Annotated in this window: 44 protein-coding genes and 6 pseudogenes; 27 read left to right on the plus strand and 23 right to left on the minus strand. The window is 68.6% G+C overall.

From position 1 onward, the window contains the following. The 5 genes from R2S09_RS32775 to R2S09_RS32795 form a co-directional block, all read right to left on the minus strand. A partial coding sequence (locus tag R2S09_RS32775; protein ID WP_316744942.1) for a DDE-type integrase/transposase/recombinase occupies window positions 1–426 on the minus strand: 426 nt, incomplete at its 3' end. Then, window positions 423–602, minus strand: a complete 180-nt coding sequence (locus R2S09_RS32780) for an IS3 family transposase (protein ID WP_316744943.1) — start codon at window positions 600–602, stop codon at window positions 423–425. The genes R2S09_RS32780 and R2S09_RS32775, both read right to left, overlap by 4 nt. 137 nt (window positions 603–739) lie before the next feature. Further along, entirely contained in the window at window positions 740–1,066 is a 327-nt protein-coding gene (locus R2S09_RS32785) for a transposase (RefSeq protein ID WP_316744944.1), read from the minus strand. A 12-nt stretch (window positions 1,067–1,078) separates the two neighbouring features. Further along, complete coding sequence (locus tag R2S09_RS32790; protein WP_316744946.1) at window positions 1,079–1,294, minus strand: transposase; 216 nt, start codon at window positions 1,292–1,294, stop codon at window positions 1,079–1,081. 108 nt (window positions 1,295–1,402) lie between these two features. After that, a complete protein-coding gene (locus R2S09_RS32795; RefSeq protein WP_316744947.1) occupies window positions 1,403–1,987 on the minus strand; it encodes a transposase in 585 nt (194 codons plus the stop codon). Window positions 1,988–3,063: 1,076 nt separating this feature from the next. On the opposite strand from R2S09_RS32795, the gene R2S09_RS32800 reads away from it, so the two are divergent. The 4 genes from R2S09_RS32800 (at window position 3,064) to R2S09_RS32815 (ending at window position 7,931) form a co-directional block, all read left to right on the plus strand. Then, window positions 3,064–4,323 carry an MFS transporter gene (locus tag R2S09_RS32800; protein WP_316744948.1) on the plus strand — a complete coding sequence of 420 codons (1,260 nt, stop codon included), beginning with the start codon at window positions 3,064–3,066 and terminating at the stop codon, window positions 4,321–4,323. A 586-nt stretch (window positions 4,324–4,909) separates the two neighbouring features. Next, complete coding sequence (locus R2S09_RS32805) at window positions 4,910–5,905, plus strand: hypothetical protein (protein WP_316744950.1); 996 nt, start codon at window positions 4,910–4,912, stop codon at window positions 5,903–5,905. 1,379 nt (window positions 5,906–7,284) lie between these two features. Continuing rightward, a complete protein-coding gene (locus tag R2S09_RS32810) occupies window positions 7,285–7,413 on the plus strand; it encodes a hypothetical protein (protein WP_316744952.1) in 129 nt (42 codons plus the stop codon). 164 nt (window positions 7,414–7,577) lie between these two features. Continuing rightward, window positions 7,578–7,931, plus strand: coding sequence for a hypothetical protein (locus R2S09_RS32815; protein ID WP_316744954.1), 354 nt, complete (start codon window positions 7,578–7,580; stop codon window positions 7,929–7,931). Window positions 7,932–8,243: 312 nt separating this feature from the next. Here R2S09_RS32815 and R2S09_RS32820 read toward each other — a convergent pair whose 3' ends face one another. Continuing rightward, window positions 8,244–9,512 carry a GH25 family lysozyme gene (locus R2S09_RS32820; RefSeq protein ID WP_306191664.1) on the minus strand — a complete coding sequence of 423 codons (1,269 nt, stop codon included), beginning with the start codon at window positions 9,510–9,512 and terminating at the stop codon, window positions 8,244–8,246. Window positions 9,513–9,636: 124 nt separating this feature from the next. Continuing rightward, entirely contained in the window at window positions 9,637–10,545 is a 909-nt protein-coding gene (locus R2S09_RS32825; protein WP_306191663.1) for a peptidoglycan-binding protein, read from the minus strand. 155 nt (window positions 10,546–10,700) lie between these two features. On the opposite strand from R2S09_RS32825, the gene R2S09_RS32830 reads away from it, so the two are divergent. Then, window positions 10,701–14,537, plus strand: coding sequence for a hypothetical protein (locus tag R2S09_RS32830; RefSeq protein ID WP_306191662.1), 3,837 nt, complete (start codon window positions 10,701–10,703; stop codon window positions 14,535–14,537). Window positions 14,538–14,717: 180 nt separating this feature from the next. Further along, a complete protein-coding gene (locus tag R2S09_RS32835) occupies window positions 14,718–15,104 on the plus strand; it encodes a peptidoglycan-binding protein (protein WP_306191661.1) in 387 nt (128 codons plus the stop codon). Window positions 15,105–15,461: 357 nt separating this feature from the next. On the opposite strand, the pseudogene R2S09_RS32840 reads toward R2S09_RS32835, so the two are convergent. Then, window positions 15,462–15,755, minus strand: a pseudogene (locus tag R2S09_RS32840) (integrase core domain-containing protein); the annotation flags it as partial. Window positions 15,756–15,788: 33 nt separating this feature from the next. Then, window positions 15,789–16,952, minus strand: coding sequence for an IS30 family transposase (locus tag R2S09_RS32845; protein ID WP_316744989.1), 1,164 nt, complete (start codon window positions 16,950–16,952; stop codon window positions 15,789–15,791). Window positions 16,953–17,201: 249 nt separating this feature from the next. Between R2S09_RS32845 and R2S09_RS32850 the strand changes: the two are divergent. The 7 genes and pseudogenes from R2S09_RS32850 to R2S09_RS32880 all read left to right on the plus strand — a co-directional run. Then, a pseudogene (locus R2S09_RS32850) lies at window positions 17,202–17,360 on the plus strand (RNA-guided endonuclease TnpB family protein); the annotation flags it as partial. 163 nt (window positions 17,361–17,523) lie between these two features. Further along, on the plus strand, window positions 17,524–19,803 hold the full coding sequence (locus R2S09_RS32855; RefSeq protein ID WP_306191660.1) for a plasmid pRiA4b ORF-3 family protein: 2,280 nt from the start codon (window positions 17,524–17,526) through the stop codon (window positions 19,801–19,803). Then, on the plus strand, window positions 19,800–22,736 hold the full coding sequence (locus R2S09_RS32860) for a DEAD/DEAH box helicase (RefSeq protein WP_306191659.1): 2,937 nt from the start codon (window positions 19,800–19,802) through the stop codon (window positions 22,734–22,736). The genes R2S09_RS32855 and R2S09_RS32860 overlap by 4 nt, the downstream gene beginning before the upstream one ends. Further along, window positions 22,733–24,025, plus strand: coding sequence for an SWIM zinc finger family protein (locus R2S09_RS32865; RefSeq protein ID WP_316744957.1), 1,293 nt, complete (start codon window positions 22,733–22,735; stop codon window positions 24,023–24,025). Before R2S09_RS32860 ends, R2S09_RS32865 begins: the two co-directional genes overlap by 4 nt. A gap of 36 nt (window positions 24,026–24,061) precedes the next feature. Beyond that, window positions 24,062–24,643: a Uma2 family endonuclease gene (locus R2S09_RS32870; protein ID WP_316744958.1), complete on the plus strand. Its 582-nt coding sequence runs from the start codon at window positions 24,062–24,064 to the stop codon at window positions 24,641–24,643. A gap of 55 nt (window positions 24,644–24,698) precedes the next feature. Continuing rightward, window positions 24,699–25,001: a DUF6083 domain-containing protein gene (locus tag R2S09_RS32875; protein WP_316744960.1), complete on the plus strand. Its 303-nt coding sequence runs from the start codon at window positions 24,699–24,701 to the stop codon at window positions 24,999–25,001. A 137-nt stretch (window positions 25,002–25,138) separates the two neighbouring features. Then, a pseudogene (locus R2S09_RS32880) lies at window positions 25,139–25,351 on the plus strand (transposase family protein); the annotation flags it as partial. Window positions 25,352–26,023: 672 nt separating this feature from the next. On the opposite strand, the gene R2S09_RS32885 reads toward R2S09_RS32880, so the two are convergent. Continuing rightward, window positions 26,024–27,814, minus strand: coding sequence for a BTAD domain-containing putative transcriptional regulator (locus tag R2S09_RS32885; RefSeq protein ID WP_316744962.1), 1,791 nt, complete (start codon window positions 27,812–27,814; stop codon window positions 26,024–26,026). A 35-nt stretch (window positions 27,815–27,849) separates the two neighbouring features. Between R2S09_RS32885 and R2S09_RS32890 the strand changes: the two are divergent. Beyond that, a pseudogene (locus R2S09_RS32890) lies at window positions 27,850–28,116 on the plus strand (helix-turn-helix domain-containing protein); the annotation flags it as partial. 103 nt (window positions 28,117–28,219) lie between these two features. Here the strand turns inward: R2S09_RS32890 and R2S09_RS32895 are convergent. The 5 genes and pseudogenes from R2S09_RS32895 to R2S09_RS32910 all read right to left on the minus strand — a co-directional run. Next, window positions 28,220–28,633: an SsgA family sporulation/cell division regulator gene (locus R2S09_RS32895; protein ID WP_306191656.1), complete on the minus strand. Its 414-nt coding sequence runs from the start codon at window positions 28,631–28,633 to the stop codon at window positions 28,220–28,222. 578 nt (window positions 28,634–29,211) lie between these two features. Then, entirely contained in the window at window positions 29,212–29,400 is a 189-nt protein-coding gene (locus R2S09_RS32900) for a hypothetical protein (protein ID WP_316744964.1), read from the minus strand. Continuing rightward, a complete protein-coding gene (locus R2S09_RS40730; protein ID WP_399145204.1) occupies window positions 29,361–29,939 on the minus strand; it encodes a LuxR C-terminal-related transcriptional regulator in 579 nt (192 codons plus the stop codon). The genes R2S09_RS32900 and R2S09_RS40730 overlap by 40 nt, the downstream gene beginning before the upstream one ends. Window positions 29,940–30,232: 293 nt before the next feature. Continuing rightward, window positions 30,233–32,944 (minus strand): LuxR C-terminal-related transcriptional regulator, encoded by a 2,712-nt coding sequence (locus R2S09_RS32905; protein ID WP_316744965.1) that lies wholly within the window; start codon window positions 32,942–32,944, stop codon window positions 30,233–30,235. A 29-nt stretch (window positions 32,945–32,973) separates the two neighbouring features. Beyond that, window positions 32,974–33,084: pseudogene (locus tag R2S09_RS32910) on the minus strand (IS481 family transposase); the annotation flags it as partial. Window positions 33,085–33,944: 860 nt separating this feature from the next. Here R2S09_RS32910 and pstB point away from each other — a divergent pair. Further along, on the plus strand, window positions 33,945–34,724 hold the full coding sequence (pstB, locus tag R2S09_RS32915) for a phosphate ABC transporter ATP-binding protein PstB (RefSeq protein ID WP_306191653.1): 780 nt from the start codon (window positions 33,945–33,947) through the stop codon (window positions 34,722–34,724). A gap of 477 nt (window positions 34,725–35,201) precedes the next feature. On the opposite strand, the gene R2S09_RS32920 is transcribed toward pstB, so the two are convergent. Further along, window positions 35,202–36,131, minus strand: a complete 930-nt coding sequence (locus R2S09_RS32920; protein WP_316744967.1) for a conjugal transfer protein — start codon at window positions 36,129–36,131, stop codon at window positions 35,202–35,204. Between the two features lie 1,157 nt (window positions 36,132–37,288). On the opposite strand from R2S09_RS32920, the gene R2S09_RS32925 reads away from it, so the two are divergent. Continuing rightward, the gene (locus R2S09_RS32925) at window positions 37,289–37,879 is read left to right on the plus strand and encodes a hypothetical protein (RefSeq protein WP_306191651.1); all 591 of its coding nucleotides are present in this window, start codon (window positions 37,289–37,291) and stop codon (window positions 37,877–37,879) included. Window positions 37,880–37,985: 106 nt separating this feature from the next. Here R2S09_RS32925 and R2S09_RS32930 read toward each other — a convergent pair whose 3' ends face one another. From R2S09_RS32930 to R2S09_RS32940, 3 genes are all read right to left on the minus strand, one after another. Beyond that, window positions 37,986–38,756, minus strand: coding sequence for an SDR family oxidoreductase (locus tag R2S09_RS32930; RefSeq protein WP_316744969.1), 771 nt, complete (start codon window positions 38,754–38,756; stop codon window positions 37,986–37,988). A 27-nt stretch (window positions 38,757–38,783) separates the two neighbouring features. Further along, a complete protein-coding gene (locus R2S09_RS32935) occupies window positions 38,784–40,409 on the minus strand; it encodes an NAD(P)/FAD-dependent oxidoreductase (protein WP_316744970.1) in 1,626 nt (541 codons plus the stop codon). A 117-nt stretch (window positions 40,410–40,526) separates the two neighbouring features. After that, entirely contained in the window at window positions 40,527–41,426 is a 900-nt protein-coding gene (locus R2S09_RS32940) for an alpha/beta hydrolase (RefSeq protein WP_306191648.1), read from the minus strand. Window positions 41,427–41,780: 354 nt separating this feature from the next. On the opposite strand from R2S09_RS32940, the gene R2S09_RS32945 reads away from it, so the two are divergent. From R2S09_RS32945 to R2S09_RS32960, 4 genes are all read left to right on the plus strand, one after another. Beyond that, window positions 41,781–42,947: a substrate-binding domain-containing protein gene (locus tag R2S09_RS32945; RefSeq protein WP_306191647.1), complete on the plus strand. Its 1,167-nt coding sequence runs from the start codon at window positions 41,781–41,783 to the stop codon at window positions 42,945–42,947. A gap of 210 nt (window positions 42,948–43,157) precedes the next feature. Next, window positions 43,158–43,880, plus strand: a complete 723-nt coding sequence (locus R2S09_RS32950) for a glucose 1-dehydrogenase (RefSeq protein WP_316744971.1) — start codon at window positions 43,158–43,160, stop codon at window positions 43,878–43,880. 202 nt (window positions 43,881–44,082) lie between these two features. Continuing rightward, window positions 44,083–46,539, plus strand: coding sequence for an ATP-binding cassette domain-containing protein (locus tag R2S09_RS32955; protein WP_316744972.1), 2,457 nt, complete (start codon window positions 44,083–44,085; stop codon window positions 46,537–46,539). Next, on the plus strand, window positions 46,536–47,597 hold the full coding sequence (locus tag R2S09_RS32960; protein ID WP_316744974.1) for an ABC transporter permease: 1,062 nt from the start codon (window positions 46,536–46,538) through the stop codon (window positions 47,595–47,597). The genes R2S09_RS32955 and R2S09_RS32960 overlap by 4 nt, the downstream gene beginning before the upstream one ends. 114 nt (window positions 47,598–47,711) lie before the next feature. On the opposite strand, the gene R2S09_RS32965 is transcribed toward R2S09_RS32960, so the two are convergent. Beyond that, the gene (locus tag R2S09_RS32965; RefSeq protein WP_316744976.1) at window positions 47,712–49,427 is read right to left on the minus strand and encodes a helix-turn-helix domain-containing protein; all 1,716 of its coding nucleotides are present in this window, start codon (window positions 49,425–49,427) and stop codon (window positions 47,712–47,714) included. 131 nt (window positions 49,428–49,558) lie between these two features. Then, window positions 49,559–50,233, minus strand: coding sequence for a GntR family transcriptional regulator (locus R2S09_RS32970; RefSeq protein WP_306191641.1), 675 nt, complete (start codon window positions 50,231–50,233; stop codon window positions 49,559–49,561). A gap of 235 nt (window positions 50,234–50,468) precedes the next feature. Here R2S09_RS32970 and R2S09_RS32975 point away from each other — a divergent pair, with 235 nt between their 5' ends. Genes R2S09_RS32975 through R2S09_RS32985 form a run of 3 tightly spaced genes read left to right on the plus strand, consistent with a single transcriptional unit; the run spans window position 50,469 to window position 54,165 of the window. Further along, window positions 50,469–51,959, plus strand: a complete 1,491-nt coding sequence (locus R2S09_RS32975; protein WP_316744977.1) for an NAD-dependent succinate-semialdehyde dehydrogenase — start codon at window positions 50,469–50,471, stop codon at window positions 51,957–51,959. Then, window positions 51,956–53,194: an iron-containing alcohol dehydrogenase gene (locus R2S09_RS32980; RefSeq protein WP_316744979.1), complete on the plus strand. Its 1,239-nt coding sequence runs from the start codon at window positions 51,956–51,958 to the stop codon at window positions 53,192–53,194. The genes R2S09_RS32975 and R2S09_RS32980 overlap by 4 nt, the downstream gene beginning before the upstream one ends. After that, window positions 53,182–54,165, plus strand: coding sequence for a 3-hydroxyacyl-CoA dehydrogenase (locus R2S09_RS32985; protein ID WP_316744981.1), 984 nt, complete (start codon window positions 53,182–53,184; stop codon window positions 54,163–54,165). The genes R2S09_RS32980 and R2S09_RS32985 overlap by 13 nt, the downstream gene beginning before the upstream one ends. Window positions 54,166–54,358: 193 nt before the next feature. Here the strand turns inward: R2S09_RS32985 and R2S09_RS32990 are convergent, their stop codons facing one another. Next, window positions 54,359–54,709 (minus strand): DUF1275 family protein, encoded by a 351-nt coding sequence (locus R2S09_RS32990; RefSeq protein WP_316744983.1) that lies wholly within the window; start codon window positions 54,707–54,709, stop codon window positions 54,359–54,361. 60 nt (window positions 54,710–54,769) lie between these two features. Continuing rightward, window positions 54,770–55,204 (minus strand): heme-binding protein, encoded by a 435-nt coding sequence (locus tag R2S09_RS32995; protein ID WP_316744984.1) that lies wholly within the window; start codon window positions 55,202–55,204, stop codon window positions 54,770–54,772. Here R2S09_RS32995 and R2S09_RS40735 point away from each other — a divergent pair. The 4 genes and pseudogenes from R2S09_RS40735 to R2S09_RS33015 all read left to right on the plus strand — a co-directional run. After that, a pseudogene (locus tag R2S09_RS40735) lies at window positions 55,145–55,318 on the plus strand (DUF4158 domain-containing protein); the annotation flags it as partial. The gene R2S09_RS32995 and the pseudogene R2S09_RS40735 sit on opposite strands and share 60 nt — an antisense overlap. A 166-nt stretch (window positions 55,319–55,484) precedes the next feature. After that, the gene (locus tag R2S09_RS33005) at window positions 55,485–56,078 is read left to right on the plus strand and encodes a molybdopterin-dependent oxidoreductase (RefSeq protein WP_306191634.1); all 594 of its coding nucleotides are present in this window, start codon (window positions 55,485–55,487) and stop codon (window positions 56,076–56,078) included. Window positions 56,079–56,100: 22 nt separating this feature from the next. Next, entirely contained in the window at window positions 56,101–56,808 is a 708-nt protein-coding gene (locus R2S09_RS33010) for an FAD-binding oxidoreductase (protein ID WP_306191633.1), read from the plus strand. Window positions 56,809–56,818: 10 nt separating this feature from the next. Then, window positions 56,819–57,109 (plus strand): DUF6510 family protein, encoded by a 291-nt coding sequence (locus tag R2S09_RS33015; protein ID WP_306191632.1) that lies wholly within the window; start codon window positions 56,819–56,821, stop codon window positions 57,107–57,109. Window positions 57,110–57,671 lie beyond the last annotated feature (562 nt).

Below are 57,671 nucleotides of genomic sequence, written 5' to 3' on the forward strand. Positions count from 1 at the left end.
TTTGTACAGGCCGATCGCCGATTCCATCAGGGCGCTGTCGTAGGCGTCGCCGACCGAGCCGATGGACGCGGCTATGCCGGCGGCGTCCAGGTGCTCGGCGAGCTTGAACGATGTGTACTGCGACCCGGCATCCGAGTGATGGATCAACTCACCTGGCCTGATGGGTTGTTGGTCGCGGTCGCGTTGCCAGATCGCCATCTCCAGGGCGTCCAGGACGAAGAAGGTCTCCTTGACGGTGGCCGCCGACCAGCCGACGATCCGGCGGGAGAAGGTGTCCACGACGAATGCGACGTAGACGACTCCCGACCAGGTCTTGACATGGGTGAAGTCCGCCACCCAGCACCGGTTGGGGGCGGCGGCGACGAAGTCGCGGTCGAGGCGGTCGGGAGCCCGCTCGACCTGCCCACCGGGAAGCGTGGTGATCACACGCTTGCCGCGGACCGCCCCTGGATGCCCATCTCGCGCATCAGGCGTTCGATGGTGCAGCGGGCCACGACGTGTCCCTGCCGGTTCAGCTCGCGCCAGATTTTCCTCGCGCCGTAGACACGATAGTTGGCGGTGTGGACCTGGTTGATCAGCTCTTTGAGCTGAGTGTCCCGCACCGATCGTGCGGAGGGGGCGGCCAGTCGCTTCTTGTGGGCGTAGTAGGTGGAAGGGGCGATCTTGCAGTCGTGCTCGGTGAGCGTCCTGCAGATCGGCTCGACGCCGCCGAAGCGGCCCCGGTGCTCGTCGATGAACGCTACGAGCGCGTGTGTGGCCGGTCGAGCTCGGCCGCGAAGAAACTCGCCGCTGCCTTGAGGATCTCGTTGGCCCGCTTCAGCTCGGCGTTCTCCTTCTTCAACGCCTTGATCTGGGCGGACTCCTCCGTCGTCGTCCCCGGGCGCGTCCCCGCGTCGATCTCGTGCTGCTTCACCCAGTTCCGCAGCGTCTCCCGCGAGCCGATGCCGAGCTTGTCGGCCACTGCCTGCAGGGCGGCGGTCTCGTTCGGGTAGTCGTCGCGGGCCTCGGCGACCATGCGCACCGCACGACGGCGCAGCTCAAGGGGGTAACGGGAGGGTCGTGCCATGACTCGATTCTTTCATGAAATCGAGCCTCTATTCGAACCGGGGCGGTTCACCGCTCGGTCCGCGCCGCGGTTGAGCCGGTGGCGGTTGGTGCGGCCGGAGGAGGCTGGGACCGGTGCGGCTCCGCACAGGTGGGCGAAGGCGGCTTCCGAGCGGAGCCGGTCGGGGTTGTCGCCTGCGCTGGCCAGCAGCTGGCCGGCGGTCTCGGGACCGACGCCGGGCAGAGCCACCAGTCGCGGGGCAGCCCGGGTGGCCAGCGGGCCGATCTCCCGGTCCGCTTCCCTTGATCTCCTCGCAGAGGGCTTGATGACGGCGGGCGAGGCGCCGCAGCGCGATCCTCACCGCACAGGCCGGATCAGCGAGTTCTCCTGTGGGACGGGAGCGGGCCAGGGTGTCGACCAGTTCCTTCGCGGGCAGGCCGCGCAGCCGGTCCCGGACCCCGGCAGCGCAGTGACGAGGAGGTTGCGGATCTGGTTGATGGTCTGGGTGCGGGCCTTGACCGCGCTCTTGCGGACCACCCGCAGAATCCGGATCGCCTCCACGATCCCGTTCCGTGTCTTCGGGTGCCGCCGGCGCGGCCGGACAGGACCGCGGTCGCTGGCGTAGGCGTCGAGGGGGTCGGACTTGCCGTTGTCCCTCCTCGCCTTGCGGTCCGGCCGGTCCACCTCCACCTCCACCTCCGTGACGCCGTTGGCGGTCAGGAACCGCGAGATCTCGGCTCCGTAGGCGCCGGTCCCCTCGACGCCGACAGCCAGGACCTCTCCGTGGGAACACAGCCAGTCCAGCAGCCGGTGGTAGCCGTCCGGGGTCGTCTCGAACTGCTCGGTCGCCAGGTGCCGGCCGATGCCATCGATGACCGCGGCCTGGTGGAAGTCGGCGTGGGTGTCGATCCCGCCGACCACCGCTATGTCCTGTGCTGCCATGCTGTTGTGTGCTGCCCTTCCAACGCGCGCCGATGGGAGGGCGCGAGCCGGTCGGGCAGACGGACAAGACAGTGATGGGACCTTTGGCCGGGCTCATATGAAGTCACAGATGCCCGACCGGCCACGCGCCAAGTGGCACCGCTCGGCGGGCCGACGATTCCCGTCAAGGACAACCGAAGCGTCAGTCAGTCGGAGAGTCAGACCCCGAGCGGTGCCATGGCCAATCCTCACTGTCAGTCGTCCTTTTCCGACTTGGTGCCTCGCCGGCTCATCATCCTTGGGTCACACCGCCCTTCGGCGTTGTACCGCGCTGACCGCAAAGGGCCTGCGGCGGACGGCCTCGAGGAACGAGCGAGATCGCGACGTTGACGGTAAGACGGCGTCGCGAACCGACACTAACCAGTCGGGCCATGACCTGGTTCGTTGTGCCCATTTGCACCGAATGCCGCACTGCACAGAGAAGGAGCGACGAAAAGGTGAACGACACCGAGCAGCCGATCGAAGATCTGGCGATCCTCGAGGGATCTCGCTGTGCACGACGTCAACGTCCGCATCCTCGGTGACATTGCTCTGACCCACGGACGGCCGCAGCACATGGATCATGCTCACAGATGGAGTAGATCAGGCAGCTCTGTACGCGGACACGTACCAGAAGCGTGAGGGGACCTGGGTCTGTGACGCAGCCTGTGCAATCGCTCCGGGCGCCTAACGGCGCCTGCGAAGCTGCTGGCCGCGACGTGACAACAAGCCGAGACCGTCCGGTGAACTGACTTCGATGCTCATCACGGACGAGAAGGGCTACGAACAAGATCAGCTGAGTCGATGCGGTGTAGCGCCTCTTCGTGATCCTCTCCGGCACGCAGGGCTCCGGACGATGGAACAGCCCCGAGGACTTAGCTGAGGAAGCGCGCAGGCGTGATGTGACGCCAGGACGCGCTAAAGCACACCTGAGGGTTCATGTCCGACATCGTCTCAGCGCAGCCTGGCTCACCGCACGGTGTGCGGCTACGTCGACGTTCGTACCCCGAAACCTCCAGGAGTGTCGGCATGGTCGAGAACAAGAGAAAGATGGCTCGATGCAACACGTGACCCCAGCGACCGTCCTGGGACGCCGGGACGGAACGCTCCGGCTGGCATTCGTTTCCGCGGTGGTTTCCCTGGTGACCGTGTTTGCCGCAGTGGGTTCGACGATCCCTCTTTTCAACATTTACCGAGCCGAGGACGGGTTCACCAACGCCGGTATCTCACTGACTGTAGTCGCCTACTCTGCCGCTACTCTCAGCACCCTGCTGGTGCTGGGCCGACTGTCCAATCATGTGGGCCGACGGCCCGCCGCGATCGCCAGTCTCGGACTGCTCGTGCTGGGTTGTCTGCTGCTTTTGAACGTGCACCACATCGGCATCCTGATCGCAGGTCGGCTGCTGATGGGTCTTGGCGCCGGGCTTGCCAGCAGCAGCCTCACCGCCTACATCGTTGACGCCGCTCCGGCCAGGCCGACCTGGCTGGCCTCCGTCGCTTCCAGCCAGACAGTCATGCTTGGTCTTGCCGTCGGTGCCATCGCCTCCGGTGCCTTGGTCCAGTTCGGTCCCTGGCCGCGTGACCTCATCTACCTGGTTGTCGTCGGTCTGCTCCTGCTATCTGCCGCACTCGTCGCCATCAGCTCGGAGACCGTGGCTCCGGCGCCGGGCGGTTGGCGATCACTGCGCCCCAGCGTTCGCGTACCGGTCCGAGTCAGGCATCTGCTCCCCGTCGCGGCCTCGGTGTTCCTGGCCACCTGGGCGACCGGGGCCTTCTACCAGGCCTTCGTGCCCGCGCTAGTCGAAGATCAACTTCACACCAACAGCTCACTCGTCCTTGGACTGGTGTTCGCCGCTTACATGGGCCCCAGCGCTCTGGGTGCTCCCCTTGGGGGCCGGTTCTCGCCGGCGGCAGCTCAACGCATCGGAATGATCGCCTTCATGGTTGGATGGGTCGGCTTGGTTGCAGCGATCACCACCGGCACACTGCCGTTGTTCATCGCTGCAACTGTCGTCGCCGGGGCCGCTCAAGGCATCGCCATCAGCGCCGCCACCCGTGGCCTGCTCTACGGCAGTGGGCTGACCGACCGGGCACCGATCTTCGCCGTGGTCTACCTCCTCAGCTACAGCGGCGCGACCATTCCCAGCCTCATCTCCGCTCAACTCTCCAACGTCTTCTCAGTGCCGCACATCGCACTCGGGTACGGCGCACTTGCCGTCCTCTCCACCCTGTTCACTGTCATCACTGCACGCGACCCGCACACCGACACGACCAGTCAGCCCCAGGAGCAATCAGGCATTGAAGCTCCGTCGTCTTGAAGTGGCTGATCAGGGGACTGGTGTGAGGCTGTGGTGGACTCCTCGTGCTGATCGTGGGCGAGCGGGTGTGGCAGCCGGTGAGCGAACAGCTCGCCTACGAGCGGGCCCAGGCTGGATCGCCGCCGGCGACAGACCCTGACTCTGCAGCCGGATGGCCGCACGGGGGCGCGAGTAGGACGCTGGAAGCGCGGACGAGGGTGGCCGCGAAGCTCAGGCTCCGGCGGGCCACCCTCGAATCTGCACCCGCGCCCTACCAGCGCATGCCGAGCGCATCGAGGTCGGCCCGCCGCTGCGCGCTCAGTGTCCCGGCTCTTCTCCGGGCGTTGGCTATCCAGGTTGCGGATGGGCCTCATATCTTGCTCGGGTGCTGGGGGAGTGGACGAGACGGTGGCGACGGTGGCTGACATCGTCGCCGGCACGACGGGCGCTTACGAGAGCGATCCGGGAAGATCTTGAGGTCTTCGGTCTCCTGCCGAGCGATGCGGTCGGGGCGGATGGCGCACGCCGTAGGGCTGTGCTGTCCGCCTCCCTGCGGCTACGTGGGGCCGAAACCATAGCTACGCGCCGGATCCGGCTGAGGGCCGCTGTGTTCGTCGCTTTATTCGCGATCAGTCCTTTCATCCACATCGTCCGCGAAGCGGTGGCGGACTACGTGCCGCCGTCGACACTGCCGGGGGCGTCACCGTCAGCCACCTTTGACTCGGTGACGGCGCTGTTCTGTGGGATGGTGACCGCAATATTCGCGAACGTGCTGGCCGGCAGGGCTCGCCGCATTCCAGCCATCAGCTTCTCCCGCGGCCGCCGCCTGGCTGCGGCATGCGCGGTGCCTGGCTTCTCCGTGGCTGCTTCCTCGATCCCTTTCTCCCTGGCCGCACCACACACCAGCTCGTGGCACTACTGGGTGGGCTACTACTACGTGTGCGGGCTCCTGTTGACCATCCTGGTCGCCGTTGCTCTGTTCGAGCTGCCATTGCCCCGCCGTATCGCCGCCCGCTGCCGGCCCACCGACCGGCTCCTGGTCCACACGATGGTGACCGCGGCCGACATCCATGCTCGAACCCGTCGTCGCCTGACTGCGAAACAATGCCGCCTGTTGTGCCGCGACCTCGAAGACCTGGCCTACGCCGCAGAACGCGACCTGTCCCTGCCTTACCGCGCCCCCTACCACGTTCGTCGAAGCCTACGGCAAGACGCAGCGCGGGCCGCGGCCGTCTACCGGGCCCACGAGATACCGCTGGCACTGGTACGCAATGCAGGTGATGCGGATCCGCTGGTGGCTTCACTGCTGGCTGCCGCCGACGCCTTGGCTGCCGGCGACCGCGCCGCACTACTGGCCAACGCCCCCGACCACGTCGCCCAACGACGCCTGGCTCGCCGCGTGCTGTCGCGCGCTTGGCCCGCCGCGGCACTCATCGCCAGCGGCGCCCTGCTGCCACTGATCCCCTCCGTGGCGCAACAGCCCACGCTCGCCAGCAGCCTGCGCTGGACGCTGGTGGTCGCCGGAGCGCTCACCTTCGTGGCCGGTAGTGATGTCGCCAGCCGTGTCGCCGGCCCGCTCGACAAGGCCCTCCCCTGGCGATGAAGCTGCGCAAAATCCCGGCAGCAGTCTTTCCACCGGCCGCCGTGCAGCAGACTGTTTCCCGCGGCTCCCGCGGTAGCGGACCAGTGAGAGAGGCCAAGAAGCAGGCTTCGGCGGCCATCCTCGACACCCGCTCTCTACCAGCGCATGCCGAGTTCATCGAGGTCGGCGCGTCGTTGCGGGCTCAGTGTCGCGGCCCTCCGCCGGGCGCTGTTCACGAACTGGTCAGTTCCCTTCGGCGACGCGCGCAGCGTTCGCCATGGTCTCGTCCGTCTGCGGGATGCCGCCGCCGCGGCCGTATCAGGCGAGCATCACTACGACCTGACGGGCACGCCTATCCCCGGGTCGGACCGTACCTGTGCGTGACACGCCGCGTGAGGGTGTGATGGTTGCCACACGTTAGATCTGAGGCCCCAACTGACGCTATCTGCTGTACATCTGACGGGCCGACGACGCTCCCTGTCATCAGGATGCGCGACATTTCGGAGAGGAATCCCGTGCGATCATTCAAAAGGCTGCGCTTGGCGGGTGTGGCTCTTGCCGCTGCCTCCACTATGGTCCTACTGAACCAGGGCACGGCCTTCGCGGCACAGCCCGGTGAGGAAAACACCTGGCACGCCGAGTACCTGCCCGACGGGTCTCACCTCGAGGCACAGAACACGCTTCAGGAAGCCAGGCAGACCAACGGCGACCTGGCGCAGGCATGGAGGGCCAACGACGCCTCGGGCAATCTCTGGTTCACCGTGCGACGAACGAGCACGCTTGGGCCCATCCATCCCAACAACCAACCCGTAGCGGCCATCGGCTCTCCCTCAATCACACCTTGGGGGACGTCCAGTTTTCGAATCGCCTTCACGGGTACAAACCATCACATATATATAAGTTCAGCTTTCCAGGCCACCAACCTCTCATCTGTCCTTCAAGACATCACTTTCCAGGATACAGGTTATACGTCGTCCGCCGGCCCGCACATTGCTCAACTGGGTGATGGGCAATACACCGCCGGTATATCTTTTGTGGCGGATGACTCCACACGGCGGATTTTGTACTTCACTTACACTACAGCCGGCGGTCCCCAGGTTACTGGGTTTGCCGACCTGGGCGGGCAAACGACCTCTACTCCCGTCGTAGTTTATCTTCCGGTGACTGGGCGAATCTACGTTGCGCATGTCGGCCTAGACGGCCAAACGTACGTCAACAGTCGGTCGCGGACTCAAAACGCCTCTTGGGGGGCATGGGTCACCCTTCACGGGAGCGCGGTGGGGGCTCCCGCGCTTGCTGCCACCCCCTCCGGAGACCTCGTTTTGGCGGTCCGGGCCCCGGACACCACCACTTGGTACGAGCGAGTCAACCCTTCTCTGCAGGTTGTGAACGGCTGGTCCGTGGACATCGCTAATTACCGTAGCCAGTGGGACCCGGGTCTGAGCGTCAACGACAACGGCGACGTGTACGGGTTGCTGACGGGTGAGGACAACAACAATACCTACTACAAGAAGGTGGAGAACGGTTAAAGCGTGTAAAAGCATCGCGTAAGGCCCCGCTGAGGGAGGAGCCTTCCCCAGCGGGGCCCGCGCGATGCGGCAGAGGTCGACGAGGCCCGGGCGGACCGGTCCGGCAGGGGTGGCCTGTGCCACCCGCTCGTATATCAGGTGTGCGGAATGGGAGTTGTTGAGTCATGCGGATGAAGCTCGGACGGGCAGCGGTGGTGACAGCCATGACGGCCGTTGCAGGACTGGGAATGACGCAGGTCGCTCAGGCGACGGTCATGTATACCTCCTATGAGGGGATCCAGGGTCAAGTGGATGACGACCCGGGTAATGGGGCCGCATCGTGGGTGTGGGCGCACGCTAACTCGGATGCCGTAGGCGGCGTCCAGTACGAGTTCTACGACGGAAACATAGCTTCGATTAACGTGTCCTACGGGTCGAGTGCCGTCAAAAACACCGCCGCGGATGTGTGGCGATTCAGGGTATATTCCACCAACTCCAGTGGCAACACGAGTTACTCTGCCTGGAAGAACCTGTCGTGATCGTGCATGATCGCCGCGGTTTCCCGTCATAGTCCCAGGCCGACTATGACAGGCCGTTGATCCGTGGGCGGGGAATCTGGTCCTGCGACGTAAAGGGCCTCTCGAAGATGCCGCGACCGCGCTCGCCGTTACGGACCTTGGACATCGCGCGGTCGGAAGCGCGCGGGTTCGCAGATTCTCGGGCGGGTTACCGGCGGAACCCGCGCGCCGAACGGCCTCTGCGGGCGTTCGGCGCGCGGGTTCGGTGGTGGTGGCAGTGGTGCTGGTCGGGGCCCACGACTTCTTGCGCTCTGGGGCATGCCGATGTCGACGTCAGGAGACGAGTGCTGCCCAGGTGTTGGGGCCGACGATGCCGTCGGCGGTGAGGCTCTTGCTTGTCTGGAAGGTGACGACCGCGCTCCGCGTCGCCGGACCGAAGTCGCCATCCACGTTGACGGGGTGGCTGTGTGCGGTCAGTTCGTCTTGCACGGCCTTTACGGCCGGTCCACTGTCGCCCTCCTGCACTGTGATGATGAGCGCTTGCCAGGTGTTGGGGCCGACGATGCCGTCGGCGGTGAGGCCCTGGCTGGTCTGGAAGGCGATTACCGCACTTCGCGTCGCCGGACCGAAGTCGCCGTCGACTGTGAGGGTGGAGCCGTGGGCGTCGAGCAGGTACTGAATGGTTGTAGTGCTGTGGCCGGTGGCGCCCTGTGAGACGACGGGCCAGCCGCTGCCAGGAGGCGGCGGGGGCGGGGTATAGATGCCGTGGGCGAAGGTCTTGAGGTCCGCGGTGGTGCCGTTGAAGACGTCCTGGTCGCCGGGGAAGGTGCCGCTGTCGGCGTTCTGCCAGATGGTGTAGGTGCTCCAGCCGCCGGGGAGCGGGGTGGGCGATCCGCTGTAGTTGGCGATCCACAGGGGGTCGTGCTGGCCGGGTGTGGCGGAATTGCCGGTGCAGGTCGACCACCAGTCCCGGGTGGAGTAGACGATTGGGTAGCGGCCGGTCTTGGTGTGGTACTCGGTGCTGAAGGCGGTGATCCAAGAGACCATTGCGCTTTGGCTGAGGCCGTAGCAGGTGGCTCCGTAGGGGTTGTACTCGATGTCGAGCGCGCCGGGGAGTGTCTTGCCGTCGTCGGACCAGCCTCCGCCGTGGGCGATGAAGTAGTCGGCCTGGGCGCTGCCGCCGGCGGTGTTGGGCAGGGCGAAGTGGTAGGCGCCGCGGATCAGGCCCGCCGCTGTGGATCCGTTGTACTGCTGGGAGAACTGGCTGCTGGTGTAGTCGACGCCCTCGGTCGCCTTGACGTAGGCGAAGGACGCGCCTTTCGATGCCACCGACGGCCAGTTGATGTTCTCCTGGAACGCGCTGACGTCCAGGCCCTTCAGCGTTCCAGTGACGTTGGGGGCTGCAGGCGCGGTAACCGACTCGTGAACGGTCCTGGCCGGCATGCGGGCGGTGAGCCCGGAGCCCATGTGGTCGGCGTCCTCGTGCCAGGGGTGGGCCGGTGCCGGGATCGCTGCCGCACGGGCTACGTCGTGCGGTAGACCGGCCGATGCGGCCAGCACGGTGAGGCCGAGTGTGACGGCGGCGGCCAGGGTTCTGTTCATCGGTGGTTCTCCGTTTCGTAGGTCGGCGCAGGGCTGACCGGCGCCGCGAGGCACGTCGTGTGCCTCTGCGACGCCGGTCGGCAGGCGAGTGGAGATGTCGGTGAGGCCAGTGATGCTGGTCGTGCTAGGGCCGGACCAGCCCGTAGAAGACTGAGCTGGACAGGGGGTAGCTCTTGTCGTAGACGCCGATCTGGCTGGAGTTGCTCGGGTTGGAGGTGTTGCCCGAGATCACGTAGACGGTTGATCCGCTGACGTGGTCGACGATCCCGATGTGGTAGCGGTTGGTGGCGGTGCCGAAGATGATCATGTCGCCGGGGAGCGCCGAGTGCAGTTGGCTGGTGCCGTACCAGCGGTTGTGGCTGACCGCCCAGTCGTAGACGTTCGGCACGTAGGTCATGAACGGGATGTTCTCTCCGGCGTCCCGCCAGACCCAGGTGGCGAAGGCTGCGCACCAGTCCGCGCAGATGCTGTACGGCTTGCCGGGGACGCAGTTGCCGGAGTCGGCGCGGACGCCGAGCTGGCTCTTGGCCACGCTGACGATCTTGTCGCGCTGGGCGCTGCCGGTGTGGCAGCTCGCGACGAGTCGGGTGATGCCCATCGACTTCATGGTGTCCGGGCCGGCGATGCCGTCGGCGGTCAGCTGGTGCGCGCTCTGGTAGTTCTTGACGGCGGTGGTGGTGCCGCTGCCGTAGTCGCCGTCCTGGCTGATCCCGGCCTTGCCCTGGACCTCCTTGACAACGGTCTCCAGTTCACCGAGCGTCTGGCTGCCGATGATCCCGTCGACGCTCAGGCACCGGTCGGACTGGAAGGACTCTGCCGCTGCCTCGGTCTGCGGTCCGCTGACGCCGTCGACGGCGCCGGCGTTGTACGCCAGCCCGTTCAGATCCGCTTGCCCCAGCCTGATATCGGCCGAATCCGCCGACGCCGCGGTAGGCCCGGCCAGCACCGCGCCAGAGACGAGTACCGCCGTGAGGGCTCCGAGTACAGCCCTTCTCGTCCGCAGTAGTGCGGAATGCTTTACATCGCTGCTCATGGTCGTGCGTCCCTCTTCCCCGTGTGACCGGCACCGCCGCGTCTGCGGTGGTGGCTTGTTTGTAAGGGACGAGACGTTGTCCGCTGTCGGCCGCTGGACGCCGGACAACACGCTCCGCACAATGAGCACTCCGCGAGGACAGGTAGGAGGCGACGGTGCCCCGCAGCGAGCGGCCGTTGGACGACGAGGACACCGATCTGGGCAGGTTCGCTGCGGACTTGCGGAAGCTGAGGGACAAGGCAGGCGCCCCGCCGTACCGCAAGCTCGCCCGCGCCGCGCACTACTCATCGACCACCCTCGCCGACGCCGCCTCCGGCCGTAAGCTGCCGAGCCTGCCGGTCACCCTCGCCTACGTCCGCGCGTGCGGCGGCGACACGGCGGAATGGGAGCAGCGCTGGCACCGCCTATCGGCCGATCTGGCCAGCGCCGATGAGCTCCCGAACGCCGCCGAAGGGAACGACGACTGCCCCTACGCGGGACTCAGCCCCTTCGAAGCCGGAGACGCCGACCGGTTCTTCGGACGCGAACGGCTCACCGACGACCTAGAAGGCCGTGTCCGCGGCCACAGGTTCGTCGCGGTTTTCGGCGCCTCGGGCTCCGGGAAGTCCTCGCTCCTGCGGGCCGGCCTGATCCCGCGGGTGTCCGGTGGCGAAGCATCGTGGACCGCACTGGTTCTCACCCCTGGCCCGCACCCCTTCGAGGAATGCGCGGCGCGGCTCGCCGCGCTCTCCGGCTCCTCCGCCGTCGCCCTCCACGACGAACTGCGGGCCAACCCCCGCGCCCTGCATCTGACCGTGCTCCAGCTGCTCGCGCAGCAGCCGCCGGAGATCGAACTCCTCCTCGTGATAGACCAGTTCGAGGAGATCTTCACCCTCTGCGCGGACGCGGACGAACGGGCCGCATTCATCGCCTCGCTGCTCACGGCTGCCGGTGCGGCCAACAGCCGGACGCGCGTCGTCCTCGGCGTGCGGGCGGACTTCTACGCTGCCTGCTCACAGCACGCCGACCTCGTGGCCGCGCTCCAGGACTCGCAACTGCTTGTCGGCCCGATGACCACGGATGAGCTACGCCGGGCCATCACCCAGCCCGCTGTCCAGGCCGAGTCCACGGTTGAAGGACCCCTGCTCGCCCGAGTGGTGGCCGAGGCAACTGGGCAGGCCGGCGTTCTGCCCCTGGTCTCCCACGCGATGCGCGAGACCTGGCGGCGAAGGCGCGGCAATACCCTGACCCTGAGCGGGTATGAGTCGGCCGGCGGCATCACCCACGCCCTGGCCAACACCGCCGAGACCGTCTACAACAGCTTCACCGGGCCGCAGCAACGCCTCGCGCAAGGCATTTTCCTGCGCCTGGTGTCCCTCAACGACGGCACCGAGGATTCCAAGCGCCGCCTGCCCAGGGACGAAATCGATCCCAGCGCGGAAGCCGTCGTCGACGCACTGGCCCGCGCCAGACTCGTCACCCTCGACACCGACAGCGTGGAAATCACCCACGAGGCACTGCTCCAGGCATGGCCGAGACTGAGCCACTGGATCAGTGAAGACCGGGCCGGCTTGCTCATCCAGCAACAGCTCACGGACGCCGCCACGGCCTGGGAGCGCGAACAGCGCGACACGAGCGCGCTTTACCGCGGCTCCCGGCTCTCCGTCGCTCAAGAGTGGGCCCAAGCGCACGCGGACGGCGGACGGTTGAGCCGGCGAGCGACGGAATTCCTGGCCGCCTCCACCCGGCACCAAGGCCGGGGGGTTCGACGCCGCCGCGCGGCAGTGGCCGCGCTCTCGCTACTGACCGTGCTCGCCGTGGCCGCTGCCGGAATCGCCCTCCAGCAGCGATCGACGGCCCGGGCTGAACGCGACAGCGCAGTCTCGGGCGAAGTGCAGGCCCAGGCCGAGCAGTTACGCGGCACCGATCAGTCGCTCGCAGCCCGCCTCGATGTCGCCGGATACCGCATCCACCCCACCAGCCGCCTTTCGACCGACCTGCTGGGCACCCAGAGCGCACCGCTGTCCACCCCGCTGACCGGGCACACCGCAACCGTCTACGCGGTCGCCTTCAGCACACTGGGCCACGTGATGGCCACCGCAGGCAAAGACGACACCGTCAGGCTGTGGAACGTAACCGACACCAGGCACCCGGCGCCGCTCGGCAACCCGATCCGTGCACACGCCGACGGCATCATGTGGCTGTCCTTCAGCCCCGACAGCCACACCCTCGCCGGAGCGGGCCGCGACCACACCGTACGCCTGTGGAACCTCACCGACCCGAAGCACCCGACGGCGTTGCCCGCATTGCGCGGACACTCGGGCATCGTCTTCTCGGTCTCCTACGCCCCGGACGGCCGCACCCTGGCCAGCGCGGGCGACGACGGCACCGTGCGACTGTGGAACGTCACCGACCCCGCCCGTGCGAGCGAACTCGGCAAGCCCCTTCGCGCCCAGAAGGGCGCCATCGCCTCAGCTACCTTCAGTCCCGATGGCCGCACCCTGGCCAGCGCCGGCCACGACCACACCATCCAACTGTGGAACGTCACCGACCCCGCGAACCCGAAGCCCTGGGGTCCGCCGCTGCACGGCCATACGGACACCGTCTACGCGGTCGCCTTCAGCAAGGACGGCCATGTCATGGCGAGCGCCGGAAACGACTTCAGCCTGCGGCTGTGGAACGTCTCCGACCCGGCAAAACCAGTCGCCCTGGGCACGGTCCCTGGCGCCGCGACGAACACGATCTACGCAGTGGCCTTCAGCCCTGACGGGAAGGTGGTGGCCACCGCGGGCGCTGACCAGACGGTCCGCCTGTGGAACGTAACCGACCCCTCGGCCCCGATCGCGCTGTGCCCGCCCCTCACCGGCCACACCGGCTACGTATGGTGGCTCGCCTTCAGCCCAGACAGCCGCTCCCTGGCCAGTGTCAGCGCCGACAACACCGCACGGCTGTGGAACCTGCCCCGAACCGTGCTGCCCACCCCCAGCTACGAGAACACCGTCGCCTTCAGCCCCAACGGCCGCGTCTTGGCAGCAGGCGCCACCGACGGTGCGATCCGGCTGTGGAACACCGCCGACCCCAGCCGACCCGTGCCCACAGGCGCCCCGCTGCTCGGCAACACCAAAGCCGTGAACATGCTCGCCTTCAACCGCGACGGTCATCTACTGGCCAGCGCCGGCCGCGACGGCACGCTACGGCTATGGGACCTCACCTCCGCTGCGCACGCGCAGGAGCTGAGCAAGCTGGCCACCGATCCGACCCACGCCGCCGTCACCACGGTCGCCTTCACCCCCAACGGCCGCATCCTGGCCAGCGCCGGATACGACCGCAAGGTGCGGCTGTGGGACGTCACCGACCCCACCCGCCTCCGCGAGATCGGCGCCCCGATCACCGCGCACAGCAACACCGTACGAGCGCTGGCCTTCAGCCCCGACGGCCACACCCTCGCAAGCGCCGGCGCCGACGACACCACCCGCCTATGGAACGTGACCGACCCCACCCACCCCAAGCCGTGGTGCCCACCGCTGGCCGCGCACACCGGAGGCGTTGGATCAGTGGCCTTCAGCCCCGACAGCCGCACCCTCGCCACCGCCAACGACGACCACACCGTACGCCTGTGGAACGTCAGCGACCCCCGCCACCCCACCACCCTCGCCGCGCCACTGACCGGACACACCAGCTTCGTGCTGTCCGTAGCGTTCAGCCACGATGGCCGGACCCTCGTAAGCAGCGCAGACGACGGCACCATCCGGCTCTGGAACGTAACCGATCCCACAGCACCCACCGCCTCGGGCGGCCCCATCAGCGGCCACACCGGACCCATCGACCAGGCGGCACTGAGCCCCGACGGCCGCACCCTGGCCAGCGCCGGCGACGACCACACCGTCCAGCTGCAGTCCGTGAACCTGGATGCCGTCATCCACCGGGTCTGCGCCACCACGACCGGCGCCCTGACCCGCCAGGCGTGGAAACACTACGTCTCCGCGATGCCGTACCGGGAGGTCTGCGGCTGACTGTTGCCCAGATGAGTCGGCGGAAGCCCGCAAGTCCGGCCCCGCGGCCCTACCGTCCGCTGGTTTGTCCGCAGCCTGTTGTCCGATCTCGCCGGGCCGACACCGGACAACCCCACGGGACGTAGACAAGTGGTCACAGCGCTCCGACTGGGGCCTGGAGAACTACCGAGGAGGCTCACCATGTCGAAGTCCCGCATGCGGATGCCGCGGACGGCACTCACGGTCGCCGCGCTGAGCGCCGTCGCGGTCGGCGGGCTGGCCCTGCCGGCCCACGCCATCAGCGGCCACGCCTACATCGTCTACGGCAACTCCGGCTACGGCGTGAAGTGCGTACAGGAAGGCATCGACGACTGGTCCAACCGCGTCCACCACACCTGGCCGCTGACCGTCGACGGCCAGTTCGGCTCCAACACCCTCACCTACCTCAAGCAGTTCCAGACTGCCAGCCACCTCACCGCCGACGGGGTCGTCGGCCCCGCCACCGCGAACGCGATCACCGACAACCTCACCGGCGATGGCAGCTGGCGGGCCAGTTGCTACACCTCCCTGCCCAGCACCTACAAGTGACCAGCCAGGATCGCTGTGTGGTGGGCGCCGGGCCGGGCAGATCAGCCCCGTCCGGCGCCAGGTATGGTGACGGGTCGGTAGGGTGCCTGGCCGCCTTTGTACACGGGCCAAGGGGACCGAGGCGAGCAGCACGCACGGTGGCCGTAGACAGCAGGATGGACCCGCGCGAGATTGCATGCCCCGTGCGCGCTCTGGCAGAACCCGCCTGAGCCTTTGGCGACGGCTTCGCCAGGATGGCGAACATCTCTGCGCCATCCTCGACGCCTCCCGGCTGCTGCTGAAGCCGCACCGCGAAGCTGCCCTGACTACCGGGGCAGCTTCGTGGTGAGGTTGCTCCCGGGGAGTGGACACCGGGTTTCATGCGACGAGTGACATCTTACGTATCGTGATCAGTTGTTGTTCGAACTCGGCCGGTGTGAGGTAGCCGAGCGCGGAGTGGCGACGGCGCCGGTTGTAGTAAGACAGCCAGCGGAACAGCTCGAGCCGGGTCTGTGCCTTCGAGGTCCAGCGCCGGCCGTGGAGCAACTCGCGTTTGAGGCCCTGGAAGAACGACTCGGCGAGGGCGTTGTTGTAGCTCGAGCCGACCCGGCCCATGCTGCGGCGGATGCCATGCCGTCGGCAGACGTCGGCGAAGGCGGCCGCGCTGTACTGCCCGAGTTCAAGGAGTCGTCGCAACACTGCTTGTCAGAGAGCATAATGCTCGTTGAGAGCCTCGGCGGGAGTTCTCCATCCGAGCGTCTTGCGTGGGCGGCCGTTGAGGGCTGCGGCGACCGCGTCCAGATCTCCTCTGCTGTGCCTGCTCAGATCGGTTCCTTTCGGAAAGTACTGTCGCAGCAGGCCGTTTGTGTTCTCGTTGGTGCCCCGCTGCCAGGGACTGTGCGGGTCGGCGAAGTAGACCTGCAAGCCAGTGTCGATACGCAGTTGGGCGTGCTGCGCCATCTCCGCACCCTGGTCCCAGGTAAGCGACCTGCGCAGTTGCTCGGGCAGGGTCGTGATCGCGGCGGCGATGGCATCGCGGACGGCCTCGGCGCCGTGCCCGGCGAGCGCCGGGCCGTTCTTGACCCTCGGGCCGCCGTGGCCCTGCATCGGGGGCAGGTGCAACAGCATCGTGTATCGGCTGGCGCGCTCGACCAGCGTGCCGATCGCGGAGCTGTCCAAGCCGATGATGAGATCGCCCTCCCAGTGCCCGGGCACGGCCCGGTCCTCCGCCTCGGCCGGGCGCTGGCTGATCATCACTTCCTCCGTGACGAACTTCTTCCCACGGCCGCGGGTCCTGGCCCGGGGCACCCGCAGCGCGCGGCCGGTGCGCAGGCAAGCCGTCAACTCCCGTTTCAGCGCACCGCGGCCTTGGATATAGAGCGCCTGGTAGATGGCCTCATGCGAAATCCGCATCGTTTCGTCCTCAGGGAAGTCGATCGGGAGCCGGCGCGCGATCTGCTCCGGACTCCAGGCCGTGGCCCAGCGGCGGTCTTGACGACGCCCGTGGCGCCGCCCGATCCAACGCACGTCCGGCCCCGCGATCTCGCTGCCGTCCGGGCCAGTGACCGTTCCGGCGAGCCGGTCCTGCACATACTCCCGCAGCACATCGTTCAAGGCGAGCTTGCACGGCTTGGGCCGACGCGCCTGCCGGTCCGCGTGCCACTGCGCGACCGAGGCCCGGTAGTCCAGCCGGCCGCCGCGCGTCGCTGCGTTGCGCCGCAGTTCCCGGGAGATCGTCGACGGGGACCGCCCCAAGTGGCGGGCTGTGTCGCGCACCCCGCGCTCCTGGGCTCGTAGCAGGGCTATCTCCTCGTGCTCGGCGAACGACAGGTAGCGGCCCGAGGGCGGCTCCAGGCTGATCAGCGGCATCCCGCCACCCTCACGGAACCATCGCGGCCCCAACGGCATCGACACGCCGCAGGCCACGGCAGCGTCCTCGCTCGACAACCCCTGCGCGATCAGCCGCCAGAACTGCTGCCGCTCCTCCCGCCGGTTGACCGGAGGCCGTCCCGGAGACCGAAGCGCCGGACGACCAGCCAAGATCGCCGCGCGAGCCCTTCCCTGCGCCACAACATCCTCCCTGCAATCGAGGTGTTGCGACGATCAGTTGAATCCGCCGACCGCGACGTGAATGCGGCACGCAACATCCTGGCCGCCGGGCCGGCGGTGTCTGCCTGTGGAGACGGTGTGAGACCTCAACGGGAGTCCTCCCGGACGGGGCGGTCGTCGGTGAAGCAGGAAACCCAGCGGGCGACCGCTGGAATCCCCCGCCTTTAGGCGGGGGAGGAAGTCAAGCGCAAGTCGGCCGGGGAATTCCGTCCGGCAGCCGGGACTGTGGCTCAGGACTGCAAGAATCGCGGGGTCAGCCGTTCGGCGTACAGTGACCGGCGCGTGGTGTGCCCCGGTGCTTATGCCTCCGACGAGTGGGAAGCCCTCTGCCATGACCGCCCAGCGCAGCCCCGGGGAGCGCACTGCTTCCGTCCACCAGCTCAAGGCCGCTCTGGTGGGGATGAAACCTCCGGTGTGGCGGCGGCTGGTGGTGCCTTCAGACCTCACCCTTGGGTCGCTGCACGACGTGATCCAGGTGACGTTCGGCTGGGAGGGCATGCACCTGCACGCCTTCGAGGGCCCCTCCGGCGGGCGATACGCCCCTCCGGAGGACCTCGACATCCCGGTCTTCGACGAGGAGGAGGCCTCCCTCGCGGACGTCCTGCCGGGCACCGGCGACCGCATGGACTACACGTACGACTTCGGCGACGACTGGCTGCACCGGATCACGGTGGAGGCGGTGCGCCCCGCCCGTGAGGGCGAGGGGGAGCACGCGGCGTGCACGGGCGGGCGTCGGGCCATGCCGCCCGCCGAGGACCTCGGCGGTGTGTGGGGACTGGCCGGGCTGCTGGAGCGGTACGCGGACGGGGAGCGGCCGAGCCCCATGCTGGTCCGGCACGGCGGTGAGGAGTGGGTGGAGTACGACGGTCTGCACGACGAGGTGCTCGCGGGCCTGTACGAGGAAGGCTTCGACCCGGCCGCCTTCGACCCCGCCGAGCTCACCGGGGAGCTCGCGCAGGTGCCGCTGCGCCGGGCGGTGGGCACGCAGCGGAAGAAGCGCGGCGGGCCGGGCGGACGCCAGACTCCGCCGGGGATGTACCGGTGCGAGTGCGGCGCTCTGCATCCGCTGCCCGGCGGTGCGGGGCCGCTTGCCGAGGGCGACGGGCCGGACGACGAGGTGTCGCTGTCCGATGTCCTGGATGCCGTGGGCCTGCGGTTGCCGGCCGTGCGGCTGCCCGGCGAGGTGGAGCTGGCTCGCGCGGTGCGCGAGGTTCCCGCCTTCATGGCGGCGGTACGGCTCGGTCACTGGTGCGGCGATGGTCGGGAACTGACCCCGAAGGAGGTGCTGCGGCCGAAGCTCGCCCGGCAGGCCGTGGAGGAGGCCGAGCTGTGGCGCGTCGACCCCGACGAGTGGGGTGATGCCGAGGAGCGGGCCTCGCGGCTGGCGAAGGTCCGCAGCGCGGCTGACATGGAGCCGCTGGCTCTACCCTGGGACTGGGCGCTGAAGTGTGGCTTCGTCGAGGTGGAGGGCAACCGGGCGTACGCCGGCGACGAACTGCCGGACAGGGGCGACGACACGGCGCTCCTGGCTGCCTGGCAGGAAGCGGTAGCGGGCGCGGCGGTCGAACTCTCCCTCGCTTTCCCCGCGTTGGACGCGTTGCTGGGTGGGCTGCAGCCGCTGCGGGAGCTGACCGAGGAAGCCCCGCCGCTGGTGTTCCTGATGCTGATCACGGCGTACGGGCTGCCCGACGGGGAGTGGCTGGATGTCGCCGGCTTCCTCACCGACGGCATGGAAGGGCTGCCTGAAGGCCCGGCCCGGCGGCTGGTCTCGGCGCTCCTTGTCGACCAGTACCACGACACCGCCGGGACTCTGGAGCTGTTCGGCGCCGCCGAACGCGAGGGCCACGAGCCTTTAGTGGAAGGCGCCGCGCTCACCCTGCTGCTCGACGGGCCCGACGGCGGCACCTGGGGCACGCCGTCCGCCGGCCGCTTCCAGCTCACCGCGCTGGGCCGCTCCGGCCTGCGCGCGCTGCTGGTGGCGGCAGGCGTCCCGGCACCGGTGATCGGCTCGCTCGCCCAGACGGATGCCTCCGCGTTGCTGGCCGCGCTCGGCTCGTACCGCTCCGAGGCGGACGCGGCGGCGGAGGTGGCGGGCTGGCTGGCGGCCCGCCCCACGTCGGACGCGGCCGTACAGGTGGTGGACGCCTGCGACGGCACGGACCCGGCCGACGCCCTGCGCCGCCTGCAGGCCCCGCGGGTGCTGGCTGCCGTACTGGAGGCGGACCACACCGGGCGGGCGAAGGCGGTGCTGCGCAAGGCGGCGGTCTCGAAGGTCACCGGCTGTTCGCACGCGGCGGCTTCGATGCTGCGCCGGATCGGTGAACCCGCCGAGGGGGAAGAGGCCTGGGGTCTGGAGTGGATGCTGGTGGACGGTGCGCTGCCGTTCGCCGGGGCGGGCGAGCAGGCGCTGCGTGAAGCGCTGCTGGCGGGCGCCGAGGAGGGCCGGCGTCCCCTCGATCAGCTGGCCGAGCGCGCCGACGACCTGTGGCGGGCCGGCCACCCGCACGCGGACGAGGTGCTCGGCGTGCTGGCCGATGCCATCAAGCCCGTCGACAAGGCCCTGGCCAAGCGGCTACGGAAGGCCGCGTTCAAGGCGGGGAGCGCCAAGTGAGCCTGCTCGTGAGGGAGATCGGCGCCGAAGCCGCACCGCTCGCCGATCCCGCTGCCATTGCCTGGGTCCGCGAGCACTGCGTTGCCGGCGGCTGGGCGGCCGTGTTCGCCCCGGCCGAGCCGGGACAGCCGGCCCGGTTCGGCCGCCTGGTGCTCTACCGGCCCGCCGCCGACACTCGCCGCATGCCCGCCCAGGCCGCCGCGCCGGAGACGGTGGAGCGGGTTCGGCTGCCGCTGGTCCTGCCGCACGGCGGCGGGGTGCGCACCCGCACTGTCGAAGGGTGGGCCCTCGGCCCGGGCGTCGCGCTCGCCCTCCTGCTCGACCTGCCCCGAACCGGTGTCCATCCGTCGCTCGTCGCGTGGTCGGCCGTGGCCCGTCTCACCCTTCGGCTGCTTGGCGAGGGGCGGCTGTATCCGGCGCTGACCTCCGACACGTACACCACCTGGCGGTTCGGGCCGCCCGGTGCGAGCGGCAAGCGGGACCTGGACGCACTGGCCGCCGCCCTGCCGCCGTACGCCCACAACCTTCCCGCGCCCACCACGGACGACAAGGTCGTACGAATTGCCGAACCGGCTGCTCTGGTAGGCGAGTTCTGTGACGCGCTCGCGGATGCTCTGCCGCGCACCCCGGCCGCCGGCCGGGCCGTACCCGGAAACCCTTACGCCGACCGTGCGACCGCCCTGCATCCGCGCCTGGCCCAGTGGGCGGCCGAAACCGCGGCTGAGCGGACCGCACAGACCAGTGTGGAACTGCGGGTCGAACCCCCGGCCGGGCGGCGCCGCGTCTTCCACGCGGTGCTGCAGCTGCGGACCGCGGCCGATCCGGCCCTGGTCCTGGACGCCGCCGAGTTGTGGGCCGACCCGGTTCGCGCGCAGCACCTGCTCGGTCCGCACGCGGAGGCCGAGGCGCTGCTCGCGCTGCGCCGCGCCGCGCGCGCCTGGCAGCCCCTGACCCGCCTGCTCGCCGAGGCCACCCCCAGCACGCTGCGGCTCGACGACGAGGAGGCCATGGAACTGCTGGGGGACGCCACCGACGCGCTGCGTTCGGTCGGCGTGCGCGTGCACTGGCCGCGTGAACTGGTCAAGTCCCTTCAAGCGCGGGCGGAGATCGGGGCGGCCACCGCGCCCGGCGCGACCGTGGACACCCTGCTGGGCCGCGACGCCCTGCTCGACTTCTCCTGGCATGTCGCGCTCGACGGAGAGAAGCTCACCGAGGCCGAAATCGACCAACTCGCCGAAGCCCGGCGCCCGCTGGTCAAGCTGCGCGACCAGTGGGTGGTCGCCGATCCGAAGCTGGTGGCCCGCCTCAAGCGGCAGCGCAGCCGCGAACTCGCCCCGCTGGACGCACTCCAGGCGGTGCTGACCGGAGAGGTGGAATGGGACGGTGAGCGCGTCGCGGTGGAGGCGGCCGGCACCTTCGGTGAACTGGTCGCCCGGCTGCGCGCCCCCGAGAGCCGCGCCCCCGTCCGAGCACCACAGGGCCTGGCCGCCACCCTGCGCGGCTACCAGCAGCGGGGCCTGGCCTGGCTGGCGGACATGACCCGCCTGACCCTCGGCGGCGTCCTCGCCGACGACATGGGCCTCGGCAAGACCGTCACACTGCTCGCCCTCCACCTGCACCGCCAGGAGGAGCCCGACACCGCAGGTCCCACCCTCGTGGTCTGCCCGGCCTCGCTGCTCGGCAACTGGCAGCGCGAGGCCGCCCGCTTCGCCCCCGCCGTCCCGGTACGCCGCTACCACGGCGGCGAGCGCACCCTGGACTACCTCGCCGGAAACGAACTCGTCCTCGTCACCTACGGCGTGCTGCGCCGCGACCGGGAGCGGCTCGCCGCCATGAAATGGTCGCTCGTCGCCGCCGACGAGGCCCAGCACGTCAAGAACCCGTACGCCACCACCGCCCGCGAACTGCGCGCCCTGCCGGCCCGCGCCCGCGTCGCACTCACCGGCACCCCGGTGGAAAACAACCTCTCCGAGCTGTGGGCACTGCTCGACTGGACCACCCCCGGCCTGCTCGGCCCGCTGTCCGCCTTCCGCGACCGCTACGCGAAAGCCATCGAGCGCGTCGCGCTCGGCACGGACGGCGACACGGAGACCACCGAACAGGCCCGGCAAGCCGCCGAGCAGCTCACCCGTCTCACCCGCCCGTTCCTGCTGCGCCGCCGCAAGTCCGACCCCGGCATCGCCCCAGAACTGCCGGCCAAGACGGAGACCGACCACCCCGTCGCCCTCACCCGTGAGCAGGCCGCCCTGTACGAGGCGCAGGTGCGCGAGGCCATGACCCGGATCGAGAAGGCGGACGGCATCGCCCGCCGCGGCCTGGTGCTCAAGCTCCTCACCGCGCTCAAACAGATCTGCAACCACCCCGCCCACTACCTGCGCGAGGCCGGCCCGCTGCCCGGCCGCTCGGGCAAGCTGGAACTCCTCGACGAACTCCTCGACACAGTGGTGGCCGAAGGTCACAGCGCCCTGGTCTTCACCCAGTACACGCAGATGGGCAAGCTCCTTCAGCGCCACTTCGCCGACCGCGGCGTCCGCGCCCGCTACCTGCACGGCGCCACCGCCGTCCACCGCCGTGAGGAGATGGTCGCCGCCTTCCAGCAGGGCGAGTTCCCTGTCTTCCTGCTCTCCCTGAAGGCAGCCGGCACCGGCCTCAACCTCACCCGCGCCACCCACGTGATCCACTACGACCGCTGGTGGAACCCCGCCGTCGAAGACCAGGCCACCGACCGTGCCTACCGCATCGGCCAGGACCGCCCGGTCCAGGTCCACCGGCTCACCACGCAGGGCACGGTCGAGGACAGGGTCGCCCGCCTGCTCGGTGCCAAGCGCGCCCTCGCGGACCAGGTCATCGCCTCCGGTGAGGCCGCCCTGACCGAACTCTCCGACGCCGACCTCGCCGACCTCGTCGCACTGTCCCACGGAGCCGACGCATGACCCCCGCCCGCAAGGCCCCCCGTACCGGCAGCCGAGCCTTCGCCGCCACCTGGTGGGGGCAGGCCTGGGTGGACGCCCTGGAGACCTCCACCCTCGACACCGGCCGCCTCTCCCGCGGCCGTACCTACGCCCGCAAGGGCATGGTCGGACCGGTCACCGTCACCCCCGGCGTGCTGCGCGCCGAGGTCGAGGGCAGCGCCCCCTGGCCGTACGACGCCGCAGTGAACCTGCGTGTCCTCACCGACGCCCAGTGGGACACCCTCCTCGACGCCATCGCCGCCCAGGCCGGCCGCACCGCCGCCCTCCTCGACGGCGAGATGCCCGCCGACGTCGTCGAGGACGCCCGCACCGCCGGCGTTCCCCTGCTGCCGGAGGCGAGCGAACTCGACCCCGAGTGCTCCTGCCCCGACTGGGGCTACCCCTGCAAGCACGCCGCCGCCCTGTGCTACGCCACCGCCGCCCACCTCGACGACGACCCCTTCTGGCTCTTCACCCTCCGCGGCCGCACCAAGGACGCCGTCCTCACCGCGCTGCGCACCCGCCGCCAGGCCCACACGGGCGCCACGCCGAAGACCGGCGGCACACCCCGCGCCCGGGGCGTGCCCGCCCGCGACGCGTTCGCCTCCTACAGCGGCGTCTTCGCCCCGCCCACCCCACAGGCCGAGGGAGCCGAGAGTGCTCCCGCCGACCCCGGGCCGGCCCCTTCCCCCCTCACGACCACGCCCCCGCCCGACGCCCCCTTCACCCTCGACGACCTGGAAGCCCTCGCCCGGGACACCGCTCAGCGCTCCCGCGCCCTCACGGCCGGCCACACAGCCTCCCTCACCTGCACCCCGCTCGACGACGCCGTGCGCCTCGTCGCGAGCGGGGTCGGCGAGCACTGGTTCCACCAACTCGTACGCGCCACCGGCCTGCCCCCACTCGACTTCGCCCTCCTGGTCCGCGCCCAGCGCCACGGCGGCCCCGCCGGCGTCGCCGTCGCCCGCACGCCCCTCACCCCCGACGCCACTGCCATGGCCGCCGCCCGCGCCGCCCTCTGCGACCCCGACACCGCCGACAACGCCGAGACAGGGGACGACGCCGCGAGTACCGTGCGGGTACGCCTCTGGCGCAACCGTCTCACCGCCGATGACGAGGGCGTCCAGATCCGCCTCGGCCCCGACGGCCGATGGCATCCCTACACCCGTGAAGGCAGCGGCTCCGCCACCCAATGGTGGCCCTGCGCCCCCGCCACAGCCGACCCTGTCGCCGCCCTCGTCGCGGCTCGCACCGCCGCCACGCGGAACTGACGGATTAAGCTGACCGGGCGCCAGAAGGAGGACACGATGACGACCGCATGGGACGCGCTCCCGCCCTGGATGCTGCCGCCTCGGCCGAGTGGCTGGGAAGCCGATGACCTCGACAACGCACCCGACCTCCCACGACACACCGAGCTGATCGATGGAGCGCTGATCTTCATGATGTCCCCCCAGCGGTCCTGGCATGCCCGCGTCGTCACCCGGCTTACGACCGCACTGGACGATCAAGCTCCCGAGGGATTCGTGATCGACCGGGAGATGACGATCAAGCTGAACGAGAAGAACCGGCCCGAGCCTGACGTCCTCGCTGTCACAACCCCATACGCCCCAAACCGTACGTACTACCTTCCCGACCAGGTAGCCCTCGCCATCGAAGTCGTCTCAGACGAGTCCGCGGGCCGCGACCGGTCGTTGAAGCCGTTCAAGTACGCGCAGGCGGGTATTCGGCAGTACTGGCGTGTTGAGGAGGAAAACGGCCTCCCCGTCATCCACACGTACGAGCTGGACGACACCACCCGCGCCTACGTAGCCACCGATATTTGCCGCGAGCGCATCAAGACCGTGATCCCTTTCGGCATCGACATCGACCTGCGCCATCTCGTCCGCTGATCACAATGCCGTTTAGGACTCCTGGCAGAAAGAGGTCTTCAGGCGGCGTCAGCATATGGTGCTGCTGCCGAGGGTGAGGAGGGCTTCGTGGAAGTCGTCGCCCCTGCACCCCGCGGAAGTCGCCACCACCGACGTATCCGCAACCTGCCACTGGCATCTCAGCGGCGGCATCGCGCACTCCCACGACGACGGCAGCGGATGGTGCCCCATCCCGCACGCCGCCCTGTGCCCCCAGCGATCCCTGCACTCCCGACCGGGCAGTCACCGGCTGGTACCCCTGGCCCGTGAGCTGCACCCACCGGGACCGAGAGGTCACAACCCTACCTGGGTGGGCTGCAGGAACATGGTCGCCCAATGAGCGGTCTGGTCCCCCGGCCGACCAGCAGGGGCACGGTTCTGACGGGACTGTACGGTCACTGGCTCTGGTCCGTAGTCGGTGGTGACGTGGAGTAGCCGTCGTGATCATGATCTTGTGATGGATATCAACTCCCTTGTGTGAATGGTGTTTTCCGGACTTTCGGTCTGGTGGTCGAGGACGTGGCGGACGGCGGCGACGCAGTGGTGGTCACGGCCCGGACTCGGGATGTAGCCGTGCCATGTCCGGTGTGCGGGACGCCGACGGCGAAAGTGCACGGGTATCACCATCGGACCGTGGCGGACGTGCCGGTCGACGGCCGCCAGGTCGTCGTCCATCTGCGCGTACGGCGATGCCTCGGAATCACCCTCGTCGTGCGTCAGGGCTCCGTTGTCGTGGTCTGTCATGGCACGGTGCTGGTCACTGCCGGGCTTGGAGATCCAGCCGGCAGCAGGGGGCGTAGCACGGCCAGGCTGCTGGACAGTATGGGGGCGGCCAGGGTGACCACGGTCCGGTTGCGGCCGAGGACGGCGGCCGCGAACGCCACCGGCGCCGCCGCGCCCGCGAACACGCCCGGCAGCATGCGCAGACCCACCCGGTACAACTCGCCCTCACGGCCGCCACCCCCACTGCAAACAGTGACCCGTCCGGCGCCCCGACCGCGTCACCGCAGCCGACTCCTGCCGTCGGACAGTCTCCGTCCATCGAACCCGACGTGCAGCAGGCACGCTCTTGCCGCGTCCCCCGCCGGCGCTTCACCTGGCGATCACTCCTGCCACGCCGCCGGCATCGGTGACGAAGTCCCGACCACGCTGCTACCGAGCCGGCCACGGCAGGTCACAGTGTCCCCGCAGCCGGCCGGTCACCGCTGCGATGGGTTTCCTGCGGTGCCGCCCGCCCCCTGACCGTGCGGGCAGGGTCTATCCAGCCGACGTCCCTGGATCAGCCGCGGCAGGATCTGGCGGACTCGTTGTTCGGGCTGCGGCCGTGTTCGTGGCGTCGGACGTGGAGAACACGGCGCCGGGTCAGGCGCTCAGGGTGCGGAAGGGGGAGACCGTCTGGGGGGCGAGTAGGCGGTACGCGCGGGCGATGGAGGCGCGGACGTCGAGTACGGGGGCCTCTTCGTTGGCGAAAGCATCCAAGACGCTGTGCTCGGTCGGGGCGTATTCGTCGGCCAGGCTCGCCAAGGACATCTGGGGGCGGTAGGCCGCGCGGGCTGCGAAGTTGGCCAGCGCGAGGGGCAGGCGCGCGGCATCCTGGATGATGCGATCGACGGCGTCGGGCTCAGCTGCCGTCCTCGTTGCTCCGAGGCGGCGGGTGAGGAAGCTGCGTGCGTCGGCCTGGCTCAGTGGCAGCAGGATCAACGGGAGCGCCTGGTAGGCAGCTACAAGGGCGTGAAGCTGCATGCGGCTGGTGATGAGGGCCATGGAACCGGGGCTTGCCGGGAGGAGGTTCTTGAGCTGATCCGTGCTCCAGGCGTTGTCGAGCACGACGAGCATGCGACGCTTGGCGAGCAGGTCCCGGAACATGCGTCCGCGGGCCTGCGTGGTCTCGGGTATGGCCTTGGGCTGTACCCCTAGAGACTGCAGGAAGTCCGCGAGGACCTCTGCCGGGTCCCTCGGCTCGGCTCCCGGCCTTGCACCGTGCAAGTCTGCGAAGAGCTGGCCGTCGGGGAAGCGCCCTGCCAGGCGGTGGCCGGTGGCTGTGGCGAAGGCCGTCTTGCCGACGCCTGCCATCCCGCCGACCACGCAGATGGCCACCGAGGACGATGCCTCAGCTTCGTCCGCCAATCGCTCGGCCTGCTCCAGTTCCTTCTCGCGCCCGACGAGGCTGGGCAGAGCCGCGGGCAGCTGCGCCGGCGGCTGGGACAAGGCGGGGTGCTGCCTGCTGGCCGGGCGGTTGGTGCCCTGCGGGAGCTGGAGTCGCCCGGAGAGGATGCGCTCGTGGACGTGCCGGAGTTCCGGCGAGGGGCTGACGCCAAGGCGCTGACGCAGCAGGTGGCTGGTCGTGTGGTAGATCGTCAGCGCCTCCGACTGCCGCCCCGCACCGTACAGGGCTTTCATGAGGAGCCCGCAGAGGCGCTCACGCAACGGGTGCTCGACGAGGAGGGCGGACAGTTCCGCAGCGGCCTCGCCGTAGCGCCCCCTTTCCACCTCGCACGCCAGCTGCTCCTCAAGGCAGGCGAGGCGCAGCTCACCGAGGACGCTGCGCTGCCGGCCTGCGAACGGTCCCGGGACGCCGGCGAGGGCCGCTCCTTTCCACATGTCGAGGCTCTCGGACAGCAGGTCCGCCGCCAACGTGAGGTCGCCTGCGCTGCGCGCCTGCCGCGCCCTTGCCGCCGTCTCCTTGAACCTGTTCAGGTCCAGAGCGTCCGGTTGGATGTGGAGCAGGTAGCCCCCGTCGACCAGGCGCAGGGAGCTGTCGCTCTGCTCTGCGAGTGCCTGTCTGAGCCGGTAGATGTAGGTGCGCACAGAGCCTACGGCCGACGGTGGGGCCTCGTCGCCCCACACATCGTCCACCAGTTTTGAGAGGCTGACCGGCCTACCTGCTCTGAGCAAGAGCGAAGCGAGGACCGCGCACTGCCTTGGCTGGCCCGCTCTCTCCTCCATCCCTTGCTTGTGCAGTCGGAGCGGGCCGAGGACTGAGAACTGGATGCCTGCGTTCATCGGGTCTCTCCTTCGTGGATACCCCGGCCTTAAGGCCGGGGTGGGGGTACCTCCCGCTTGCGGGGGAGAAACTAGCCTCCTGCGGAGCAGGGCAGGGGAAGCCGGTTCGCCGCCAGGGCGGAGGGGCGGGCACCGTTCACCGGCCGACATCCGCCGCTCAGACGGAACCTGATGCGGTGTGAGGCGTGACGCAGCAGGTCAAGCGGGCGTTCAGGTACCGCTTCTACCCCACGGGCGAGCAGGCGGCTGAGCTGTCGCGCACGTTCGGCTGCGTCCGCCTCGTCTACAACAAGGCGCTCCAGGAGCGCACGCGGGCCTGGTACGGCGAGCAGCGCCGCATCTCGTACGCGGAGTCGTCGGCCGCGCTGACGCAGTGGAAGAAGACGCAGGAACTGGCCTTTTTGACGGAGGTGTCCTCCGTGCCGCTTCAGCAGGCGCTGCGTCACCTTCAGGCGGGGGAGTCCTCCCGGACGTGGCGGTCGTCGGTGAAGCAGGAACCCCAGCGGGCGACCGCTGGAATCCCCCGCCTTTAGGCGGGGGAGGAAGTCAAGACTTCTACCGCCCTGAGCACTCTGCTAGGAAACGGTCGATGCCCAGTAGCGCACTCTCGCTGCCTGCCGGGACGGCCTCGTGGGTCTTGGTGATCCATGTCCTGACCGGAGCGACGGGGCCTTCGAGGCGGGCGTAGCCGTCTGGAGATCCAAGTTCGATGCTGAAGCGTTGCCCCAGGGACCGCTCGACGGGAGCGATCCTCACGTCGCCGAGTCCGGCGGCGGCCTTCATGCCCTGGTCGAGTAGTGCTCGGGCGAACGTCCAGTGGACCACCCGGTCAGGCGCGAGGTGAAAGGAGACCCGAACGGCGTACGGGTCGGCACGCACATACGAGAAGCGTACGGGCACACGTACGTGCAGGTCGAAGGTGACGGCGAGCGTCAAGCGGATGTTCAGTTCCAGCTCAGGAGAGCCCATGATGAATCCTTCTCTGTGGTGACGTGCAGGTGGGAGCGGGTCGGCGGTCGACAGCACTCTCGCGCCCCGGACACATCCACCCGCATCCGGTGTGCGGTCCCGGCCCTTACCGGGGCGACGCGCTGCGGGTCCGTTTCTTCTCGAGGGACCCGCTGACCTACGCCTCTACGAGAAGCCGCACCTCGCCATCGCGCGGAGCAGCCTGCGCTGCCAACCTCGAGCCTCTGGGTCCCGGCGGCCGTCAAGCGGGTCAAGCGACTGCGTCCCTCAAGAAGAAACGCACCCTGTGCTGAGTTCGGGCGCAGACTCGTCGCTTGGCGGTCGGCCTCAGTGGAGCCTCCCCATGTTCTGGGTCTGTGCAGTGCGAAGCGCGAAAGGCCGCGCCCGGCTGGCAGACCGGGCACCTGCGGCGGAGCACCTAGGCACGCTGTTCACGCTGCCGCCGTAGGGCGCCGCACTCTTCGGGCGCCGAAAAGAAGACGAAGCTGTCCATGCCTCGGCAGGACGCGAAGCCCTGCCAGTCCCACTCGCTGACCAAAGGCCTCACGCGGAACGGTTTCCTGGCATTGCCTTGCCACTCAGACCTGCACGAGCGAAGTCTCGACCAAGCTCTCCACCAGGAACCAGACCCGACGCTCGTCGGTGTGGATGACCTGGGAGACGAGGAGGTCCTGGGTACCGTCGTCCCTGGGTTCGAGCGCACCGGCGGCCACGTCGCAGGCGTCGGTCAGGATGCCCTCGTACCCCTCCAAGAAGCGGGACAGCATCCCGGACGCCCCTTCGACGGGGGCGCGCAACGGATGCGAACGCGGCGGCGTGCCGCGGGTCGCCTACAACAACGCCGCCTTGTGACTGCACGTGCTCGGCGATGTCGTCGACCAGGACGAACCGCTGCTCGACTGTTCGCGACGTGGGCGCTCCCGCTGGTTCTGCCGGGGAATTGCTGATCATGCTCCGACCATAAAGGCCGGCGCTGGTCCATAACCTGCGTCAGATGACGTAACCGCGGGCCGTCACCGATGGCAAGATCGGTCGGCGAGCTGCCGCCAACCTTCGGGTGGATCCGGTACGGGTGGGTGCTGATCTTCCGCGCTGACAGGAAGAGCCGCGCAGCGATCTCCCGGTTGGTCAGCCCTCCCACGACCAGGCACGCGAGCCGGCTTCTGTGGTGTGAGCCGGTCGATGCCGTCGGCTGATCGGCGCCGGGTTGTCCACGGCGGGTGAATCGTGACCCCGTTTGGCCGCGTGAGTCGCCGCCAGAGGGTCGAAGTTCGGCCGTCGTCGAGACGGGTTTCCCCGGAGGCACGCAGCATGACGTGCACGCGGTCGTCCCAAGGCCGTGCGCCGACCTCGTGAAACGAGGACGGCGGTGGCCACGTCCGTCGACGGTGCTGGGTTTCAGGCCCAAGTCCGCGCCCCCGTCCCGGCTTTGAGAGCCTGTGGCAGGTCAGTGGGGGAGGTGGCGCTGTACAGCTCCGAGGTGAGTCCCTGCACCTGCTGCATTGCCCGACGGATGTACGGCTTGCCTACCGCCTCGAGTGACAACGCAGAGGCGTCTCGGCGACACCGCCACCTGGAAGGCTCAGGGGGGATCTGCCTTCAAAGATTGCGGGCCATCACTGAGGCGAGTTCGGTCCGCGAACTCACGCCGGCCTTCGGGTAGATCCGGTAGAGGTGGGTGCTGATCGTCCGCGGTGACAGGAAGAGCCGGGCGGCGATCTCCCGGTTGCTCAGCCCCTGTGCGACCAGGCGGGTCACCTGCAGCTCCTGCGGGGTGAGTTGGTCAATCCTGCTGGACCGGCGGCGGCGTGTCTCGCCTGAGGCGCGCAGCTCCGCGTGTGCGCGGTCGACCCACGGTCGTGCGCCCAGTGCGTCAAACGTGGCGGCGGCGGCGCGCAGTACGGGCCGGGCGGCGGACGGGCGGTCGCGCCGCAGCAGGGTGCCGTGGGCGAGCTGGAGTCGGGCGCGTTCGAACGGCCACTCGGTGAGACCGGCTTCCAGCGCCTTCCCGAGCACCTCCACCGCGTCCTCGCCCGTCGCCAGCAGCGCCTTCGCACAGTGCAGATGCACGCTCAGCAGCGGCGATGCGCCGGTGGCGCCGATCGGTTCGAGTTCGCGGATGCGGGCCGCCACCTGGTCGTGGCGGTCGCTGTGAGCTCCCGCCTCGGCCAGATGGGCGAGTACGGACAACCGCACGTGCGGGTGGTATCCGACCGCGGACGGATCGAAGAGAGCGTCGAGCTCGTCGTGGGCCTCGTGATAGCGGCCTTCGGCGAGCGCGCAGACGCCGCGGGCGACCCGGACCAGGCAGAACATGGGGTGCGCGCCGTGCATGAGGAGCACGCGTTCGCTCTGCTCGAGGAGGTCGCGTACGGCCTTACCGTCGCCGCGCAGGGCCTCCGCGTGTGCGTGATTGAGCATATTGGGTATGCGCAGGCTGCCCTGGCGGGTCTCAGCCAAGAGAGTGTCGGCCTCGGCCGCAGAGGTGCGTCCGAGGGAGGCGTCACCTAGCAGGACGGCGTTCCAGGCCTGGTAGCCGAGCGCCCAGGTGAGCGTGCCGAGGTTGCCCTCGCGGCGGCTCTGGGAGACGGCGGCGGCGCCCAGCCGGGCCGCCGACCCGAGCGCGCCGACCGCGGTCGCCCCCGCGGCGAGGTTCGCCAGGTCCGAACTGGAGAGGCCGGGCTGGGCCAGTAGAGCGTTCAGCCGTTCGACGACCACCGTGCCCCGTTCGACCGGCGCGGCCAAGCCGAGGGTTGCGACCAGCTTCGGTGTCAACGGTGACAGTGCGAGCCGTTCGAGCAGTCCGATGATCTCGCCACGCAGTTCCTTGTCGTAGCAGGCGAAGTACGAACGCACCGCGACGCGGTGGACGACCTCAAGCGCCCGTTCGTCCTGGCCGGACTTCCGCAGCCGCTCGGCTGCGTCAAGATGCCCGGGCAGTCGCGCGGCGCCCGAATAGATGGCGAACTCGACCTCCGTCAGCCACTGCCGGACGACCCGGTCCTCGGGGGTCAGGTCGTCGGGGACGATCGAGCGCAGCAGCCGGTCCACGTTGTCGCGGTCGGCGAGCTCCAGCGCCACTTCCAGGGCCCGCATCAGCAGGTTCGCGCGCCGTCTGCGGTCGCCGGTCAGCCGGGCGGCCTGCTCCCAGGTCCGCGCTGCCTCGCCGGACGCGCCCCGCCGGCGCAACCGGCCGGCGAGGTCGTCGAGTTCGGCGGAGACCTGCTCGTCCGTACCGACGGTGGCGGCGGCGCGGTGGTGGACCGCCCGGTCGGGATCGGCGATTGCTTCGGCGAGCGCGGCATTCGCCTGCTGCCGCTGGGACAGGGTGGCGCCCTGCTGGATGGCCGACCGGATCAGGGGATGGCGGAATCTCAGCAGGAACGCGTCATCGACGTCGACCAACCGGGCGGTGATGGCCGGTTCCAGGCACTCCACCGATACCGGGGTCCGCATCATGATACCGGCCGCTGAAAGGATCTCCTCCAGACGGTTGCCTTCGTCGAGCGCGGCCATCAGAAGGAGTGTTTGGGTCGCTGGCGGCAGTCCCACCACGGCGGCACCAAAGGTACGCTCCAACCGAGCCGTCAGCGGCAGCGAGATGGGAAGCAGGCCCTTCTCGCCGATGCGGGCGGCGACGGCCGCGAGTTCGGTGAGGGCGAGCGGATTGCCGGCTGCTTCGGCGAGCACCCTGGCGCCCAGCGAAGCGGTGAGTTCGGGTGCGCGTTCTTCCAGCAGCATGCCCGAGGCGTCGTCCGGCAGCGCTTCCACCCGCAACTCGTCCGCCGGCAGGCTGGTGAGGCGCGCTTCGGTCTCGGTACCGTCACGCATCGCCATGATGAGCGCGACCGGGTCCGCCGACAGCCGGCGCCCGACGAACGCCAGGGCTTCCCAGCTCGGCGCGTCCATCCATTGCGCGTCGTCCACCAGGAGCAGCAACGGCCGCCGCGCGGACCGGGCGGTCACCGCCTCGAGTAGAGCCAGGGCGAGCTGGAACCGATTGTGCTCGTGGCTGCCGGCCACCGGCAGCGGCACGGTGGCGCCGAGAAGGTCCATCATTGCGTGGGCGGTGGCGAAGGGGAGACGGGTCTCGGCCTGCACCGCGGTGAGAGAGAGTGTCTCGATGTCCAGAGCCGCTGCCTCCCCGGCCGCCGCGCCGAGCAGGGACGACTTTCCGATCCCCGCTCCGCCGCGCACGACCAGCATGCCGCCTCCGTCCGGCAGCCCCGTGAGGAACCGACGGAGAGCAGCCAGTTCCGGCTCACGTCCGTGCAGCTGGGTGACAGCGTGAGGCTTTTCCGAACCGCTCAAGGTGTTGTCCCGTCTCCTTCCCCGGCTGGCGAGACCTGGAAGCGTTCGGCCGCCCGGCGCAGGGTCCAGCCCTCCTCGACGATGCAGCGGGCCAGACGCAGACGTCCGGTCTCGCTCAGGGGTCCATTACGGTGGGGCACGAGGGCCTTTCTGTCGTACGGCGTAGATTGGACGAGGATCTTGGACAGGCCCCGGCCACGACAGGCCTCGTCGGTCTCTGTGCGGCCCAGCACTCGCCGCCGCCCGACCATGCGGTACGGACATCGTCCCCGCCTGTGCCCCCTCCACGTAGAGCGCATATCGACGATCCTCCCGTCGTCGACGACCCGGACACACTGCGCGCTGTCGTCGAACAAGACCTCGACCACGACGTCACCCCTTCGCACGGCCACCTCACCTCACCCCCGTCCGCGTCACGGCAGGCCGGACCAACCGGCACGCCGACCCCAGACAGGTCTCGAGAGTCCAGTATCCAGCTCCGGCGGAGACACTTCACAACCGGGTGAGCAGCGTCTGCACCAGCCCATAGCCGCAGCGTGTACCAGGTCCGCCGGGCCCGAGCCTGCTCAGCGACCGGACCCTTTCTCGAGCACGCTCAACCCCTCCGGTAGAGCGGGTTCAGCCGTCAGGGCACTCCGAGGTCGGCGCCCCGTGGATGCCCCCGTCGCATGTGAGAGACCGCGGCCCGGGCAACCGCCGACGAGTGCGTGCAGATACCGTTACGAGGCAGCCCCCGAGAAGACTGCGGCCAGAGAACTGGATGATGAGATCCATCGATAGCGTGCTGGCGGTGAACACCAGAGGAACCCTTCATGCGGCCGAGACCTCCGCCGGCTCTGCGGTCCCGTCCGTTTCCGCTGGTCGCTAGGGGATTCTTCGACAAAGCAGCCGGGCCGGGCCCATCGCCATGGCAGTTGCCCGCAGTCTGGGCGGACTCGTTGACTGTACGATCCGGACTAAATAGTCCTCTTTTCTCGACGTTTGCAGGCAGGAGATTTCGGTGGGGAAACGTGTCGATGCCAAAGGCCCGTACGCCTACTACGGGATGTTCCTTGCCGTTGCCGAAGTGAACTTGTCGATCGAAGCCTGCAGCGTCACCGCGTTCATAGGCCCGTCGGGGACGGGCAAGTCGACCGTCTTGCGTACGCTGAACCGCCTTCACGAGGTCACGCCCGGTGGGCGCGTCGAAGGCGCCGTGCTCCTCGACGGCGACGACATCTACGCCCCCACAACCGACCCCGTCCAGGTGAGGCGCACGGTCGGCATGGTCTTCCAACGGCCCAACCCCTTTCCGACCATGTCGATATACGGCAACGTCGCTGCCGGCGTCACGCTCAACAACCGACGCATGCCTAGATCGGAACTCGACGGCATCGTCGAGGAATCACTGCGCTCGGCGAATCTCTGGGACGAGGTCAAAAACCGGCTGGACCGTCCCGGTGTCGGGCTCTCAGGGGGTCAGCAGCAGCGGTTGTGCATCGCCCGGGCCATAGCACTTGAGCCTGAGGTGCTGCTGATGGATGAGCCCGCTTCGGCGCTCGACCCGATCTCGACGCTCGCCCTCGAGGACCTCGTCCGAAGCCTCAAGCAGCAGTACACCATCGTGATCGTCACCCACAACATGCAGCAAGCCGCACGCGTCAGCGACAGGACGGCCTTCTTCGACCTCGAACAGGCGGGACAGCCAGGCCGGCTCGTCGAAATGGACGACACCGTAAAGATCTTCTCCAACCCGAGCCATCCACGCACGGAAGCCTACGTCTCAGGCCGCTTCGGATAGCCGCTCCCAGATGTGCTCGCGGACCGGGTAGCCGTGGTCGGAGGTCTCGCTTACCGCCTCATACGCGCTGCGCTGGGACAGAGAAGACCCCCAGTCGCCGACCGACATACGCGGCCCGTCGGCGTCCGGGCCGAGGTCCGCCCCGGCCCCCACCGTGTTCAGGCGATGATCGTTGGCACATCCACCTTGGGAGCGCCCGCCGAGATCTGCTCGATGCGGGTGAAGCGAGGGGTGACAGGGGACATGAGGGCTCCCGTGCGTGAGGAGGTGCTACCCGTCTGGGAGCGCTGGGACGCCTTGCCGCCGGGCGTGGCATCACCCGACCAAAATTCCGGCCGCTGCTATAAGCGCTATAGTGCACACCGTTCTTAGGAACCAGGCGAACGGAACCAACCCGGATGACCCGAGCGCCCGGGCGGTAGCCACCGTTATGACGTTTCACGATGGCCGCCGTCTGAGAAAAAGTTGGAACGGTGTTCACGAGCGAACACCCCCGTCCTGGACGGTCCCGGACTCCAGCGCGGCGACTTCCCACCGGCCCGAGCGGGACCTGAAGACGAGCTCGTAGGCCAGCGGCCAGCGCCCGGTGCCGTCGCGGGCCTCAACTGCCGCGCGGATGCGGACCGTGGTTCCGTCGGCCGGCACCTGCTCGGCGGCCGCAGCCTTCTCGACGGCCATCACCTGCTGGACGGTGACCGCGGTGTAGGGGGCGGGGGAGACCGACGCCAGCTTCACCCCGGGGGCGAGGTAACGGTCCACCTCACCCGCCCCGGTCAGATACGCGCCGAGGAACTCTCCGACCGCGGAGGCCAGATCACTCCCGGACGGCACGGCCACGCCGTACGGCGACGTCGCCACCGCCGCCCCCGCCGGTCCGGCCACCACAGCGGGCACCCCGGTTACCGTGAACGAGCCACCGGTGTGGTCGGTGGCCACGGGGACGACGAAGTAGCGCACCGCAGCGTCGGCGTACTGCGCAGCTACCGTCACCGCCCACCGGCCGCCCCCACGCTGCACACTGCGCACCGCGGTCACGGACTGAAGCCGCGCCTGCGCACCGGCGACCAGGTCGACGTTCGGGGCGAGGGACTGCGCAAGCCGCGCCTGCGCACTCGTGGCGTCATCCGCACTGCTGCGCAGCCACGCGCTGACGAACAGCTGCGCATAGCCTGCCGGGTCGGCCGCAGCGGCCGCGGTGCGCACGGCGGCCGGTTTGGTAGTGGGGGCAGCTGCAACGGTGGCTGAGCCGGACATCACGGTGACGCCCAGGGCGACCGGCCCGGCCGCGATCGCGGTGAACAAGGCCAGGCGCGACAGGCGGACGCGCCGCCGCATCTGCTGCAGTGCGACGCCCGCGGCCATCGGAGCAGCAGCCTGACTCTCCGGGACGTGCTTGCCAGGAGACATGGTCAAACTCCCAGGTCAGAACGTGTACGTGCTGACCTTGAGAAAATCCGGCGCCCCCGACCCGACCATCGACCATGAAGGCCCGACCACGGTCACGATGGAGAAACGAAACCAGTGGTCGGGCCGACCACGCCCCGACCACGGGCCCTGACAGGGACGGGCGCGCCTGAGCCGACGGCCGCCGTGAAGACGGCGGCAACCGGAGAGTTGGCTGGAGCGATGCGGAGAGCGACACGGACGAAAGGTCGCCGATGGACCGGGCGCACCGTCTCCGGGAGTCAGCCGTGGCAGACCGGTCGCGCATGCTGCGCCGAGTGCGCAGTCCCAGGACCGACGGCGCCTCCTGCTGTGCGCAGCCGGCTGCACATGCCGACTGCGCAGGTCCCCAGACTCGCTTGCGCAGCCGCCTGCGCTAGCGGGCGCCGCCTTCCAATGCTGACGCACTGCGCATTCAACCGGAGCATGGTCGGGTTCATGGTCGGCCCGACCACGAACCCGACCATGAGCCCGACCACGACAGTCCGGTGCGCATGTTGCCGGATCGTGACCGGTGGTCGGGGGTTGTGGCCGTCAGCCTGGTCGGGGGTGCCGGTTGAGCTGACCACTATGGATCTCACGCACCTCTCCTCGAGCAGACGACCCGCGCGCCCGCGGCTCGCCCCAGGACATCAGCGGCTGCCCGCTCAGGGCGCGCGATGAATCCCGATGAGCCGCTTGGGGACGGGGAGCCGGCACAGGAGCATGGCCGTGAAGCAGTTTCCCCAGGCCGCCAACGGTCTCTGCCGCGTGGGTCAGTCGGGACGGTCATCGCTGCTCGCCTGCGCGTCGCCCAGGCCCATCCGCCACCTGCCGCTCTGGCCAGCCTTCACCGCGGCACGTCTCTGGAGGATGTGCCGCCTGAGTGTCTTGAGGCCGAGGGGCCTGCGGTCCTGCTGTTGGACCGTGACCGAGGTCCTGACCTACCGGGTGCTTATCGAGTGCGCCGGCCGCGGTCGTTCCACAACGCCCCTCGGTTAAGACCTTTGCTCAGCTTGCTTGGGCTGGCTGCCCAGCCGTACCTGCCTTGACCTGATCACCACGGCGCGGCCACCCCGGCGGCGACGGCGGCTTCACCCCCCCTGCACCACCGCATCGCCTGTGCGGAAGGAAGACAACGTATGAACGAGCCGATGAACCCCGTGCCCCCGATAGAGCACCGGCGTGTGCCGGACGGCCACGCCAGCCACCAGCCGGCGGCCATGGCCCTGTATCTGCTGTTCGCGCACGAACCGTACTATCCGCTGCCTGCCCGGGAGATCAACACCTCCGTCGTCGCCGCGGCCTGTCTGCTCCACCCCGATGTGAAACAGCCCGACGGGATGCGCATCCACCAACACCTGGTCCGAGGCCGCCGACCGGGCGAGATCGTCCCGCTGGCCACCCTCACCCAGGAACTGGGCGGCGGCGCCCACTGGGGCGAGGCCGGTGACTGGGAGGCGGTGGTGGCCGACCTCGTCCGGCTCATCCGCAACGAAGGCTGCGATGCACTCAGCCTGGGCCTGCAGCCCATCGAGCGGGCCCTTGTGTGCAGCGGCCCCGACAGCACGGTCCGCGTCGTCGACCCGGCCACCCTGGAACGCATCTCATACGGCCCCCAGGACCGCAGGGCAGTCCTGGCTCAGGTACGCCAGCACCTCGCCTGGGCCGAGGCGGGCGGTGCCTTGTGGCCTGGCGAGCATTTGCTCAGCCCGTCCGGAACCAAGCCGTGAAGACAGTGCAGGGCTGGAGGTGAAGCCCCGGTCCGCAGCCTTGATCGGGCGGCAGCGTCGGCCCCTCTCCAGGCGCTTCGGAGAAAGGCCGACGCAAATGGGCTGATCAGCGCGCCGTGTAGCCGCCGTCGATCGGCAGGTTCACGCCCGTCACCCAGTCCGCTTCGTCCGAAGCCAGGTAGAGGACCCCGTAGGCGACATCGATCGGACGGCCCAGGCGACGCAGAGACTGGTTCCCCGTCATGTACTCCTCGTAAGCCGGCAGGCCACCGGGGAACTCAGCCGCGATGCCTTCGACCAGCGGGGTCAGGACCGTGCTCGGGTGTACCGAGTTCACGCGAATGTTGTACTTGCCGTAGCTGGCCGCGTCCTGCTTGGTCTGCATCGAGACCGCGCCCTTGGCAACGTGGTACGCCGTGAACTCGTCGTTCCCGATCATCCCGTAGATGGACGAGTAGTTGACGATGCTGCCCTTGCCCTGCTCGATCATGTGCGGGATGGCATGCTTGGTGCAGAAGAAGACACCCTTCACATCGACAGCGAACAGGGCGTCCCACTCGGCCTCGGTGAGCTCGTGGGTCGGCTTGTCGACGCCGATGACACCCGCGCAGTTGACGAGGATGTCGAGACCACCGAACTCCTCTGCTGCTGCGTTGATCACCGACTTCGCCTCGGCCTCCCGGGCGACATTCAGTCTCCAGAACTCCGCGGTCCCGCCCGCCGCACGGATCCCCGCCACGACCTCCTGGCCCTTGACCTCGTCCAGGTCCGTGACTGCGACCTTGGCGCCCTCAACCGCGAACAGCTCTGCGGTCGCCCGTCCCATGCCCATTGCAGCCCCGGTGATCAGGGCGACCTTGTTGGCCAGACGTCCCATGCCGATTCCCTTTCCCCGGTTTAGTTCTCAGGCCTTGTCCGACTGGTTGGCCAGGAAGGAGCGGTAGCCGTCCGCCTCAGCTGCACGGCAGAACTGCTGATACACCTGTCCGCCGCCCATGTAGACCTGGAACTCCTCCGGCTTGCCGGGGAGGTTGTCGCCCAGGAACCACGCCTTGGCCTTCTTGCCCTCGGAGTACATGACGGTGGCCTTGCCGGCCCGCTCGGTCTCCTCCATCCACCAGGCCTCCGACTCGGGGGTGGCCTCGAGGAACGGAACGTCGTTCTCACGCGCCCACGCGATGGCCCTCTGGAGCCACTGGGCACCGAGCTGGATCGGGACCGGCAGGTTCGAGTACGGCGTCTGCGGGCCGAGGGACATGAAGAAGTTCGGGAATCCGTTGGCGTTGATCCCGAGGTTCGACTTCAGGCCGTCGGCGAGCCACTTCTCGCGCAGCGTCCGGCCACCGCGACCCACGATGTCGATGTTGGTCAGGGTCCCGGTCATGGCGTCGAAGCCAGTGGCGAAAATCAGCACGTCGAGCTCGTACTCGGTGTCGCCGACCACCACGCCGCGCTCGGAGATCCGGCTGATCGGCTGCGAGGCGACGTCGATGAGGTGCACGTTCGGCTTGTTGAAGGCCGCGTAGTAGTTGTGGCCGGTCGGGACGCGCTTTCCGTTGAACGAGTAGGTGGTCGGCGAGAGAAGGTCGGCGACGGCCTGGTCTTCGACGATCTCGTGGATCTTCTTGCGGATGAACTCTGAGGCGAGCTCGCTGGCCTCATGGCTGGTGGCCAGATCGGTGAAACACTCGTTGGCGAAGTGGAATCCGCCCTCGTTCCACTTGCTCTCGAAGATCCGGTCGCGCTCCTCTGCGGAAACTTCGAGGGCGCTGTGCTCGGCCGGCTCCATCGCAACGCCGAAGGGGTGGTTAGCCGCCTTCTCGTAGATCTCGTCGTAGTGGTCACGCAGGTAGGCCATCTCCTGCTCGGTCACCGGGTCGTTCGTGGTCTCGACGATAAAGTTCGGCGTGCGCTGGAAGACGTAGAAGTCGCCGGCGACCTTGGCGATCTCAGGCACCATCTGGATGCCGGAGGCACCCAGCCCGATGAGGCCGACACGCTTGCCGGTCAGGTCTGCGCCGCCGCGGGGCCACATCGAGGAGTGGTACTTCTCGCCCTGGAACGTGTCAATGCCGTCGATGGCAGGGAAAATCGCCTGCGAGAGGACGCCCATGCCAGAGACGAGGTAGGTCGCGGTCAGGGTGCTGCCGTCGCCGAGGTGGACGGTCCACGTGTTCGCATCCTCGTCGTAGACGGCCTTGTTCACGCGGGTGGACAGGCGGATGTCCTTGCGCAGGTCGAGCCGGTCGGCGACGAAGTTGAGGTACTTCAGGACCTCCGCGCCGGCCGGGTACCGCTCGGTCCAGGTCCACTCGTCGCGGACCTCCTTGGAGAAGGAGAAGGAGTAGTAGCTGTACTCGCTGTCGGTGCGGACGCCGGGGTAGCGGTTGACCCACCAGGTGCCGCCGACGCCGTCCTCGCCGTCGACCACCAGGGTCGAAAGACCGATCTCGCGCAGGTGGTGGAGCATCGCCAGGCCGGAGAAGCCGGCGCCGATGACGATGGCGTCGTAGTCACGCTTGCTGGTCATGTAAATGTGGGTCCTTTCACCGAGTGATGACAGGTGGGCACTCAGGGAGGAGCGCGCAGTAGGAAAGGGGGATGAGTCGTGGTCAGAGATCTGGCCGGGGCGCCGGTGGGAGGCTGGTCAAGACCGGTACCAGGCGGCCATGGAAGCGATCTCCTCGTCGGCGCGCGCGAGGCGCCCGGCCTGGAACGGGAAGACGTGCTGCATGCCCTTGCCGATGGAGAACGTCACGTCGACGCCGGCGCTCTCGGCCAGGGCGACCAGGCGCTCAGAGTCCTCGAAGAGGGATTCGGTGTCGGCCGCGCAGACGTAGAGCCGCGGGAAGCCCTCATAGGTGGCGTAGAGCGGGTTGACGTACGGGTCCGTCGGGTCCGCGCCCCCGGAGAGGTAGCGGCCGATGTTCCCGGCGAGGCCTTCGCGAGTGATCAGGAAGTCGGTGTCGTTGTTGGTCTCGATCGTGGCACCGCTGTTCTCCATGTTCAGCCACGGCGACATCGTCAGGACACGTCCGGGCAGCGGGCGGCTGTCGCGGCGCAGCGTGAGTGCCATCGCTACCGCGAGGTTTCCACCGGCGCTGTCGCCGACGAAGCACACGTCGTCGGCCTTGATGCCCTTATCCAGGAGGGCCTGGTAGACAGCGAGGCCGTCCTCGATCTGCGCCGGGAACGGGAACTCCGGCGCGAGCCGGAAGTCGAGAACGAACGCATGGGTGCCGCAGGCCTTGGCCAGGTGCCCGGCGAGCTTGCGGTGGCTGGCAGAGGAGCCGAGGGCGAACCCTCCGCCGTGCATGACCACCATCACCTGGGAGGGATCCGCGTCGAGGGGGGTCACGAGGACCCCTGGCACGCCACCGATGGTGGTCGTGGCGTAGGTGACCCCTGCAGGCTCCGCGGTCGCTCGCTGCCAGTCCTCGAAGACCCAGCGCATCAGCTGGAGCGACATCTCCGGGTTGGCGTCGAACTCCACGCTCCACTCGGCGTAGATCTCCCCAAGCGGGTCTGAAGGACGGGGAAGGGGCATCGGTGCTCCTCAACGTCAGGGTTGGGGGTACTGGCTGTTCCTCGGGCCGGCTGACGGCCAGCCCGGCCAATCGAGGATCTCCACGCCCAGGCGTCGAAGGTGAACGCTGTCACAAAATGAGGCACCGCCGTCTCACAGTGACTCGCGTCATACGGTCCTGCTCGCGACAGCCTTCTTCCGGGGCCCTCACCGAGCCCGTTTCCGTCACCCAGGCGTTCACGTCACTCCGATCACGCCGGCGATCCCGCCCTCGGAGTCGGACCAGGTGCTGCGCTCTCCCGGCTTGGTGCGTGCGCACACCTGGTGCTCCCGGGCCGGCGAGGTCCTTCACAGCTCTCAATGAGGAGACACTCCATGCACATCAAGAAGCGGGCCGTCGCGGCGACCAGCGTCGCAGCTGCCATGGCCATGGCGCTCAGCGCCTGCGGGGGTCTGTCCACCAGCTCCACCGGCTCCGGTGGTTCCGGCGCCTCCGTCGGCTCCAGCGGCCCGTGGCCGACCGTGAAGGTGGGCGGTGTCGGAGTGCAGGCCGACATCCAGGACATCAGCAAGTTCTGCGGCACCAAGCCGATCAAGGTCGGCTACGCCGACGGCAACAACAACAACACCTGGCGCAAGGCCACGATCGCGCTCTTCAAGGCCCAGGCGGCCAAGTGCCCGAACATCACCCAGGTCGTGGTGACCGACGCCCAGAACAACACCCAGAAGGCGATCTCGGACATCAACTCGATGGTCGCCCAGGGCGTCAAGGTGATCGTCACCTTCGGCGACGCCGGACAGGCCCTCCTGCCCACCATCCAGAAGGCGACCGCGGCCGGCGTGGCGGTCGTGCCGATCGTCTCGGGCATCGGCGGTACACCGGGCAAGGACTACGTCGACTTCGTCTCCGAGAACGTCGAGACGTACGGCAAGAACCTCGCCGACTGGACCGTCAAGGCGATGCACGGCAAGGGCAACCTGGTCATGCTGGGCGGTGTCGCCGGCAGCGCCTACTCCCAGACCGTCTACAACGGCGTCAAGAAGGCGGTCGCGGAGCATCCCGGTGTCCACCTGCTCAACGCGGACGGGTACGTCGCCACCGACTGGGACGTCAGCAAGACGCAGCAGGTCGTGGCCGGTCTCATCACGAAGTACGGCAAGATCGACGGCATCGTCTCCGACTTCGGCGGCGGTTCGGTCGGCGGTATCCGGGCGTTCATCGCCGCGAACAAGCCTCTGCCGGTCTGGTCGGCCAATGACTCCAACGAGTTCGCCTCGCTCTGGTACCAGTACCACAAGCGGTACCCGAGCTATCAGATCGCGACGGAGTCGTCCCGCAACTGGGTCGTCGAGGCTGCTTTGAACAAGGCTCTCGCGGCCTACAACGGCATCACCGACACCGAGCCCTCGACGTACAACCTGGAGATCATCGAGGACTCGACCAACCCGAAGATGATGCCGAAGTACGACAAGTCGCTGCCGGCTGACGCGATTCTTTCTTCCGGCCTGACCACCGAGCAGATCAAGGCTCTCTACAAGTAGGCCCTGCAGAAGCCCGGTCGGCTTCGAGACCATCTCGGCCAGGCCATCGCCCCTTTCACAGACGTCCGCAGCTCCGGCAATTCCCAGCAGGTGCCCGGGCCTCTAGGAGTTTCTTCAAGGCCCGGGCGGCCGGCCTCATCGCCTTTCCAGGCGGTTTTCCCGTCCGAATCCCGAACTACGCAGCCACGTACGGATATCCGAGGAGCACTCATGAACCGACTCGACGGCAAGGTCGGCATCGTCACCGGCGCTTCGCGAGGCATCGGCCACGCGATCGTCGACGCCATGGCGGCTGAGGGCGCGGCCGTCGTCGCGACCAGCCGCGCTGCCGCCGACGACTCGTTCGGCGACGGCGTCACGTACGCGTCCCTCGACGTGGCCAGCGAAGCCGACTGGCAGCGTGTGATCGCCGAGGTCATCGACCGCCACGGGCGCCTCGACTTCCTCGTGAACAACGCTGGCATCATCGCCTATGAAACCGTCCACGAACTCACCAGTGAGGAGTGGAACCGGGTCGTCGCGGTCAACCAGACCGGCACCTGGCTCGGGATGCGCGAGGTGATCCCGCAGATGATCACCCAGGGCGGCGGCAGCATCATCAACGTCTCCTCGATCTGGGGCAGCGCCGCTGTCGCCGGTGCGCACGCCTACCACGCGACCAAGGGCGCGGTACGCAACATGTCCAAGAGCGCCGCCGTCAGCTACGCCAAGGAACGCGTCCGCGTGAACTCGGTTCATCCCGGTTTCATATGGACTCCTCTGACCGAGGCTCAGGCACCGGAGGTGAACGAGTACGTCATCTCCCAGACCCCGATGGGCCGTGCCGGACGCCCCGAGGAGATCGCCGCCGGAGTCGTCTTCCTTGCCTCTGACGACGCCAGCTTCGTGACCGGTTCAGAGCTCGTCATCGACGGCGGCTACCTCGCCCAGTAAGGGGTCCGTCAACGGGCCGAGGCGCCGGCCCGACCACTCAGGTCCGCGCCCCTCAATCTTCCAGGAGTCCGACGTGACCAACTTCGGCAGCAACAGACCTGCGACTCAGGTCCGGCCACCGCAGCAGGGTGCGAGCCCCGACCCCTCCCAGTCCCATCGCGCGGCAAGTCAGGCGGCAGGCCAAGTCGCTTCGGTGCTCTCCATGCAGGGCATCGGGAAGTCCTTCCCGGGCGTGCGCGCGCTGGACGAGGTGAGCTTCGACGTCCGCCCGGGTGAAGTCCACGCCCTGGTCGGCGAGAACGGCGCCGGCAAGTCCACCCTGATGGCCGTGGCCTCGGGCGCATTGGCGGCGGACGAGGGTACCGTCCTCATCGGCGGTGTCCACCTCACGCATGCGCAACCCGAGCAGGCCCGCAGCCTCGGCCTCGGTATCGTGCGCCAGCACCCGGCGCTTCTTCCGGACCTGACGGTGGCGGAGAACATGGCGCTCGGCGTCGGGTACAAGCGTGTCGGCGGACTTCGCCGTGCGGTCGCCTGGGCCCGTGAGACCCTCGCGCCGTGGGAGATGGAGATCGACCCGCGCGCCCGTGTCGCCGATCTGTCGATGGAGAAGCGGTTCATCATCGAGATCGCCAAGGCGCTCGCGCTGAACCCGAAGGTTCTGATCCTCGACGAGCCCACCGAGCACCTCAACACCGAAGAAGTACAGCGTCTGTTCACGAAGGTCCGCGAGACCGTCGCGACCGGCGCCGGTGTCGTCTACATCTCCCACCGCATCCCGGAAGTCAAGCAGATCGCCGACCGGATCACCGTCCTTCGCGACGGCCAGACCCGCGGAACCTTCGACGCCGAGGCCGTCACCGAGGAGCAGATCGTCGAGCGGGTCGTGGGCCGCAAACTGGAGACGGTCTTCCCGGCCAAGGAACCCGTACCCGCGGGCACGGCCGAGCGGCTCGTCGTGACCGGGCTGTCCGGTCACGGCTTCGACGACATCTCCCTGACCGTCCGCTCCGGCGAGATCGTCGGCCTGGCCGGGGTTCAGGGCAATGGCCAGGCTGAGCTCGTCCGTGCCCTGGCCGGCCTGGTATCGACGTCGGGCGAGATGGTCGTCGACGGGCAGCGGGTCCGCGGCTCAAACGCGGCGGCTGCGAACGCCGGTGTCGTCTACGTGCCGGCCGACCGGCACGGCGAAGGTGTGTTCCTGCCCCTTGGCGTGAGCGAGAACATCGTGGCGCGCACCCTGCACAAGGTCTCACGATGGGGCCTGGTCAGCGACGCGCTGACGCAGTCCACCTCGAAGGCCCGGATTCGCAGCCTCGCGATCAAGACCCCGACTCCCGATACGCCGATCAGCTCGCTGTCGGGAGGCAACCAGCAGAAGGCCGTCATGGCCCGCACGCTGCTGGCGGCACCGAAGGTCCTCGTGGTGGAGGAGCCCACTCAGGGTGTCGACGCCGGCGCGCGCGTCGACCTGTACCAGATCCTGCGCACCGCGGCCGATGACGGTGCCGCCGTCATCGTGCTCTCCTCCGACAACGTCGAGCTGGAGGGCCTGTGCCACCGCGTGCTGATCATGTCGCGCGGAAGCATCGTCGAGGAGCTCACCGGTGAGGAGATCACCGAAGCGGCCATCACTCGCGCCGCACTGACCTCGACGAGCGTGCGCGGCCAGGAGAAGACCCGACCGGCAAAGCGTCGCCGAGTGCGGGCCTGGCTGGCCGGCGACCAGGCCCCTGCGGCGGTGATCGCCATGATCGTGGTGCTTCTCGGTCTCGGGACCGGGCTGCACAACGGCGACTACTTCGGCCAGCTCAACCTGAACAACCTCCTGCTCATGCTCGCGCCCCTGCTACTGGTCGGTGCCGCGCAGCAGGTCGTCGTCATGGGATCCGGGTTCGACCTGTCCGTCGGACCCCTCATGGGTTTTCTGGTCGTGATCGCGTCGTACTGGATCGTGGACGGCGGGAACCTGGTCCTCGGTCTGCTCCTCATGGCCCTCGGCGCACTCGCGGTGGGCGTGATCAACGGCGTCATGGTGACCTGGTTCCGCATCAACCCGGTCGTCGCGACCCTTGCGGTCTACATGGCCCTCCAGGGCACCTACCTGTCCCTGCGAGACACGCCGGGCGGCACGATCTTCCCGTCGGTGGCAGCCGACATCCAGGCCCACTTCGGTGCGGTTCCGCTGGTGACCGTCATTGCGGTGCTCCTCGTTGTGCTCCTTGAGCTGGCACTGCGTCGCACCAGGTGGGGCGTTGAGCTGCGGGCTCTGGGGTCCGAGCCGGACGCCGCAGAGCGTCTCGGGGTGAAGATCCGACTGATCCAGTTCACCTCGTACGTGATCTGCTCGGTTCTGGTCCTGCCCGCCGGCATCATCCTGATGGCTCAGATCGGTATCGGTGACGGGCGTCCCGGTCTTGCGTACACCCTCAACTCGGTGACCGTGGTCGTGCTTGCGGGAGCGAGCATCTTCGGTGGTCGCGGTTCGTTCATCGGGATCATCGCCGCCGCTCTCCTCACTCAGCAGCTGGTCAATGTCTCCCCGTTCCTCAACCTTTCCCCTGCCTGGGGCTACTGGCTCCCGGGCCTCATCACGATCGGCGCCGCGGTGCTGTACGCGCAGCTGCGCCGTACTCGCCGGACGGGAGCACACGCATGACCACCCGACCCACCAACACCTCGCGCCGCACTCCGGGTCATGAGGGGAACGTCATGGACGCCCTCGACGCGGGCGCCACCTGGCGCCGTCTCCTGTCGGGCAGCTGGGTGGGGATCGTGGTCGCCACGATCATCCTCTTCGCCCTCAGCCCCGCCATCGCGCAGGGCAGCCTGGGCTCAGCCCCGCTGCTGAGCATGCTGCCCTTCGCCGCCGTGCTCGCCATGGCAGCCGCCGGGCAGACCCTCGTCGTGCAGCAACGCGGCCTCGACCTGTCGGTGCCGGGCATGATCGCGCTCGCCGCGGTCCTGTGCACCTGCATGGTCCAGTCCCACAGCTGGCCGACGTGGCTCGCCGTCACCGTCGCCGTGGTCGCCCCCGCTCTCGTCGGCCTGGTCAATGGGGTCCTGGTCGCAGTCGCCCGTGTCATGCCGCTGGTCGTGACGCTCGGCATGAACGCGGTCCTGCTGGGCACCGTCCTGGCGATCTCCGGCGGTTCGCCGGCCACAGCGCCAGGCGGCCTGAGCCGGTTCTCCGTCGACCGGACCTTCGGCATCCCGAACACGTTCATCATCGCGGTCGTCATGCTCGCCGTCGGCGGCATCATCGCCAAGCGCTCGGCGGTCGGGCGCCGATTGACCTACATCGGTGTCAGCGTTCCCACCGCCTCGGCCCTGGGCATCCGAGTGACCCTCTACCAGGTCGTCGCCTACGGGTTCGCGGGCCTCGCCTACGGCGCCGCCGGCGTTCTCCTGGCCGGCTACACCCGCACCCCCGGGCTCTTCATCGGGGACAGTTACGTCCTTCCGACCGTCGCGGCCGTAGTGCTGGGCGGCACCGCCATGACCGGCGGCATCGCGAGCATCGTGGCCAGCGGCGTCGGGGCGCTGTTCCTCACGCAGCTCGGACAGCTGCTTCGCTCTCTGGGCTGGAACGACGCCCAGCAGCTCATCGCCCAGGCAGCAGTCCTGGCCGCGGTGGTCCTGCTGCGCCAGGCCGCCCCCGCTCTTCGCGGGCGGGCACAGCGTCGGCGCCGACGGGCGCTGCCCACGGCCGGCTGACGAGCGAGCCACAGGTATGCACGCGTGGCCCGGGAGCAGAGTCGGAGTCCCGGGCCACGCGTGCATACCTGTGGCTGCGAAGGGGCTGTGCGGTGGCAGCGTCGAAGTCGTCCGTCACGAGTCGGTGATCTTGTAGGCCTTCATCTTGCGGTAGATCGTCGCCCGGGACAGGCCGAGAATCTCCGCGGCACGGGAACGGTTCCCGTCCGCTTCCCGCAACGCCCGGGAGATCGCCTCGAGCTCGGCACGCTCGATCATGGTCAGCGCGCGCGAACCCTGGATCCGCTCCGGCAGGTCACTGGGCAGGACGTATCCGCGTTTGCCGGCAAGGGCCAACCCCTCCACGACGTTGTGGAGTTCCTTGAGGTTGCGGGGCCATTGGTATCCGGTGAGCAGGTCGAGGGTCTCCGCATGGGGTTCCAGCCCGACGCCCGGCATGGCCCGGTCCGTGAAGTAGCGCCACAGAGCGGGCAGGTCGGCGGTGCGCTCCCGCAGCGGCGGAACCCACACGTGTGACGCCCCGAGACCGACCGCCGTCTCCTCGGCCTCCGCGGCCGAGCGCAGCGTGGCGGTGAGCAATACGGGGCCCTTCAGAACGCTCATCTCCAACAGCCCGGCCAGCGCGAGTCTGGCCGCCGGGTCGAGGGCGTCGATCCCCTTGACGATCACGGGCGCTCCGCCTTGCAGCCGCTCCGCGATGCTGCGAAGCCATCGCTTCCCGCCGATCAGGGTCCGCTCCACCGTGTCGATCACGATGTGGGCACCTGGTCCGGGATCGCCGGAACGGAACGGGAGCCCCAGGGCGAGCGACGTCTTCCCGACGCCGGCCTCGCCGGCGATCACCACCGGCCGCGTCGCCTCCCGCCTCCGTGCGACCGCGTGCACAGCCGCCATCCAGTCCGGCGAGCGTCCGATCAGCTGCATTCGGGCCGGCCCCAGGGCGGTGGCAGTCGACGTCCTGCCCCGCTGCAGGGACACGATCGCCCCGGCGCCCGTCTCGACGGGGGCCAGCCGGACCTCGGTGAGGCCGCCGGAGAGCTCGATGATGAACCGGCCACCGGATTGCCGCTGGACCAGCTCGCCGAGCACCGCGATATCCGCGCTGGACAGGCGGGCAGCGCCCTGGCTCTGCATGATCAGTCCCTGTGGACCGAAGCCGACCACCGCGCCGGCCTTTGCCTTCGAGGCGTCCAGGAATGCCTGGAAGACCGCCCGGGCCTGAGGAGAGGCCACATCGAGGAGATGCTGCTGCAACTGGTCGGCGACCGTTTTGACCATGGGCCGCAGCAGCGAACGACCCTCGATGAGCCCGCTGGACAACGTCACCACAGCGACGATCTTCTGGGTCAGCGGGTGCCGGATCGGCGTTCCGGTACAGACGGCGTCGCTGTACATGTCCGCGTAGTGCTCCGCGCCGGTGATCTGCACGCACTGCCCGGTCGCCAAGGCCGTGCCGACGCCATTGGTGCCCACGAGCGACTCGTCCAGGACGGCACCGCGATCGGTTCCGACCCGCTCGAAGTGGCGCCACGCGTCACGGTCCGCGGCCCAACGACCGAGAATTCGGCCTTGGGCGTCCGCGAGCAGAAGGCCGACGCCCGTTCCCGACAAGTCGGCGGAGAAACGTGACATCGGCGCCTGAAACAGATCCAGAAGATGCTGATCGAGCTCATCCACCGCCACATGCGGCACCTCGCGGACGTTGGTCGGCACACCGAGCGCCTCCCGGGAACGCTCCCAGGATCTCAGCAGCGCAGGCGCCACATTGATGCGGTCGGTGTTGCCTGTCAACCATTCGTCTTTGAGTGCGTTGACTGGCCCAGTCGACATGCCCTTCCCTTCCTAAGGCAGAGCCGGAGCATAATGCGAAATCGCACACATAGCGCTATTTCGCGATCATCCTGTAATAATGATGAAGCTCGACGAGCATCGATCCCCGATCATGCGAGTCGCCGACGGCCTCAGGTCAGACGACGGCGATACTCGTCGACAGCCAGCGCTGCTGCGCCGTGGACGTGGTGCTCGCACGCCGCTCGCGCCGCGGCGGCGTCACACGCAACAGCCGCGGCTTCGACGATGCGGCCGAATTCCTCGAACGAGATCCGTGCCCGTTTGTCGTCCATGAACGCGTAGCGACGAAAGATCTGGACCCGAGCGTGAACGCGGGCGACATCCTCGGCAAGGACCGGGTTGCCAGCACCTTCGAGCAGGAGCCCGTAGAACCGCTCGTTCGCCTCCTCTCGTGTCTTGATGGTGCCCCTGAGGTAGGTCGTCTCCATCTCGATCAGGAGCTCTCGCAACTCGCGCTTCACCTGCTCTGACGCGCGGGCCGCGAAGAGTTCGCCCACTAGGCCCTCGAGCGCGCGTCGTACCTCGTAGATCTGCTCGATCTCCCGCGGCGTCAACACGGTCACGACTGGACCGTGGTGGGCGACCACCGTCACCAGCCGCTCGGCCTCCAGTTGGCGCAGCGCTTCTCTGACCACGGTGCGTGAGACTTCATAGGCCTCGCACAGGGCGCTCTCGCGCAGGGCGTCGCCGGGCTGGAAGGTCCCACTCAGGATGTCTTCACGAAGCAGACGTGTGATCTGCTGTCGCAGCGGCGCCGCATGCCGAGTCAGTCTCGAAGTGCTCATGACGGGGTTCCTCAACCTCTAACTGCTGCTTGCCAGGCCCAGCGGCTCTTGGGCTCGTGCGGCACTGTCTCAAATCGATGCACCGGTCCATATCCCGCGCCCCGGCCCGTAGCGTATTACGAGATGACGGTAATACGTCACCCCCGTGAACGCGCCGTGCGGCACCGGCGTCAGCTCCACCCGAGCCGGTTGGCTGCCGCCGCACCCGCTGCCGCCGAAAGAGGAGGACCCTTCCATGACGACACCGACCGCGCCGGTCACAGCACAGGTCCGCGGACGGGAGATACCCGTCGATCTGTACATCGACGGTGCGTGGACACACGCCGCCGAGACGTTCTCGGTCGTCAACCCCGCAACCGGTCAGACGATCGCCGAGGTCGCCGACGGCACCGTCGAGCAGTCACTCGCCGCGCTCGATGCGGCCGTCGCCGCTCAGGACGCCTGGCGTCATGTGCTGCCGCGCGAGCGTGCCGACCTGTTCCACCGCGCGCACCGGCTGCTCCTGCAGCGGGCCGACGAGATCGTCGAGACCATGACGCTGGAGAGCGGCAAGCCGTTGGGCGAGGCCCGGGGTGAGTTCCAGCTCTCGGTCGACTTCTTCCTCTGGTACGCCGAGCAGATCGCCCACCTTCATGGCACCTACGCGCACGGCTCCCGAGGCGCCTACCGCGTCGTCACCACCCACCAGCCGGTCGGCCCATGCCTTCTCATCACTCCGTGGAACTTCCCGTTGCTGATGATCGCCCGCAAGGCCGGCGCGGCACTCGCTGCCGGATGCACGGTCGTGGTGAAGTCCGCGAAGGAGACTCCGCTGACCTGCGCGCTGTTCGTGCAGGCGCTGCACGATGCCGGTTTCCCGGCAGGTGTGGTGAACCTCGTCCACACGACGACCTCGTCCAAGGTGTCGGCGGCGCTCATGGCGGACAACCGTCTGCGCAAGGTGAGCTTCACCGGCTCGACCGGTGTGGGAAGTACCCTGCTGAGCCAGGCGGCTCCGAACATCACCAATGCTTCGATGGAGCTCGGCGGCGACGGTCCGTTCATCGTGCTCGATGACGCCGACCTCGACCTCGCCGCCGAGCAGGCGATCGTGTGCAAGTTCCGCAACGCCGGTCAGGCGTGTGTGGCGGCCAACCGGATCATCGTCGACAGCCGCGTCGCGGAAGAGTTCACGGCCAAGTTCGTCGCGTTGACCGAGAAGCTGAAGGTCGGCGACGGGTTCGACCCGGCCACGGAGGTCGGACCGATCATCTCGGCCCAACAGCGCGACACCGTCAAGGAGCTGGTCAACGGCTTCTCTGGGATCGGCGCGACCCTGCTGACTGGGGGCAAGGAGGTGCCCGGCGACGGATTCTTCTTCGAGCCGACCGTCTTCTCGGTGACTGAGGCAGATGACGACCTTTGCCACCAGGAGCTGTTCGCCCCCATCGCGACGATCTACACCGTTGCCTCGGTCGCCGAGGCGGTCAAGGTCGCCAACGACACCACCTACGGGCTTGCCGCGTACGTGTTCACCCGCAACGTGGACCGCGCCATTGCCGTGAGCGAGCGCCTCGATTTCGGCATGGTCGGCATCAACCGCGGCATCATGGCCGACCCCGCAGCGGCGTTCGGTGGCATCAAGGCCTCCGGCCTGGGCCGCGAAGGCGGACACGAGGCGATCTATGAGTTCCTCGAGCCCAAGTACCTCGCCATCACCGTGGACGAGACGGAGGCAGGCCTGTGACCACCTGCGTCGCATCCATCGGCGTCCTGCGCCAGCCCAAGACCGTACTTTTCGGTCCCGGCGAGCGGCGCCACCTTCCCCATCTCCTTGCCGAGATCGGACGGCACGTCCTCGTCGTCACTGACGCCCGTATGGCGCAGGTGACCGAGTTCAAGGACATGGTGACTGCCATCCAACGACAAGGGATCACGGTCTCGGTGTTCTCTGAGGCTGAGCCGGACTTGCCTCGCGAGAACGTACTCACCGTCGCCGACCGGTACGGCGACGCCGGCGTGGATGCGCTGCTCGCGGTCGGCGGCGGCTCGTGTCTCGACTTGGCGAAGGTGTCCGCTGCCGTCCTCGCACACGGCGGCGACGTTCGGGACTACTACGGCGAGTTCCTCGTCCCGGGCCCCGGGCTTCCGGTCATCACCGTACCCACCACCGCCGGTACCGGCGCCGAGGTCACCTGTATCTCGGTCGTCTTCGACCGGGAGAAGGGCATGAAGGTCGGCGTGGCCAGCCCACACCTGGAGGCGTACGCCGCCGTCATCGACCCTGAGCTCACCGTCTCCTGCCCGCCGGCACTCACCGCAGCCACGGCGGCCGACGCGCTGACCCACCTGGTCGAGACGTTCACCGACCGGGTCAAGGACGTGACGCCGGAGTTCCTGGCCAATCATCTCTACGTCGGGAAGAACCCGCTGACCGACATCTTCTGCCGCAGCGGCCTGACTCTGCTCAACTCGTCCCTGGAGGACGTGGTCGCTGACCCGTCCGACATCGAAGCACGCTCCGCGACCATGCTGGCCGCGTACAACGCAGGCATGGCCATCAACACCGCCGGTACCGCCGCGGCGCACGCGATCCAGTCCCCGATCGGTGCACTGACCCACACCTCGCACGGGTTCGGTGTCGGAGCGCTCCTGCCGTACGTGATGCGCTTCAACCTTCCGACCCGGATCGCGGAATTCGCCGAGATCGGAACACTGCTCGGTGCCGCGGACCCCGAGTCGACCCCGTTGGATCAGGCGAAGGCCGGTATCTCCCGCGTCGAGGCACTGCTGGAGACCGTCGGCTGCCCAACCGACCTGAAGACGCTCGGCCTGGACCCGAAGGACTTCTCCTATGTGGCCGATCAGGCGATGCTCGCAACCCGCCTGACGGCCAACAACCCTCGCGATCTCACCCACGAGTCCGTCATTGACATACTGCAGCGTGGCTACGACAACGACCGCACCTGGTGGTCGACGTGACGAGCATTGCAGCACCGGCACGCGGCCCGATGGAGCCGGTCGCCGTCGCCGGCGCCGGCTCCATCGGAGTCGCCTTCGCGATCGTCTTCGCACGAGCCGGGCACGCGGTCCGAGTATGGGATCCGTTCCCGGACGCTCTGGAGCGCGCCCACGGTGAGCTCTCCGATCGCCTTGACCAGTTGTCCGTGCACGGCCTCGTCGAGAATCCGAACGCTGCGAGTGAGCGAGTCACGTTCACCCGTGACTTGGCGGAGGCAGTCGCGGGAGTAGCACTGGTGCAGGAATGTGCCCCGGAGCGGGTAGACGTCAAGCAAGGCCTGATCCGGCGTGCGGCCCAGAACGCGCCTGACCAAGCGGTGTTCGCCAGCTCGAGCTCAGCGATACGCCCCAGTCTCATCACCGCCGACCTGCCCGAAGGGCTGCCGGACCGGATCCTGGTCGGTCACCCCGGCAACCCGCCGTACCTCATCCCAGTGATCGAACTCGTCCCCTCCTCCAGCACGGCTACGTGGGCCGTCGAGTGCGCCCGTGCCATCTACACCGGCGCAGGGCTACGTCCGATCACCGTCAACCATGAACCGGAAGGGTTCGTGTTCAACCGTCTTCAAGGCGCGGTACTGCGTGAGGCCTACTGCCTGGTACGAGACGGGGTTGCGACCGTTGACGAGATCGACGAAGTCGTCCGCAGTGGTCTCGGGCGCCGGTGGAGTCTCATCGGCCCGTTCGAGACCGTCGACCTCAACACACGCGGCGGTCTTGAATCACACGCGGAGAAAATGGGACCCGCGTATGCACGAATGGGAGCTGACCGCGGTCAGGACGACCCATGGACGCCAGAACTCGTGTCGACCGCAGTACGCCAGCGTCGCACTCTTCTTCCCCTCGACCGATGGGAAGAGCGGGTTCGCTGGCGAGACGAGCAGCTCATGCGGCTGACGCCACTGTGGGAGGACATTCGCGCCACCTCCTGAGTTCCTCTCGGGCCTTCATTTGTCGGCGCGGATGGCTGGTCGAGGGACCTCGGATACGCGAACTGTCCGAGGCACCTCGACCAGCCAATGACTCCGACACGTTTTCTGTCTGCGTTGTAATCTCGGTCGTCCTGGAACCCCAGGTCGCAGTTTTCAGGTGTCCCCCGATCCAGGGGAAGCTTCACCTGAACGATCACCCCCCAGGCCAACCGCTACCAAGTTGACAGTGCCTCGGGACCTTCGACCGCGGGATGCACTCGGTGCGCGAGCGTGTCGAGTTGGCAGTGCGGACGGGGAGGCGGAAGCCCGCCAGCATGCCCGCCGTGAAGCCGGCGAAGGACGCGGTGCGGCGGAGCACGTCGTCGTGCAGGATCTCCGTCCAGGACTCGCCCCGGCCGGCGGCCATGACCAGGTTGCCGGTCAGGTTGGCGGTGAAGACGCTGCCGAGGCCGAGGAAGGAGAACGCGTCGGTGACGCCGGCGGCGAAGGCCAGGAGTAGAAGTGTGAGGCCGGTTTGGCGGTGAGGGGCCCGCGCCGGAGACATGCTGTCCGGCGCGGGGCCGGTCGTGCTGGGGCCCCCTTGGCTGCTGCGTGGAGGCGGCGGTCATGCGGACTGTGCGGCGATCTTCCGCTCGAAGGCCGCCAGCGCCGCGGCGCCGACCGTCTTGTCCTGCTCACCGTTGCCGCCGCTGACGCCGACGGCCCCGATCACCTGGCCCTCGTACACCACCGGGAAACCGCCGACGAACGCGGCGAAGCGGCCGGGGTGCATGTGCTGGATGCCGAACGCCTCGTTGCCCGGCAGGGCCGGGCCCTTCGGCTCCTCGTTGAACAGGTGGGTGGCACGCTGGTGACCTGCGGCCGTGAACGCCTTTGCGATGGCGATCTCGACCCCGTCAGCCGGGCGCCGGTCATCCGGTGCAGGGCGATCGGGTGAGCGCCGTCGTCGGCGATGCAGATGGTCTGCTTGACGCCGATCCGGTTCTTCTTCCTCGACGGCGAGGACCGCAAGCTGATCGCGAAGCGGCGCGATGATCACAGTCGGCTCGAGTTCGCCCTCCAGATGTGCACCGTGCGCTACATCGGCCGGTTCCTCCCGGATGGCCCGCGCGACGTGCCGTGGGTAGTGATCGAGCATCTGGCCGCGCAACTCCAGGCGCGAAGAGCCTGCACACATCCCGTCCCGCGCGGACCGGTCGCTGTCCCCCGGCTGCGGCTGCAGCGGGATGGCGGGGGAGGCATCTGGGCCACTCATCGCGGCGCAGGCGAGATCGCTCACGATTGGTTACGCTGTCGATACGGAGGGTGGTGAGCGGCAGATGGTCACGCGCGGTTTCACGGGACGTCCTGGACGCACGGAGGGCCCGGTCCCACCGGGGCAGTTCGTCACCAGTGACTTCCCGGTCCTCACGGCGGGCCCGACCCAGCACGTACCGGCCCGCGCGTGGGAGCTGGTGGTCACGGACGGGATCACGGAGAAGACCTACGCGTGGGCGTCGCTGCATGATCTAGGCGTGGTGGACCTGACGACCGACATTCACTGCGTCACGCACTGGTCCAAGCTGGGGACGACCTGGCAGGGCGTTCCGGTGGCGGCCGTGCTGGAGGACGCCGGGGTGGCCGACGAGCCCTACGCGCTGGTGTCCTCATACGGCGGCTACACCACGAACGTCCCGGTGGCGGACCTGGTGGACCGCGACGCGATGGTCGCGGTGGGCTACGAGGGCGGTCCGATCCCCGCCGAACATGGCGGGCCGGTCCGGCTGCTGGTGCCGCACCTGTATCTGTGGAAGTCCGCCAAGTGGTTGCGCGGGATCCGGGTGATGCCCGAGGACGAGCTGGGGTTCTGGGAAAACGCCGGCTACCACCACCGCGGTGACCCGTTCCTTGAACAGCGCTACTACGGTGACTGACCGTTCAGCCATGCCACCGCGCGTGCGACCCGTTCACGGCTGGCGAGCCGCCACCGTCGCCGGTACGGCGCGTGAGAGCGCCTCGGCGCGAACCATCCGGCTCGCCGTCGCCGGCTGGCCGGGGCATGTCGCCGGCCAGCACATCGACGTCCGGCTCACCGCCGAGGACGGGTACCAGGCCACCCGCAGCTTCTCGCTGTCCTCCGCGCCCGGGGATGCCCCGCAGATCACCGTGGAACGCGTGGACGACGGCGAGGTGTCTCCGTACCTGGTCGACGTCGCCACCGACGGTGACGCTCTGGAGATCATGGGACCGGTAGGGGGCTACTTCGTATGGCGGCCCGGCGACGACGTACCGCTGCTCCTGATCGCCGGCGGCTCCGGCATCGCGCCGATGCGCGCCATCTGGCGGGCCGCCCGCGCTCACGGCACACCGGTGCGACTGGTGTACTCCGCGCGCACCGCGGATCGGGTCATCTTCGCCGACGAGCTGCGCGGTCCCGACGGGCCGGAGAGCACCGTCCATCTGACCCAGGAACGGGCAGCTGGGTTCGAGCACGGCCGGCTGAGAGCCGAGCAGCTGAGCGCGCTGCTTCGTCCCGGTGGTGTTCGCGAACCGCGGCTGCGGGCTTACGTATGCGGCCCGACCGCCTTCGTCGAGGAAGCCGCCCGCGGACTGATCGGCGCCGGCTTGGACGCCGACTCGTTGAGGACCGAGAGGTTCGGATAGGAGGCCCGCAGTGAACGCAGAGGAAGACCTCCTCTCGGTGCCCCCGGAGGACGGCTATGTGGACGGCAACGCCGTCGCCGGGGCGATGTCGCTGGCCCTGGGCCGGGACGCGACCACGATCGTCCTGCAGTGCGCCGAGTGCGGGGATCGGCACCGCGTCGCCGAGACCAGGGTCTATCTGCGCTGCCCCGGCATGGTGGTGCGCTGTCCGGCGTGCTCGGCGTGTGAGGTGCTACTCGTCGACCGGCCACGCCGGCTCCAGCTCATCCTGATGTCGATCCGGATGCTGGAGCTGCCGTGACCCCCGCCTCGCCGGGCGACGAGTGAGAGGCGGCGGCCAAGCGGCGCGCTCGGGCGGCCCGGGCAGGTCGATCCTGGGGAGCATCGCCTCCGTGGTGTTCTTCAGCCAGGTCAGCGACTCGGGCTCGCCCACCGCGCCGAGCTTGTCCACCGACAGCGTGGCGCGGTCCCCGCCCTCGGGGACGACGATCTCCACCGCTCCAAGGCGGACCAAAGTCCCCCGACCTGGCTGCCGCCGGCAGACAACTACCGGTGCGAGTACGTCACTGACTGGGTGGCCGACAAGACCCGCTGGCCTGAGCATCGACGCCATCGAACAGAAGGCACTGGAGCAGACGCTGAGCGGCTGCGCGGATGTGCCCATCACCGTGACCTGGCCCGGTAGGACCGGCCTCGCGGCGCTTCACTCCGGGTGCATGACACGGTGCCGAGCAGTCATGCCCAGGCAGTCCGTCCCCGGCCTGCGACAGCGCCGGCCGGGCCCGTCGTAGAGCTTGGGCATGGCTGGCCTCCTGCCTTCAGTAGCTCCAGCGCCAGGCGCCGGAGCTGTAGCGGCAGGTGAT

Origin of the sequence: Streptomyces sp. MK7 (genome assembly GCF_032658145.1) — a bacterium.
Classification (GTDB): domain Bacteria; phylum Actinomycetota; class Actinomycetes; order Streptomycetales; family Streptomycetaceae; genus Streptomyces; species Streptomyces spiralis.

What these genes read in the sequence shown, in the direction of transcription:
- R2S09_RS32930 (WP_316744969.1), bottom strand. Translation starts at nt 38,756, where the DNA reads ATGGGACGTCTGGCCAACAAGGTCGCCCTGATCACCGGGGCTGCAATG.
- R2S09_RS32855 (WP_306191660.1), top strand. Translation starts at nt 17,524, where the DNA reads ATGACCGCCCAGCGCAGCCCCGGGGAGCGCACTGCTTCCGTCCACCAG.
- R2S09_RS32960 (WP_316744974.1), top strand. Translation starts at nt 46,536, where the DNA reads ATGACCACCCGACCCACCAACACCTCGCGCCGCACTCCGGGTCATGAG.
- R2S09_RS32920 (WP_316744967.1), bottom strand. Translation starts at nt 36,131, where the DNA reads ATGTCTCCTGGCAAGCACGTCCCGGAGAGTCAGGCTGCTGCTCCGATG.
- R2S09_RS32785 (WP_316744944.1), bottom strand. Translation starts at nt 1,066, where the DNA reads ATGGCACGACCCTCCCGTTACCCCCTTGAGCTGCGCCGTCGTGCGGTG.
- R2S09_RS32795 (WP_316744947.1), bottom strand. Translation starts at nt 1,987, where the DNA reads ATGGCAGCACAGGACATAGCGGTGGTCGGCGGGATCGACACCCACGCC.
- R2S09_RS32955 (WP_316744972.1), top strand. Translation starts at nt 44,083, where the DNA reads ATGCAGGGCATCGGGAAGTCCTTCCCGGGCGTGCGCGCGCTGGACGAG.
- R2S09_RS32815 (WP_316744954.1), top strand. Translation starts at nt 7,578, where the DNA reads ATGCGGATGAAGCTCGGACGGGCAGCGGTGGTGACAGCCATGACGGCC.
- R2S09_RS32925 (WP_306191651.1), top strand. Translation starts at nt 37,289, where the DNA reads ATGAACGAGCCGATGAACCCCGTGCCCCCGATAGAGCACCGGCGTGTG.
- R2S09_RS32990 (WP_316744983.1), bottom strand. Translation starts at nt 54,709, where the DNA reads ATGTCTCCGGCGCGGGCCCCTCACCGCCAAACCGGCCTCACACTTCTA.
- R2S09_RS32975 (WP_316744977.1), top strand. Translation starts at nt 50,469, where the DNA reads ATGACGACACCGACCGCGCCGGTCACAGCACAGGTCCGCGGACGGGAG.
- R2S09_RS32945 (WP_306191647.1), top strand. Translation starts at nt 41,781, where the DNA reads ATGCACATCAAGAAGCGGGCCGTCGCGGCGACCAGCGTCGCAGCTGCC.
- R2S09_RS32940 (WP_306191648.1), bottom strand. Translation starts at nt 41,426, where the DNA reads ATGCCCCTTCCCCGTCCTTCAGACCCGCTTGGGGAGATCTACGCCGAG.
- R2S09_RS32965 (WP_316744976.1), bottom strand. Translation starts at nt 49,427, where the DNA reads ATGTCGACTGGGCCAGTCAACGCACTCAAAGACGAATGGTTGACAGGC.
- R2S09_RS32820 (WP_306191664.1), bottom strand. Translation starts at nt 9,512, where the DNA reads ATGAACAGAACCCTGGCCGCCGCCGTCACACTCGGCCTCACCGTGCTG.
- R2S09_RS32885 (WP_316744962.1), bottom strand. Translation starts at nt 27,814, where the DNA reads ATGTCGGCCGGTGAACGGTGCCCGCCCCTCCGCCCTGGCGGCGAACCG.
- R2S09_RS32900 (WP_316744964.1), bottom strand. Translation starts at nt 29,400, where the DNA reads ATGCTGTCCCGCTTCTTGGAGGGGTACGAGGGCATCCTGACCGACGCC.
- R2S09_RS33005 (WP_306191634.1), top strand. Translation starts at nt 55,485, where the DNA reads ATGGTCACGCGCGGTTTCACGGGACGTCCTGGACGCACGGAGGGCCCG.
- R2S09_RS32970 (WP_306191641.1), bottom strand. Translation starts at nt 50,233, where the DNA reads ATGAGCACTTCGAGACTGACTCGGCATGCGGCGCCGCTGCGACAGCAG.
- R2S09_RS32825 (WP_306191663.1), bottom strand. Translation starts at nt 10,545, where the DNA reads ATGAGCAGCGATGTAAAGCATTCCGCACTACTGCGGACGAGAAGGGCT.
- R2S09_RS32875 (WP_316744960.1), top strand. Translation starts at nt 24,699, where the DNA reads ATGGTGCTGCTGCCGAGGGTGAGGAGGGCTTCGTGGAAGTCGTCGCCC.
- R2S09_RS32865 (WP_316744957.1), top strand. Translation starts at nt 22,733, where the DNA reads ATGACCCCCGCCCGCAAGGCCCCCCGTACCGGCAGCCGAGCCTTCGCC.
- R2S09_RS32800 (WP_316744948.1), top strand. Translation starts at nt 3,064, where the DNA reads ATGCAACACGTGACCCCAGCGACCGTCCTGGGACGCCGGGACGGAACG.
- R2S09_RS32845 (WP_316744989.1), bottom strand. Translation starts at nt 16,952, where the DNA reads ATGCCGCTGATCAGCCTGGAGCCGCCCTCGGGCCGCTACCTGTCGTTC.
- R2S09_RS32895 (WP_306191656.1), bottom strand. Translation starts at nt 28,633, where the DNA reads ATGGGCTCTCCTGAGCTGGAACTGAACATCCGCTTGACGCTCGCCGTC.
- R2S09_RS32935 (WP_316744970.1), bottom strand. Translation starts at nt 40,409, where the DNA reads ATGACCAGCAAGCGTGACTACGACGCCATCGTCATCGGCGCCGGCTTC.
- R2S09_RS32835 (WP_306191661.1), top strand. Translation starts at nt 14,718, where the DNA reads ATGTCGAAGTCCCGCATGCGGATGCCGCGGACGGCACTCACGGTCGCC.
- R2S09_RS32870 (WP_316744958.1), top strand. Translation starts at nt 24,062, where the DNA reads ATGACGACCGCATGGGACGCGCTCCCGCCCTGGATGCTGCCGCCTCGG.
- R2S09_RS32950 (WP_316744971.1), top strand. Translation starts at nt 43,158, where the DNA reads ATGAACCGACTCGACGGCAAGGTCGGCATCGTCACCGGCGCTTCGCGA.